This is a genomic window from Sphingomonas sp. PAMC 26621, from assembly GCF_000251145.1.
Classification (GTDB): domain Bacteria; phylum Pseudomonadota; class Alphaproteobacteria; order Sphingomonadales; family Sphingomonadaceae; genus Sphingomonas.
Genome location: NZ_AIDW01000052.1, coordinates 1 through 56172, shown reverse-complemented (window position 1 = coordinate 56172; position 56172 = coordinate 1). Strand labels below are relative to the sequence as shown.

The 56172-nt window shown below is 63.4% G+C and carries 57 protein-coding genes and 6 pseudogenes (1 of these 63 only partly in view); 44 read left to right on the top strand and 19 right to left on the bottom strand.

The features are described from left to right. A protein-coding gene (gene repC / locus RI03_RS20595; protein WP_010219641.1) for a plasmid replication protein RepC crosses the window boundary here: on the bottom strand, positions 1–1024 show its 5' portion. 329 nt of this gene lie to the left of the window's left edge; 1024 of the gene's 1353 nt are visible here — the first part of the coding sequence; its start codon is at positions 1022–1024; its stop codon lies off the left edge, out of view. A gap of 575 nt (positions 1025–1599) precedes the next feature. Here repC and RI03_RS20590 point away from each other — a divergent pair. Then, a complete protein-coding gene (locus RI03_RS20590; protein WP_010219640.1) occupies positions 1600–1890 on the top strand; it encodes a helix-turn-helix domain-containing protein in 291 nt (96 codons plus the stop codon). 93 nt (positions 1891–1983) lie between these two features. Here the strand turns inward: RI03_RS20590 and RI03_RS20585 are convergent, their stop codons facing one another. Further along, entirely contained in the window at positions 1984–2994 is a 1011-nt protein-coding gene (locus tag RI03_RS20585; protein WP_010219639.1) for a LysR family transcriptional regulator, read from the bottom strand. 105 nt (positions 2995–3099) lie between these two features. Between RI03_RS20585 and RI03_RS20580 the strand changes: the two genes are divergently transcribed. After that, on the top strand, positions 3100–4302 hold the full coding sequence (locus RI03_RS20580) for a GNAT family N-acetyltransferase (protein ID WP_026046929.1): 1203 nt from the start codon (positions 3100–3102) through the stop codon (positions 4300–4302). Positions 4303–4463: 161 nt separating this feature from the next. On the opposite strand, the gene RI03_RS24935 is transcribed toward RI03_RS20580, so the two are convergent. Continuing rightward, the gene (locus RI03_RS24935; RefSeq protein ID WP_026046928.1) at positions 4464–5105 is read right to left on the bottom strand and encodes a DNA resolvase; all 642 of its coding nucleotides are present in this window, start codon (positions 5103–5105) and stop codon (positions 4464–4466) included. 304 nt (positions 5106–5409) lie between these two features. Here RI03_RS24935 and RI03_RS20570 point away from each other — a divergent pair, with 304 nt between their 5' ends. From RI03_RS20570 to RI03_RS20500, 15 genes and pseudogenes are all read left to right on the top strand, one after another. Next, complete coding sequence (locus tag RI03_RS20570; protein WP_138995779.1) at positions 5410–6081, top strand: muramidase; 672 nt, start codon at positions 5410–5412, stop codon at positions 6079–6081. A 64-nt stretch (positions 6082–6145) separates the two neighbouring features. Next, on the top strand, positions 6146–6499 hold the full coding sequence (locus RI03_RS20565; RefSeq protein ID WP_010219635.1) for a hypothetical protein: 354 nt from the start codon (positions 6146–6148) through the stop codon (positions 6497–6499). After that, positions 6496–7092 carry a lytic transglycosylase domain-containing protein gene (locus RI03_RS20560; RefSeq protein WP_010219634.1) on the top strand — a complete coding sequence of 199 codons (597 nt, stop codon included), beginning with the start codon at positions 6496–6498 and terminating at the stop codon, positions 7090–7092. Before RI03_RS20565 ends, RI03_RS20560 begins: the two co-directional genes overlap by 4 nt. Continuing rightward, positions 7089–7955 carry an LPD7 domain-containing protein gene (locus RI03_RS22450; protein ID WP_010219632.1) on the top strand — a complete coding sequence of 289 codons (867 nt, stop codon included), beginning with the start codon at positions 7089–7091 and terminating at the stop codon, positions 7953–7955. Before RI03_RS20560 ends, RI03_RS22450 begins: the two co-directional genes overlap by 4 nt. Positions 7956–7975: 20 nt before the next feature. Next, entirely contained in the window at positions 7976–8296 is a 321-nt protein-coding gene (locus tag RI03_RS20550) for a TrbC/VirB2 family protein (RefSeq protein ID WP_026046927.1), read from the top strand. A gap of 1 nt (position 8297) precedes the next feature. Then, a complete protein-coding gene (locus RI03_RS20545) occupies positions 8298–8633 on the top strand; it encodes a type IV secretion system protein VirB3 (protein WP_010219630.1) in 336 nt (111 codons plus the stop codon). Beyond that, positions 8626–10991 (top strand): annotated as a pseudogene (locus RI03_RS20540) (VirB4 family type IV secretion/conjugal transfer ATPase). The gene RI03_RS20545 and the pseudogene RI03_RS20540 overlap by 8 nt, the downstream one beginning before the upstream one ends. A gap of 22 nt (positions 10992–11013) precedes the next feature. After that, positions 11014–11718: a type IV secretion system protein gene (locus RI03_RS20535; RefSeq protein ID WP_238542480.1), complete on the top strand. Its 705-nt coding sequence runs from the start codon at positions 11014–11016 to the stop codon at positions 11716–11718. Continuing rightward, the gene (locus RI03_RS20530) at positions 11715–11990 is read left to right on the top strand and encodes a hypothetical protein (protein ID WP_010219626.1); all 276 of its coding nucleotides are present in this window, start codon (positions 11715–11717) and stop codon (positions 11988–11990) included. Before RI03_RS20535 ends, RI03_RS20530 begins: the two co-directional genes overlap by 4 nt. Before the next feature lie 34 nt (positions 11991–12024). Then, positions 12025–13077 (top strand): type IV secretion system protein, encoded by a 1053-nt coding sequence (locus RI03_RS20525; protein WP_010219625.1) that lies wholly within the window; start codon positions 12025–12027, stop codon positions 13075–13077. Positions 13078–13507: 430 nt separating this feature from the next. After that, entirely contained in the window at positions 13508–14185 is a 678-nt protein-coding gene (locus RI03_RS20520) for a virB8 family protein (protein WP_010219624.1), read from the top strand. A gap of 1 nt (position 14186) precedes the next feature. Continuing rightward, on the top strand, positions 14187–15194 hold the full coding sequence (locus tag RI03_RS20515; RefSeq protein WP_010219623.1) for a TrbG/VirB9 family P-type conjugative transfer protein: 1008 nt from the start codon (positions 14187–14189) through the stop codon (positions 15192–15194). A 1-nt stretch (position 15195) separates the two neighbouring features. Continuing rightward, positions 15196–16497 carry a type IV secretion system protein VirB10 gene (gene virB10 / locus RI03_RS20510; protein WP_010219622.1) on the top strand — a complete coding sequence of 434 codons (1302 nt, stop codon included), beginning with the start codon at positions 15196–15198 and terminating at the stop codon, positions 16495–16497. A 3-nt stretch (positions 16498–16500) separates the two neighbouring features. After that, on the top strand, positions 16501–17523 hold the full coding sequence (gene virB11, locus RI03_RS20505; RefSeq protein ID WP_010219621.1) for a P-type DNA transfer ATPase VirB11: 1023 nt from the start codon (positions 16501–16503) through the stop codon (positions 17521–17523). 12 nt (positions 17524–17535) lie between these two features. Next, positions 17536–19449 (top strand): type IV secretory system conjugative DNA transfer family protein, encoded by a 1914-nt coding sequence (locus RI03_RS20500; RefSeq protein ID WP_026046925.1) that lies wholly within the window; start codon positions 17536–17538, stop codon positions 19447–19449. 311 nt (positions 19450–19760) lie between these two features. Here RI03_RS20500 and RI03_RS23105 read toward each other — a convergent pair. Continuing rightward, positions 19761–20363 (bottom strand): annotated as a pseudogene (locus RI03_RS23105) (DUF1223 domain-containing protein). A gap of 199 nt (positions 20364–20562) precedes the next feature. Between RI03_RS23105 and RI03_RS25190 the strand changes: the two are divergent. Together RI03_RS25190 and RI03_RS20495 are read left to right on the top strand one after the other, a co-directional pair. Beyond that, positions 20563–20688, top strand: coding sequence for a hypothetical protein (locus tag RI03_RS25190; RefSeq protein ID WP_274517578.1), 126 nt, complete (start codon positions 20563–20565; stop codon positions 20686–20688). Positions 20689–20810: 122 nt separating this feature from the next. After that, positions 20811–21611 carry a universal stress protein gene (locus RI03_RS20495; protein WP_238542479.1) on the top strand — a complete coding sequence of 267 codons (801 nt, stop codon included), beginning with the start codon at positions 20811–20813 and terminating at the stop codon, positions 21609–21611. Between the two features lie 290 nt (positions 21612–21901). Here the strand turns inward: RI03_RS20495 and RI03_RS24305 are convergent, their stop codons facing one another. Next, on the bottom strand, positions 21902–22057 hold the full coding sequence (locus RI03_RS24305; protein ID WP_193790616.1) for a hypothetical protein: 156 nt from the start codon (positions 22055–22057) through the stop codon (positions 21902–21904). 51 nt (positions 22058–22108) lie between these two features. Here RI03_RS24305 and RI03_RS24300 point away from each other — a divergent pair, with 51 nt between their 5' ends. After that, positions 22109–22816, top strand: coding sequence for a hypothetical protein (locus RI03_RS24300; protein WP_193790615.1), 708 nt, complete (start codon positions 22109–22111; stop codon positions 22814–22816). A gap of 250 nt (positions 22817–23066) precedes the next feature. Further along, positions 23067–23564, top strand: coding sequence for a potassium channel family protein (locus tag RI03_RS20485; RefSeq protein WP_238542478.1), 498 nt, complete (start codon positions 23067–23069; stop codon positions 23562–23564). Between the two features lie 6 nt (positions 23565–23570). Here RI03_RS20485 and RI03_RS20480 read toward each other — a convergent pair whose 3' ends face one another. The 3 genes from RI03_RS20480 to RI03_RS20470 all read right to left on the bottom strand — a co-directional run bounded on the left by RI03_RS20480 (position 23571) and on the right by RI03_RS20470 (position 25659). Further along, positions 23571–23771: a hypothetical protein gene (locus RI03_RS20480; RefSeq protein ID WP_037515870.1), complete on the bottom strand. Its 201-nt coding sequence runs from the start codon at positions 23769–23771 to the stop codon at positions 23571–23573. 73 nt (positions 23772–23844) lie between these two features. Beyond that, positions 23845–24492, bottom strand: a complete 648-nt coding sequence (locus RI03_RS20475) for a BON domain-containing protein (RefSeq protein ID WP_010219613.1) — start codon at positions 24490–24492, stop codon at positions 23845–23847. A gap of 183 nt (positions 24493–24675) precedes the next feature. Then, positions 24676–25659, bottom strand: coding sequence for a zinc-dependent alcohol dehydrogenase family protein (locus RI03_RS20470; protein ID WP_010219612.1), 984 nt, complete (start codon positions 25657–25659; stop codon positions 24676–24678). A gap of 190 nt (positions 25660–25849) precedes the next feature. On the opposite strand from RI03_RS20470, the gene RI03_RS20465 reads away from it, so the two are divergent. The 6 genes and pseudogenes from RI03_RS20465 to RI03_RS20440 all read left to right on the top strand — a co-directional run bounded on the left by RI03_RS20465 (position 25850) and on the right by RI03_RS20440 (position 32015). Further along, positions 25850–26497, top strand: a complete 648-nt coding sequence (locus RI03_RS20465; RefSeq protein ID WP_338009647.1) for a glutathione S-transferase family protein — start codon at positions 25850–25852, stop codon at positions 26495–26497. Between the two features lie 109 nt (positions 26498–26606). Further along, on the top strand, positions 26607–27254 hold the full coding sequence (locus tag RI03_RS20460; protein ID WP_010219609.1) for an NAD(P)-dependent oxidoreductase: 648 nt from the start codon (positions 26607–26609) through the stop codon (positions 27252–27254). Positions 27255–27283: 29 nt separating this feature from the next. Next, the gene (locus RI03_RS20455; protein WP_010219607.1) at positions 27284–28666 is read left to right on the top strand and encodes an NAD-dependent succinate-semialdehyde dehydrogenase; all 1383 of its coding nucleotides are present in this window, start codon (positions 27284–27286) and stop codon (positions 28664–28666) included. 56 nt (positions 28667–28722) lie between these two features. Next, positions 28723–29802, top strand: a complete 1080-nt coding sequence (locus tag RI03_RS20450; RefSeq protein ID WP_010219605.1) for a zinc-dependent alcohol dehydrogenase — start codon at positions 28723–28725, stop codon at positions 29800–29802. Positions 29803–29922: 120 nt separating this feature from the next. Beyond that, positions 29923–30474: a GNAT family N-acetyltransferase gene (locus RI03_RS20445; protein WP_010219604.1), complete on the top strand. Its 552-nt coding sequence runs from the start codon at positions 29923–29925 to the stop codon at positions 30472–30474. 32 nt (positions 30475–30506) lie between these two features. Beyond that, positions 30507–32015, top strand: a pseudogene (locus RI03_RS20440) (acetyl-CoA hydrolase/transferase family protein). 85 nt (positions 32016–32100) lie between these two features. On the opposite strand, the gene RI03_RS20435 reads toward RI03_RS20440, so the two are convergent. The 3 genes from RI03_RS20435 to RI03_RS20425 all read right to left on the bottom strand — a co-directional run bounded on the left by RI03_RS20435 (position 32101) and on the right by RI03_RS20425 (position 33634). After that, positions 32101–32502: a BLUF domain-containing protein gene (locus RI03_RS20435; protein ID WP_010219603.1), complete on the bottom strand. Its 402-nt coding sequence runs from the start codon at positions 32500–32502 to the stop codon at positions 32101–32103. 67 nt (positions 32503–32569) lie between these two features. After that, positions 32570–33349 (bottom strand): PRC-barrel domain-containing protein, encoded by a 780-nt coding sequence (locus RI03_RS20430; RefSeq protein WP_010219602.1) that lies wholly within the window; start codon positions 33347–33349, stop codon positions 32570–32572. A 48-nt stretch (positions 33350–33397) separates the two neighbouring features. Continuing rightward, positions 33398–33634: a hypothetical protein gene (locus tag RI03_RS20425; RefSeq protein ID WP_010219601.1), complete on the bottom strand. Its 237-nt coding sequence runs from the start codon at positions 33632–33634 to the stop codon at positions 33398–33400. Positions 33635–33959: 325 nt separating this feature from the next. Here RI03_RS20425 and RI03_RS22445 point away from each other — a divergent pair, with 325 nt between their 5' ends. From RI03_RS22445 to RI03_RS20410, 3 genes and pseudogenes are all read left to right on the top strand, one after another. Then, a complete protein-coding gene (locus RI03_RS22445) occupies positions 33960–34286 on the top strand; it encodes a DUF2171 domain-containing protein (RefSeq protein WP_010219600.1) in 327 nt (108 codons plus the stop codon). Positions 34287–34418: 132 nt separating this feature from the next. Next, positions 34419–35177: a hypothetical protein gene (locus RI03_RS20415; RefSeq protein ID WP_010219599.1), complete on the top strand. Its 759-nt coding sequence runs from the start codon at positions 34419–34421 to the stop codon at positions 35175–35177. 183 nt (positions 35178–35360) lie between these two features. After that, positions 35361–37477: pseudogene (locus RI03_RS20410) on the top strand (copper-transporting P-type ATPase); the annotation flags it as partial. A 7-nt stretch (positions 37478–37484) separates the two neighbouring features. Here the strand turns inward: RI03_RS20410 and tpiA are convergent. The 5 genes and pseudogenes from tpiA to RI03_RS20385 all read right to left on the bottom strand — a co-directional run bounded on the left by tpiA (position 37485) and on the right by RI03_RS20385 (position 43639). After that, positions 37485–38170: pseudogene (gene tpiA / locus RI03_RS20405) on the bottom strand (triose-phosphate isomerase). Between the two features lie 83 nt (positions 38171–38253). Continuing rightward, a complete protein-coding gene (locus RI03_RS25445; protein ID WP_443208569.1) occupies positions 38254–38892 on the bottom strand; it encodes a hypothetical protein in 639 nt (212 codons plus the stop codon). A gap of 648 nt (positions 38893–39540) precedes the next feature. Then, complete coding sequence (locus tag RI03_RS20395) at positions 39541–40176, bottom strand: histidine phosphatase family protein (protein WP_010219593.1); 636 nt, start codon at positions 40174–40176, stop codon at positions 39541–39543. After that, positions 40173–41222 carry a class I fructose-bisphosphate aldolase gene (locus RI03_RS20390; protein ID WP_037515857.1) on the bottom strand — a complete coding sequence of 350 codons (1050 nt, stop codon included), beginning with the start codon at positions 41220–41222 and terminating at the stop codon, positions 40173–40175. Before RI03_RS20390 ends, RI03_RS20395 begins: the two co-directional genes overlap by 4 nt. Then, entirely contained in the window at positions 41219–43639 is a 2421-nt protein-coding gene (locus RI03_RS20385; protein WP_037515855.1) for a phosphoketolase family protein, read from the bottom strand. The genes RI03_RS20390 and RI03_RS20385 overlap by 4 nt, the downstream gene beginning before the upstream one ends. Positions 43640–43899: 260 nt before the next feature. Between RI03_RS20385 and atpD the strand changes: the two are divergent. From atpD to RI03_RS20320, 14 genes and pseudogenes are all read left to right on the top strand, one after another. After that, a pseudogene (gene atpD, locus RI03_RS20380) lies at positions 43900–45362 on the top strand (F0F1 ATP synthase subunit beta). Beyond that, the gene (locus RI03_RS20375; protein ID WP_010219590.1) at positions 45359–45769 is read left to right on the top strand and encodes a F0F1 ATP synthase subunit epsilon; all 411 of its coding nucleotides are present in this window, start codon (positions 45359–45361) and stop codon (positions 45767–45769) included. Before atpD ends, RI03_RS20375 begins: the two are co-directional and overlap by 4 nt. Next, positions 45766–46053: an AtpZ/AtpI family protein gene (locus RI03_RS20370; protein WP_010219589.1), complete on the top strand. Its 288-nt coding sequence runs from the start codon at positions 45766–45768 to the stop codon at positions 46051–46053. The genes RI03_RS20375 and RI03_RS20370 overlap by 4 nt, the downstream gene beginning before the upstream one ends. Next, on the top strand, positions 46053–46322 hold the full coding sequence (locus tag RI03_RS20365; RefSeq protein WP_010219588.1) for an ATP synthase subunit I: 270 nt from the start codon (positions 46053–46055) through the stop codon (positions 46320–46322). Before RI03_RS20370 ends, RI03_RS20365 begins: the two co-directional genes overlap by 1 nt. Then, positions 46319–47014: a F0F1 ATP synthase subunit A gene (locus tag RI03_RS20360; RefSeq protein ID WP_010219587.1), complete on the top strand. Its 696-nt coding sequence runs from the start codon at positions 46319–46321 to the stop codon at positions 47012–47014. The genes RI03_RS20365 and RI03_RS20360 overlap by 4 nt, the downstream gene beginning before the upstream one ends. After that, complete coding sequence (locus RI03_RS20355; protein WP_026046920.1) at positions 47011–47256, top strand: F0F1 ATP synthase subunit C; 246 nt, start codon at positions 47011–47013, stop codon at positions 47254–47256. Before RI03_RS20360 ends, RI03_RS20355 begins: the two co-directional genes overlap by 4 nt. A 4-nt stretch (positions 47257–47260) precedes the next feature. Continuing rightward, positions 47261–47992, top strand: coding sequence for a F0F1 ATP synthase subunit B family protein (locus RI03_RS20350; protein ID WP_010219586.1), 732 nt, complete (start codon positions 47261–47263; stop codon positions 47990–47992). After that, positions 47989–49527 (top strand): F0F1 ATP synthase subunit alpha, encoded by a 1539-nt coding sequence (locus RI03_RS20345; protein ID WP_010219585.1) that lies wholly within the window; start codon positions 47989–47991, stop codon positions 49525–49527. Before RI03_RS20350 ends, RI03_RS20345 begins: the two co-directional genes overlap by 4 nt. Further along, positions 49524–50375 carry a F0F1 ATP synthase subunit gamma gene (locus tag RI03_RS20340; RefSeq protein WP_010219584.1) on the top strand — a complete coding sequence of 284 codons (852 nt, stop codon included), beginning with the start codon at positions 49524–49526 and terminating at the stop codon, positions 50373–50375. Before RI03_RS20345 ends, RI03_RS20340 begins: the two co-directional genes overlap by 4 nt. 110 nt (positions 50376–50485) lie before the next feature. Then, positions 50486–50761 (top strand): hypothetical protein, encoded by a 276-nt coding sequence (locus tag RI03_RS20335; RefSeq protein ID WP_010219582.1) that lies wholly within the window; start codon positions 50486–50488, stop codon positions 50759–50761. Positions 50762–51368: 607 nt separating this feature from the next. Beyond that, on the top strand, positions 51369–51845 hold the full coding sequence (locus tag RI03_RS25440; protein WP_443208568.1) for a PAS domain S-box protein: 477 nt from the start codon (positions 51369–51371) through the stop codon (positions 51843–51845). Then, positions 51734–53050 (top strand): PAS domain S-box protein, encoded by a 1317-nt coding sequence (locus RI03_RS20330; protein WP_010219579.1) that lies wholly within the window; start codon positions 51734–51736, stop codon positions 53048–53050. Before RI03_RS25440 ends, RI03_RS20330 begins: the two co-directional genes overlap by 112 nt. Beyond that, the gene (locus tag RI03_RS20325; protein WP_010219578.1) at positions 53040–53666 is read left to right on the top strand and encodes a response regulator transcription factor; all 627 of its coding nucleotides are present in this window, start codon (positions 53040–53042) and stop codon (positions 53664–53666) included. Before RI03_RS20330 ends, RI03_RS20325 begins: the two co-directional genes overlap by 11 nt. 102 nt (positions 53667–53768) lie before the next feature. Further along, positions 53769–54143 (top strand): histidine kinase, encoded by a 375-nt coding sequence (locus tag RI03_RS20320; RefSeq protein ID WP_010219577.1) that lies wholly within the window; start codon positions 53769–53771, stop codon positions 54141–54143. Here RI03_RS20320 and RI03_RS20315 read toward each other — a convergent pair. From RI03_RS20315 to RI03_RS23095, 3 genes are all read right to left on the bottom strand, one after another. Next, the gene (locus tag RI03_RS20315) at positions 54140–54499 is read right to left on the bottom strand and encodes a hypothetical protein (RefSeq protein WP_274517579.1); all 360 of its coding nucleotides are present in this window, start codon (positions 54497–54499) and stop codon (positions 54140–54142) included. The two genes, RI03_RS20320 and RI03_RS20315, sit on opposite strands and share 4 nt — an antisense overlap. Positions 54500–54535: 36 nt before the next feature. After that, on the bottom strand, positions 54536–54679 hold the full coding sequence (locus RI03_RS24225) for a hypothetical protein (protein WP_170318431.1): 144 nt from the start codon (positions 54677–54679) through the stop codon (positions 54536–54538). A gap of 18 nt (positions 54680–54697) precedes the next feature. Then, positions 54698–55455 (bottom strand): IS5 family transposase gene (locus RI03_RS23095; RefSeq protein WP_086011738.1). Its coding sequence is split into 2 segments (ribosomal slippage): positions 54698–55131 and positions 55131–55455, totalling 759 coding nucleotides; the frame shifts between segments, so codons are not numbered across the junction. Positions 55456–56172: the final 717 nt, after the last annotated feature.

Sequence of the window (56172 nt, the reverse complement as noted above, 5' to 3'; positions counted from 1 at the left end):
CGGCAAGCTGGACAAGCTCTCCCCACCCACGCCGGCCCAACCTGAGCGAGCCACACAGCTCGGGCGTCACGGATTCGATGAAATCCGGATCGACGCCGTGTTTTTCCAGGTCCTCCTCGACCTCGGATTGGGGCAGGGCCGACCTCACATCATAATCCCCGCTACTTCTTTCCGCTAAGCGACTACTTGTAACTGCTTTAGCAGTTTGGGGTTGAATTGTAGTTGTAGAGTGGATGCATTCGTTCACACCCATGGGTGCAATATCATTGGATTCGGCAGAATGGTTGACCGCTTCGCGCTGGAGAAGAAAAGCGGCGACTTTGCCCTCCAAATCCCGTCCGCGCTGCTCGATCTGCTCGACACACCCAGTCAGCAAAGAGATGTCGCGGACGTTGCGCATCTGCCGAGCAGCACTCTGCGCTAACGCCAATTCCTCCTCTGCACCAGTGCCGACCACCATGCCATCCAGTGCGGCCTGGGCTAGGCTCGCCGTGCGCCGGCGAGCGGCCGTCAACCGACGTTTAAGGGCGTCGATCTCATCATCTTCGCGCGCTCCCCGTGCCGCGATCGCCTTGAACTCCTCCAGACGGGTGCCGATCGGGCTGAGCACGATGCCGTAAGCCCATTTGATCGTACCATCGGGCGCCCTGACGCCGCCGCGGTGCCCGTTCGGACTGTCCTTATGGCTGATGAGGCGGAGAGCGATCGCCCGGTCGAGCAAATTCTGTACCTGCCGCACCTTCAGCCCCAGCTTGCGCGCAAGCTTGTCATTGCGCGGCCATACGACCGGTGTCGAAGCCGACCGCCAATCTTCGGGCTTTGTCCAAGCAAACAGGACATCGACGAGTTGCACGACGCTCGGGGGAATCGCGAGATAGGCTGCCGCGCGCTTGAAGGCAGCGAGCGCATGTCCCGGGCCGCTGCCCTCGGGCAGGCCGCGAAACGCCTGGGCAAGCTGGTCGGCGGAGGCTGCTGCATTGTCGAAGCGGCGGAACCCTGCGCCGGGATGATAGGCATAGGTCATCGTTCGGAAACTCCCCCTTTGGAGCCCGTGCGGACACACAATTACGTGGCGCAGAACGCGCATTTCGCTTGTGGATTTGGGGGCAATCGCTAGGAAGTGACTTCCACCTCGCTCCTAGTGAGCACCCCGAAAAGCCCGGCCTCGCGCCGGGTTTTTCATGTCAGCACGGCTTCTCCCTGGCACTTCGATGGCACCGGCTGGGCGTGCGTTATCTGCCGGCGACGCGGGGCACTCGCATCGCGCCGGACCCAGTTGGGCCGAATCGAGGAGTGTTGCGCAATTCGATTGTTACGGGTGAGAAAGCGAACCGGCGCGTGCGCATCCTCGTGCTATCGGGCAGAACGCCGCGGAAATCCTCGTGCTTTCGAGCAGTCCGTCTATCGTGCTGCGAAGGACGCTACCGCATGGACTCGTGCTTTCGGGCAGATCGTCTCAAAAGTCGTGTGACCTAAGCCGGAGTCGCGGCGCCGGCGCACCGTAAGCGCATTTCGAATGCGCATTTAGACGCTTCGGTGTAAGGAACGGCGTAGCACACGCGCGTTCCGCCAAGCCCTACCTTATATGAGAAATGTTCAATGTCCAAAAGTCTCCATCTCGAGGAGATTGCACAGCCTGCTGCGGTTCTGTTTGGCGCGCGGCTGAGGAAGCGCCGGAAGGAGCTGGGGCTAACCCAGGCTCAATTATTCGAAAAGACCGGCATCGCGCCCGGTTATGTGTCATTCATCGAGAACGGCCGTGCCAACCCGACAATCGACATGATGGTGAAACTGGCCGAGACTGTCGGTTTGGAAATCTGGGACATGCTGCGCCCAGACGCCAAACAAAGCGCCATCCAGATGGGACCGATACCGGATGTTGCGGAATGACACCCTAACCGGCGGTGTCTTTCTGCATGCATATCCTGCGGTGCGGAGCTTGTGCGCCCACTCCGTCGTAGGTCTGCCCACCCCATGTGACCGTCAGTCGAATTCGTCGAACGTATTTGGAAATAGGTTGACGATGTTCGTGTCACCGGAATCCCGAATAAAACTCGTTGGTTCGATAAAAGTATCGGCGAAGCAAGGGTGGGCCGTTCGATCAAAACATTCACGAAGCCAGCGGACTGTTGCTAGGATAGCTGGTGAGGGTTTTGCCTTAGAACGATATACGAGACGAAGTTCCCGTCGTATCCTCAGTTCTGGTGGGACTGGAGCCACAGCATTTGTAATTTCGCTGACAAAAGTAGGCAGGGCACCGATACCAACCCCCTTCGCGACAGACCAAAGCTGAGATAGCGAAGAGTTGGTTCGCATGGCGATGAGGCCTTGAGGGCGTTCCGTACCGATCAGAAAGTCGAGTTGCTCCGAGCATACGCCGGGGCCGACATGCTCAACGATCCGATGATCCTTGAGCGAGTCCACGGTTGATGGGACGCCATGGCGTTGGATGTAGCTCGCGCTCGCATATACAGCGAAATGAATGGTAGCCAATTTCGAGGTAATAAGATCGGACTCCGCTGGCCGTTCGTACGTCAGCCAGATGTCAGTTTCGTGCGTTCGGTCGCGACCGAGATTGTAATCGAAATCCAAGCCGATGGCCTTGTCCGGGAGGGCTGCCTGGAGCCGCGACATCCTCGGCGTCAGCCACAAGGTTCCAATACCTTCCGTACAGGCTATGGTGATCTGTCCCGGCTTCACGAGAACGTCTTTGGTGCCTTCTGAGGCATCCCACTCTGCGGCGTCGCTCATCGCCTGGCCAATTCGAAGAAGCTTCTCTCCGTCTTCAGTTAGCACGATCCCGTTGACGCTACGACGTGCGAGATGCAGGCCGAGCCGTGTCTCGACGCGCTCTATTCTCCGACGGATCGTGTTGACCACAACCCCATGATCTGACGCGACCTTTCGCATGCTGCCCAGGCGTTGAATGGCGCGGAACAGCCTTACGTCGTCCCAATGCAGATCCGCGAAGTCGACCTGTTCGTCAGTGTTCACCCCTGGAACACGAGGTTCAACTTTTGTGAGCCTGCCGGCCGGGCGCCTTCGCAATATCACCTCCCGCTACGACGCCGTTCGCACGACCGCCCCGGGAGTTATCAAATGTTTCAAAAAGTTGGCAATCCGCTTGGCTCCCAACCGACCTATTTTTGGGATGGTTGCTTCAACAAGCGCATGGATACGCTCATCGCGCGTAATCACCCTCGGCAAGTCCGGCTGCAGCGCCTGTCTTCCGGAGGCACCATGAAGATTATCGATGACGTGCGCGATCTGCTTCCATTGGCGGACCGCATCCATGTCGCCCGAATGCTCGAGAAAAACCCCGATGTCGTCCGATCCGTAACGGTGCCCGGGAAAAGCGGGACCGCGGGCATCTTCGCCTACCTGCCGCTCAATGCGTACGGAGCTTGGGCGCTGATGACCGGCCGGTATGATGGCAGTAAGCCCGACCCAGCCTGGATCTGCTCGGCAGGCGAAAAACCGTCGGCTATCGCTATCTGGCTGATCGTAGCGCCAGGGCTGCTTCTCCGCCTGTTCGAGCCCATCGCTCGGCTCTTCCGTGAGCTTTGTCCGGAGGGCTGCGCCATATTCTCGTACGGAGCGACGGATGCTTCGGCGAGCATCCAACGTGCGGTCGGTTTTCGTCCGGCCCGGGAGATGTTTCCCGGCGCTTCCGCTCACCTGGTCGCGGCTTGCCCGGACAATGCCGTGCCGATCGACATCGCCCGCAGCATCGAACGGGCACGTCGGGCGCATGTGCACGTCAGCGTCGCCCGTTCAATTGAGGACATGGCCAGGGTCTTCTCCGTTCGCTCCGCCACTTTTCAGGCTGAACAGGCATGCCCTTACGAGGAGGAGTTCGACGGAAACGACTTTTGTGCGACGCAGCTTTTGGCGTATGTAGGGGCCGATCCGGCTGCATGCATCCGCATCCGCTATTTTGGTGAATTTGCGAAGCTAGAGCGCCTTGCCGTTCGCCGCGAATACAGGAGCCGACGTCTCTCGCGTCCGTTGGTCGAAGCGGCGCTAGCGCACTGCGCACGTAAAGGCTTTCGCCGGATTTACGGACATTCACGGGCCGATCTTGTGGAATTTTGGCAACGTCTAGGCTTTGATGTCATTCCGGAGCGCTCACCATTTTGGTTTTCCGACGTTGAATATGTCGAGATTTCTGCGGAGCTGACCGCAGACCCACTTGAGATTCGGTTCGGGATCGACCCGATGATGGCGATCAGGCCTGAGGGCAGCTGGGACGAACCCGGCCCACTCGATATGTCCCTTGTCCGTTGTTCGCTAGCGGCATGACTAGGTTGCCATCACGCCGTCATCCGGAACCGCCCGTCCATAGCTTGCAATGGCGGTCCCGGGTTGCGGACCAAATTCGATCGTTGCTTCGAGCAAAGGGGCTATCCGCACAGGATCTGACGGAACGCGTCAGACTTCCTGCCAAGCAGGTCGAGGCGATCTTAGACGCTCGCGTTGTCAGCGTCAGGGCCCGCGACCTCGACCTCATCGCAGCCGTCCTTGGAACGGCTGCCTTCGCCCTTTTTCTGCCGGTTGACGCGCCGATCGAGATCGTGCCGTTCGAGGTAGTTGAAAAGGGTGGATCGGGCGACGCCAAGCGATAGCGCAACATCCGTGGTCGTTGCGCCCGGTTCGTTCAGTTTCGCACGGATCTCGGGAAGCATGTCCGGATCGAGAAGGCGCTTGCGGCCCGCTTGCGCCATTTCACGAGGGTGCGTCTTGATCCCATGGATATGTCGGTAGTGCGTGTCCAGGGCGTCGAGCAAGGTGTGCAATCGGTCGGTACCGTTGGGTTCTATGACGATCGCGGGGGAGCATAATTCAAGACTGACTCCTCCTTTGAGCAGCTTTGCGACTGCCCGAATGAGCATCGGAGTCGTCAGGGAGAGGCACGAGAGATCGTAGACCTTGACGCGGTCGCCGGCCGTAAGCGGGATACCCATGCGGGCAAGAATACCGCCGAGTTGGCTGAACGTCTTTCGCCCGGCAAACACCTGGATGTCATCAGCTTTGAGACAAGTTTGTTGATCTCTGACGGAGGCCGAGCCTGGAGTTTCGGCGAGAAAAGCGATCGTCCTTGTCAACCTTGTGCCCTTTGCCGGAGACGCCTCATCCTGAGAGCGCGGTCACACCGCGCCGGTCTCCCTTAAAGCGACATTTTCTATGCGACACAGGCAGGTTGGGCAACACGTGTCCGCCCCCCATTCCGGGCGACCGCATAGCGGCAGCAGATCGATATTCATACCGACACAATCCGAATGAGGTTGCTGTCCTTGTCATTATCGATTATATTACATTATCGAACAGAATGACAGGAGGGCAGTCATGCTCCCAGTTGGTCTAATGGCGAAAGCGATTCAGCTCTGCGCAGCAGGGGTTGGAGGCGCTGTGAGCCCGTCGCCCACGGCTTATGCGATCGCGGTTCATACCGGCGCGACGTTGCACCATGAGCCTGTCAATGCGGCCGACGCGGAGGCGACGGTGCGTGATCTGATGGCGCGAGGCGCCGAATTTAACGCTGGTCTGTTAGAGATCGCGGGCCGCGACTTCGCGACCTACGGCGTCACGCCTGCGTCCGTGTTTGATGCATGTGCACTCGCGCACATCGGTGATGGGCAAATGCCTATTGGCCCTACGGGCGCGCCATCTGTATCTAATGTGGCAGCGCTCGTCCGTCGCGCCTTCGGCGCGCGGGTTACCGACACGATCCGGCCGATGAACGCGAGCTACGGCGCGCGGTATAGCTGGCACAAGTACGGCCAAGCGGTCGACTTCGTGCCCGCTGGCGGGGTTAATTCTGTCACCCGCGACCAGATACGCGCGCTCATGGGGCAGAGCGGCATTCGCTTGATCGAGCTGCTGGGGCCGGGCGATCGTGGCCACTCAAATCATTGGCATGTCGCCTTTGCGCGGCCCGGGCAGGTCATCGACCGGACCCGGCCGATCGAAGAGGACGAGGACTGGATCGTCAACGTCGCACAAGCTGACGTGCCGTCCTCGCCGACACCCCTGGATCCTGAGGCGCCCCTGCGCCCGCCTCGGCTCTCGTCTCCGCTGTGAAGGCGCCCCCGAGGTGGGACGTGTTCGGACGCGAGGAGTGGCGCAGAGCTCATGGAGGTGGCTCATGATCGGACGTCTGATGAACAAGCTGGGAGGCGGCACGGGCGCGCTCGCGCTTTGCGCAGCCGGCGTAGTCACGGTTGCGGCACCTGAGCCCGCCTACGCCTCGGACTGGGGGTGCCAGGTAGTGCTCTGCCTCGCGACGCCGGGATCACCGACCAAGTACGCGGAGTGCGTGCCTCCGATCACGAAACTCTGGAACGCGCTGGCGACGGGCGGTGGGTTTGCCTCCTGCACGGGGGTCGGCATCAAAACCAAGTCGGCAAAGCACGGGTACACCATGACCGTGACACAGACCGACGGCACCACGTCGCGCTATTCGCTCGATACGCGTTACCAGACGGTCACGCAGCAATGATCCACGCTGTCGCCGCCATCACTGCGCTCGCGCAGCAATGCGCGCCTGAAGTCGCAACCGAGGTGGTCGTTCCGCTGGTTATGACCGAGAGTGGCGGCGACGGTCTGTCGATCAACGTCAATCGCGGGCCGCGCGTACGCGCCAGCACGGTCGCCGAAGGCGCCGCGTTGGTGCGCCGCTACATGGCAGCCGGCTACACGGTCGACGTGGGGCTGGCCCAGGTGAACTCGGCCAACTTCGCGCGTCTCGGCGTCACGGTCGAGCAGGCGTTCGAGCCCTGCACGAACCTGCGGCTCGCCTCGTCGATGCTGCAGGAGGGTTATGGGCTGGCGAGCCGGCACTACAGCGGGTTGGACGCAATCTCGGCGACCTATTCGCTCTACAACACCGGCACGCTGACGCGCGGCTTCCGCAACGGCTATGTTGGCAGGGTCTGGTCGGCCGCGAGCGGCATGGGCTCGATTGCCGCGCCGCCCCCGATCCCGGCGTCGCCGAGCGGCGTTGCGAATGCCGTTCCATCCAAAGCACCCGTGCAAGGCGATAGCTGGGTGGTCGGGCAGATCGCCTCCAACGGTGTCGAGGTGTTCAAGTGAGCGCCGAGAACACCGCAACGCGGGGTGGCCGCGATCCGGAGGCGACTGCCGAGCAGCCGTCCAATTTCCAACTGCCGCCCGATCTGGCGTCCCAGTACCAAGTGCGTGTGATCGAGCCGACCGACGGCAGCGAGCGTCGCGTCGGGATGTTCCTGCCCAAGGATCGCGACATTCCGTCAATCGAGATCGGCGGAAACGGCGACCGGATCATTGCGCGCAACGAGGACCCCGAGACGATCACCGCGCTGGTGAGGATCGCCAAGCACAATGGCTGGCAGGGGATCGACGTCGAGGGCTCGCCCGAGTTTCGCAAGGCTGTGTGGGCAGCCGGGTCGCGCGAGGGCTTGACCGTCCGGGGCTATGAGCCGGAGTTTGGCGAGCAGGCCCGCATGGAGGATCTGCGCCGCTCCGACGCGTCGCGTCGCGATCGCGGAGCACCTGAAGCGCCGACCCCGGCGCCCGAACAAGTTGCACCGGCGCCCACGCCTGAGCAAGCGATGCCGAAACCTGCGGTCGAGGTTGGTGAACCGACCGTTGCTGAAAGTCCGATCGATTCTGGTCGCGTTGCCGCGGCCGAGCGTCGGCATGAGAGCGAAGAGTTAGCGGAGCTGTTTCTACATGGAGCGGCCGAGCGGATCTCGGCCGAGCCGAGGCTCGCCAGTGCGCTTGAGGCACAGGCGACCATGGAAAAGCACCTCAGTCAGGCCTTCGATGGTGATGCGAGCCGCGTGACGGCCGCCACCCTCGAGAGCCGTCAAATGATCTCGGACGTGCTCCGGCGCGGTCTTGATGTCTCGGTGCGTGAGCCGACGCCAGTTCGGCAGCTCGAACCACCCCAGCGCACCCCCGACCTGGAGAGGTAACTCAAGCCATGGAGAGTCGTATGAAGTTCACTACGAATATGGGCCGGCTGATGTCGGACGCCCGAGCTCGGCAGGTTGTCGGTTTCGCCGGTGCGCTTGCTCTGATCGCGATCGCGCAGCCCGCTCTTGCACAGACGTCCATCGAGACTGGCCTTGGCACGATCAAGACCTGGATGACCACGGTCGCCTCGGTTGTGGGTGTGATCGCGATCATGGCGGTCGGCTACGCCAAGCTGACGGGCCGGATGGATTGGGGTCGCGCGGTGACGGTCCTGATCGGCATCGGCATCATCTTCTCGGCGACCACCATCATCACCTGGATGGGCGGAACGGGTAGCTAAGATGGAAGACAGGCTCGCTGAGGATAAGGTCTTCCTCGCTCTGACCAGGCCGTCGGTGTTCATGGGATTGCCGCTCGAGGCAATCCTGCCGATCATCATGGTCTGCATGGTGTTCTGGGGGGTGATGCATAATCCCTTCTACCCCCTGGCCCTGTTCGGGGCGCTCTACTTCCCGGCGCGCATGATCGCTCACTACGACTTCAATGCGTTCCGGCTGTGGGGCCTGTGGTTCCAGACCGGCTTCCTGTCCAAAAATCGCAAGTTCTGGGGAGGCGGGAGCTACTCTCCCGTTCGCCTCGCCAAAGGCGTGAAGCGGAAGCAGTTCGGCAATGACTGAGTTCAAGCTGAAGCATAAAAAGATCGCGGTTCGCGAGGCAGATGACATCAAGTTTATCCCGTACACGCGGCACGTCGACGACACGCTTGTCGCTCTCGAAGACGGCTCGGTCATGCGCATGTACCGGGTCGATGGGCGGCCGTTCGAGACCAGCGACATTGCCGACCTCAACACTTGGCATAACAAGCTCAACATCGCGTGGCGCTCGATCGGAGATGATCGCGTTGCGCTCTGGACCCATCTGGTCCGGACGGCGACCGATCCGATCCTCGAAGGGGAGTTTCACTCCGATTTCGCGCGCGGCTTGCAGCAGCGCTACGCCGAGACGCTGAAGGACAAGGTCCTTTACCACAACGAGTTTTACGTCACGATCCTCGTGCGGCCGTCGCAGATGGCCGGCGACCAGTTGCTGAAGTCTTCACGAAGCGCAGCGCGAGCGGCGAGATCGACGATCGCGCGCTGACGATCATGGCGGACAAGTGCCGCGACTTCGAATCCCTCCTCGCCGATGTTTCGCCCGAGCCGCTGTCGCTTTATGAGCATAATGGCGTGATGTTTTCACGTCCGATGGAGGTGCTGCACTTCATCCTGACCGGCGACCGCATCCGCGTGCCGCTGCTCGATGGCCGGTTGGGTCAGGCACTCTACACGTCGCGGGTGGTGTTCGGGCGCGAGGCGGCGGAGATCCGGCTGCCCCACAAGTCGCATTACCTCGGCATGTTCGGTGTGCGCGAGTATGTCGCGTCAACGCGGACCGGGCAATTTAACAGCCTGCTGACGCTCGATTTCCCGTTTGTGCTGACGCAAAGTTTCGCGCCCTTGGTAAAGTCGGTCGCGAGCGAGCGATTCACCAAGAAGTATAAGCAGATGGTGTCGTCCGACGACGCCGGCGTCAGCCAGGCCGAAGAGCTGCTCGACGGCGTGGACGATCTGATGGCGAACCGCTTCGCGATGGGTGAGCATCACCTGTCGATCGCGGTGATCGACGAGAACCCGAAGCGGTTGCTGGAGCGCCTGTCCATTGCGCGATCGGCCGCGGCCGATACCGGCATGGTTATGGCGCGCGAGGACGTGGCGCTGGAAGCCGCGTTCTGGGCGCAGCTTCCCGGCAACTTCAAGATGCGGGCGCGCCCGGCGGTTATCAACACGCGCAATTTCGCGGCGCTGAGCCCGTTCTACACCTTCCCTGCAGGGCGTAAGTCCGGGAACCATTGGGGCGAGGCGGTCACGCTGCTCAAGACGCGCGCCGGCTCCTCCTTCTGGTTCAATTTCCACCGCGCCGACATCGGCCACACGCTCATCATCGGACCGACGGGCGGCGGCAAGACCGTGCTGCAGAACTTTCTGCAGGCGCAGCTTGAGAAGACCGGCGCCAAGCAGGTCTTCTTCGACAAAGACCGCGGCGCGGAGATTTTCGTGCGCGCCTGCGGCGGGACCTACCTCGCGTTGCGAAACGGCGAGCCGACCGGATTTGCGCCGCTGAAGGGTCTCTCGCCTACCCCCGCCAACATCGCCTTCCTCCGGCAGTTCATCCGCGTGCTGGTGCGGCGGGAACACCGGCCGTTGAGCGTCGCCGAGGAGAGGATGATCGACGAGGGTATCGAGGCGGTGATGCGCCTGCCGGCGCCGTCGCGGTCGTTCAGTGCGCTGCGCGAAATGCTGGGCTATTCTGATGCCGAGGGCGTCGGTGCGCGTCTCGAACGCTGGTGTCTGGGCGGGCCGCTTGGTTGGGCGTTCGATGGCCCTGCAGACGAGGTGTCGATGGCGGCGCGATTCGTGGGCTTCGACATGACGGATTTCCTGGAGAACCCGGAGATCCGTACACCCACGATGCTCTACCTCTTCCACCGCGTCGACGAGCTGCTGAACGGCCAGCGTGTCGTGGTCGACGTCGACGAGTTCTGGAAGGCGTTGGAGGACGAGGCTTTCCGCGCCTTCGCGCAGGACGGGCTCAAGACCTTCCGTAAGCGCAACGCCTTCATGGTCTTCGGGACGCAGTCGCCGGCTGACGCGCTGCGCTCGCCGATCGCGCACTCGATTATCGAACAGTCGGCGACCAAGATCCTCCTGCCAAACTCGGAAGCCAAGCGGTCGGATTATTGCGATGGGCTTGGTCTGACGGACGCCGAGTACCGGCTGATCCGTGAGGATCTGACGCCGGAAAGCCGGACGTTTCTGGTGAAGCAGGGCCACACGTCGATCGTCGCCAAGCTCGACCTCGGCGAGATGCCCAACGAGTTGAAAGTGCTTTCTGGCCGCGAGGAAACGCTCGTCGCCATGGAGGAGGCCATTGCCCGTGCGGGCAGCGATCCCGCGGCGTGGCTGCCGCACTTCTACGCCAACCAAAGGAGAAGCTGACATGTCGCTAAAGCGCCTAATCATGTTTGCAGCCGCGCCGGTCGCACTGGCTGCATTCGCATCGCCGGCCGCTGCGCAGGGCATCCCTGTGTTCGACACCTCGACCTACGTGCAAGCGCTCGCTCAGGTCCAGAACACGATGAAGATGATCCAGCAGGGTGAGCAGCAGATTTCGACGGCTACCAGCCAGCTTAACTCGCTTCAGAAGGTGACCAACGTCAACAGCATCGCGTCCCAGTTGCTCAATTCGCAGGTGCGCAACATCCTGCCTAACACGTCGATCGATGCGTCGGCGCTGCTGAGCGGCGACCTGTCGAAAACTGGTTCGCTGGGGACACTCGCGTCTCAGATCCAATCTAAGTACACGATTTCGCCATCGTCATCGTCGAGCGCCGATGCGGCTTACGCCCAGGCTTTGAAAGACTCGACCGGCCAAGCTGCGACCATGGCGGCCCTTGGCGATAACACGCTCAGCATCTCTCAGACCCGTATGCAGGGTCTCGACCAGCTCCGGGCACAGCTCGATGCGGCCAAGGATCCCAAGGACGTCATGGATCTCCAAGCTCGGATTTCCGTCGAGCAGGCCCAGCTTCAGAACGACATGATTAAGATGCAGGCGATCCAGATGTCGCAGGCAGGTCGGGCGTCCCTCTCGCTGGCTGCTACCCAGACGGCAGCAGCTCGCGATGCCGATGCCGCCTTTGATGAAGCTATTTTGAGGAAATGATCGTGCACAAAACCGTAGTTATTTGGGTGCTTTTAGCCGTGGCGGGTTGCTCCGAGCCTGTGCAGGTTCCGACCGAGGCGGCATTCGAGCGCGACCCGGCAATGCTCAAGACATGGATCGAGAAGTGCCGAAGCGGCGAATACTCCAGCCTCGGCGCTGACGAAAAACTTCGGAAGTGCGGATCGGCCGAGTCCGCAGCAGGGGTGATGACTCAGAAGCAGGCGGGCAAGGATGCCGACGACGCTTTCTCGAACGCCATCCTCAGAAAATAGTCTGCCGTGACGGCGATGTTGAAGGTCATTATGCATGAGCCTCACGCACCCATTCGCAGCGATGTACGCATACATTGCGTCTGCAATAGATGCGGCTGTCGCAGGCTTTGGATCAGGCCTAGTGGCATTCGTCGCTGCTCCTCTCGCCATCGCCGCGACTATTTACTTCCTCCTGCTCGGCTTTGCCGTGCTGCGTGGCGCGATCCAGGCGCCTCTGCGTGAGCTGGTGTTCCAAGCGGGCAAAGTCGGGTTTGCAATCGCTGCTGCGAGTGCGATCGGTTATTCTACATTCGTCGTCAACGTCGTGACGGGCCTGCCTGACGAGATCATCTCCGCAGGCACTGGCACACCGGTGACTAATCCCGGCACGACCTTCGACAACTACGTCTCTGATGCAAATAAGATGACGAAGGTGCTTTGGGCTGCGGACCAGAAGGTTCAAAGCCAACCCAGTGGCATTACTGATGTTTCGCTAGCGATCGCCAAGCTCGAATATTTCATACTGACCCTAATAGCTCTGGTCATCATATACGTGTTTGCGGCGATGTCGGCGGCTGTTGGCTTTTGCATCGTCATCTTCGCCAAACTGTCTGTCGCGATATGCGTCGCTCTCGCACCCCTCGCGCTGGCGTGTTTGCTTTTCAACTCATCACGTTGGTTGTTCGATGGCTGGCTGAAACAGACCGCGAACTTCATTCTTTTGATGGTCGTGATGGCGATCATGACAAAGTTTATTACCGGTCTTCAGGTCGCTGTGATGAACGACATCATGGCGGGCGTTGGTGACGGCACGATATTCCTTTCAACCTCGACCGATGGGATCGCGCTTAACGCTGCAAGAGTCCTCATCGCGGTAGTGGCAGTGCTGTTGATTTACGTTGTCGGCACGATCTTCTTTTTCCAGTCGCCGGCGATCGCCGCAGGCATCGCGGGCGGCGCATCCTCGGGCGGACACGGCTTCCTGCAAACAGGCGCGAACATGTTGACGAACCGTCTCATGTTCCGCCGCGCGACCCAGCAACCCCGGCAGCCTACGAATTCCGGAACCACCGGGGGCTCGGCGTCACGCTCGGGCCGAGGAGCCTGAGCAACGTCTTTGAACCATCAACTTCCGAAGCCGCCAACGCGGAACGATACGAACGGAGACCGTATGAAAAGGCTTACTCTCGTAGCGTTAGGTGCGCTCGCACTTAGCGGCTGCGCCGGGACTCACATCAAGCCGCCTGCTGTCTGTGATGGCAAGCACCGGCGTCCGGCGAACCTTTACGGCTCGATCCTTCCGAGCCTGCCGGTGCCATTGCCGGCATCTCAGCAAGGCGCGGGGCAGTCGATGGTAGCTCCGCCAACAGGCGCGGTGGCTCCGGCGCCCGCGCCGTCGCCTGCTCCTGTCCCCAGCGCCGGGAGCACCGGCCCGGCGCCATCGGGACCGGGTGCCATGAACGTGCCGCGATCGGCACCGCGCACGTCCCTACGGGACGCTGCGCCTACCTACTTCTCGTGCTGAAGGGATCGACGCAATGGGCGCGGTGAAGGTCGAAGATAGAGAGAAATACTTCGAGACGTCTCGGACGTGGGAATACGACCGGATGCGTGCGGCGATCCAGTCAAAGCGACTCGCCTGGGGCATTGCCACGGGCGCCTGCGCTCTTGCGGTGGTTTCGGTCGGCGCGGTCGCAATGTTGGCGCCGCTAAAGACCGTCGAGCCCTATGTGATCCGGGTCGATAAGACTTCGGGCGAAACAGAAGTCGTGACAGCCCTGAAAGGGCCGCAGCCGCGTACCTACGAGGATGCGGTCAATCGCTACTTTATCTCGCAATATGTGCGGCTGCGCGAGGGCTGGCTAAACGATGCCGCCCGCGAGAACGCCTACGCGGTGATGCTGATGAGCGATCAGCTCGAGAGCGGTCGCTACCTGAACAGCGTCCAGTCGGGCAACAAGAACGCGCCATCCAACATCTACAGCGACAAAGGCTACGTATCGATCGCGATCCGATCGATCAGCTTCCTCAGTCCGACGGTCGCGCAGGTCCGCTACACCAAGATCATCAACTTCGGTCAAAACACCCCGGTCGCGCAAAATTGGAACGCGATCATGACCTTCAAATACACCACGGCGCCGGAGCATGAGAAGGATCGGAACATCAATCCGCTCGGCTTCCAGGTCGTCAACTACCGCTCTGACCCGGAGGCGTGACATGAGCAATCAGCCGAACACCTCGGACGATGAAGATCGTGTCGTCGTCCCTTTCATGCCCGCCCTTCGCAAGAAGCTAAACGTACATCTGTCACCGCCGGCGACCAAGCTGGTGGTGACGGACAGCGGCTCAAAAAGCCACTTCTGGCGCGCGGTTGGTGCGATCTGGCACCGGCTTGTCGCCTTCTCGGTTGTCGGGGCCGCGGCGATCACGCTGATACCCCATCCGGCAATCGCTTCCGAGACGCCCGTGTCGGGCGGCAAGGATGTGAGGGTTCGCAACGTCAACTACGATCCCGACCAGGTGGTGACGATCGTGGGCAGTTTCCGCCACGCGATCGAGATCCAATTCGGCCCGGGCGAGACGGTTACGCAAGCGGCCTTGGGCGATACCGTGTCGTGGCAGATTGCCCCGGTCGGCAATATCGTCTTCCTGAAGCCGCGCGAGCGCGCGGGCGGGACAAATCTGATCGTTGTCACGAACGCGGGCGGAGCACCGCGGACCTACCACTTCAGTCTCACCCTCGGCACCGGCCAGCAGATGTACGGTGTCCGATTCCGCTATCCTCGCGAGGAACGCGCGATGTTGGCGCTGCAGGTGCAGAACGCCCAAGCCCAGACCGCTAAGGCGATCGAGACCAACGTCGCACAAGCCGCGCTCGATCATGCCGTGATCGAGGGAACGCGGAACAAGAAATACACGGTGCAGGGCGATTCCTCGCTCCAGCCGACCGAGATCTCCGACAACGGCGAGTTCACGGTGCTGCGCTATCCCGGGCACGCCGACATTCCGTCGATCTTCGCGGTCGACGTCGACGGGACCGAGACGATTGTTCCTTACGACGTGCGTGAGGAATTCGTGGTGATCCATGCCGTCTATCGTCAGCTCCGCCTCAGGCGCGGGACGACCGTCCTATGCGTCTACAACGAAGCGCCTTTGCGCAACGATCGCGGGGACCGGACAGGCACCGTTTCCAATGTCGTGACCCGCAAAGTGAAGGGGCAGTAAGATGGTCGGCAATGTGATTGACCGGGGCGGCGATGTCGCCATCGACGCCGTTCCCCCCGGCGAGCAGGATACCGTAGTCGCGCGCAGCGGCGGTTGGGGCAATATCGCCTTCATCGGCGCCGGCATCGGCCTCTTGGGCGCGATGGGCGGCATCGTGATCGGCTATAGCGCGTTTCACCACAGTCCCAGCGCCACGGCAGCGACGCAGCCCGCCAAGGCGAGCGAGCGGTCGGTTGACGATGTGATGGGCTCGCAGAATGCCCAGCGGGCGGCGCTGGCAGGGCAGCTTGGCCAGCCGGGCGTCCAGACTGATATTTTCGGTCGACCCATCGCGCCGACGCCGGGTCAGCCGACCGTTGCGGCTGATGGGAGCACCGTGCCGGCTACGGCGACGCCGACGCCGACTCCCACGAACGGTCAGCAGTCTCCTGAGCAGCGGCGCGCCGAGGCGGCGCGCACGATGGCGGATGCCGCGCGCCGCTCGCCGATCATGGCGTTCGGCACCACAGGCACGGCCGCAGCAGCGCTTCCAGGCACGTCGATGGCTGAGGGGCAACCCCAGGCCCAGGAAGAAGGCCAGTCCCGATCTGGCGGTCAGACGACCGCTGGACGGCAGGGCTTGGAGGCGAGTGGCTTTGGCGCTCCCAATGAGGGAGCCGGACCGACGGGCAAGGGTACGACCGATTTCAGCGATCAGCTCGGCCATGCATCGATCCAGACGGTGCGGGCGACGATGGTCGCCGATCGCAATCTCCTCCTGAGCGCAGGCACGGTCATCCCCTGCACGCTCCAGACGGCGATCAATTCGACGCAAGCGGGCTTCGTGTCGTGCGTCATCAATCACGACGTCTATTCCGAGAACGGTCGCATCGTCCTCCTCGACAAGGGGACGAAGGTGCTCGGCCAATATTCGGGCGGTATCACGCAGGGTCAGGCGCGGCTTTTCGTCCTGTGGACGCGCGCGCTGACGCCTCGCGGAGTGGCGATCGATCTCGGGTCGCCCGCGGCCGATAGCCTCGGCCGCGCCGGCCTGCCGGGCGGCGTCGATACGCAGTTCTGGGCACGGTTCGGTGTCGGGCTGGTGATCTCGGTGTTGGAGGATGCCTCGCAGATCGCAAGCCGGTCGCTGGCCGGTGAAGGCAGCAACACCACCCAGGTTCCGAGCAACACGGGATCGACGGTCCTCAACCAGACGATGCAGATCAGGCCGATCCTCAAGAAGAACCAGGGTGACACGGCCGCGATCTTTGTCGCCAAAGACTTCGATTTCCGCTCGGTCTATAACGTGGGATTGAGGCGCTAAGCGATGGCTTCCAATGTCACGTCGCTAATCTACGAGCATAATGCGGCCCCGATCCAGCGGCACCTCGAACGCGACGACGTGACTGAGTTGGTCATCAATGGGCCGGGTATGATCGGCCTCGAGACCCGTGAGGGATGGGAGTGGCACGAGGAGCCGGCGTTGGACAACGCCGCGCTGATGACGCTGGCGAAGCTGATCGCGGGTCTGACCAAGCAGGACATCAACTCGGAGTATCCGATCTGTTCGTCGGTCCTGCCGGGTGGCGAGCGCGCGCAGGTCGTGGTGCCTCCGGCCGTCGAGCAAGGCTTCATCTCGATCACTATCCGCAAAGCGTCAGGCGTGACGATGAACATCGACGATTTCGAGCGCGCGGGCCTCTTCAGCGAGGTTCGCGCGCATGGCCTGCACGCGGACGTCGATGGGGAGTTGCTGAGGTATCGCGACGCCGGCGACTGGAAGGCGTCCTTCAAGCTCGCGGTCGAGGCTCGCAAGAACATCCTGATCTCGGGCGCCACAGGGTCGGGCAAGACGAGCTTCTCCAAGGGGCTCATCAAGCTGATCCCCGACTACGAGCGGATCCTCACGATCGAGGACACGCGCGAGCTCGTCGTGCCCCAGCGCAATCACGTCCACATGATGTACGCCAAGGACGGAAAGAGCCTCCAGAAGGCCGGTGCGAAGGAGTTGCTGGAATCGGCACTGCGTATGCGGCCCGATCGCATCCTCCTCCAGGAATTGCGCGACGGCACAGCCTTTTTCTACCTGCGCAACGTCAACAGCGGCCATCCCGGGTCGATCACGACGGTCCACGCCAACACGGCCGAGGGCGCGCTCGAACAGCTCACGCTGCTGGTCAAGGAGTCGGAAGGCGGCAACGACCTCGACCGCCACGACGTTCGCGCGTTGCTCCGCTCGCTGGTCGATATTGTCGTGCAGATGCACCGGCTCCCTCCCGGCGACGGACGGCCAGCCCGCTATCGCATGACTGAAGTCTGGTTCGATCCAGCGAGCAAGCCGAACGACTGAGAGGATGCCACTATGAGCGGTAAGTGGGTTCGTAGCGACGAGGGATCGCACCCGGGCGCTATCGTGTTCCTGGCCCTGATCGGCCTAGCGGTAAGCGCGGCGATCGGCGCGATCGCCGTGCTGTGGAGTTCGCACCTCCTCAGCGTCCATACCCCGTGGCGCAAGGTGCCGGCCGCCCTTTGGGCGATGAAGGGCTACCCGATCGTCTATAAGCCCTTCATGGTCGGGTTCGGGATCGGCCTGGTCCTGACCGTCATCACCATCATCTCGACGCTGTTCCAGCGGCAGAAGCTCCACGGCGAAGCGCGCTTTGCACGTGTGGGCGAAGTCCGCAGGGGCAAGATGCTGGCGCCTGCCGGCATTGTTCTGGGCAAGTTCGGGGGTAAGGTCATGCGATTTGGCGGACCCGAGCATGTCATGCTCGAGGCGCCGACCCGCGCCGGTAAGGGCGTCGGCGTCATCATCCCTAATCTGCTAGACTGGCCTGACTCCCTCGTTGTCCTCGACATCAAGCAGGAGAATTACGACAACACGGCCGGCTATCGGCTGCAGGTGCTCCGGCAGCAGGTCCTGCTCTTCAACCCGCTCGATGCCAGCGGCCGAACGGTGCGGTGGAACCCGCTGAGCTATATTAACCGGCGCGATCCCGTTGAGGTCATCAACGAGCTGCAGAAGATCGCAGCGATGCTCTATCCCGATCCACTGACGGGCGAGAAGTTCTGGGCCGAGGGTGCGCGAACGGCGTTCCTTGGCATTACCGCGTATATCGCGGCGACGGTCGACGACGGTGAGGACGCGCTCCCCTTCACGCTGGGCGAAGTCTATCGTCAGTTCGCGGCCGGCGATGCCCAGCGGCGTTTCCCGAAGATCATCGCCGATCGCAAAAAGGCCGGGAAGCCCCTGTCGGAAGGGTGCGTCTCGGCGATCAAGGATTATACCGGCTCGTCCGCGAACACGTTCTCTGGGTTGCGCCAATCCGTGACGTCGAAGATCAACGGCTGGCTGAACCCCTATGTTGATGCAGCAACGTCAGAAAGTGATTTCGATCTTAGCGATTTTCGCGACAAACGGATCTCACTCTACCTCGGTGTGTCACCTGACGACCTGGACCGGGTTGCACCGATCTATGGCTTGCTGTTCCAGCAGCTCATCGACCGCAACGTGCGCGAGTTGCCGAAGGGCGAGAAGCACCAGATCAAGGTTCTGCTGGCACTCGACGAGTTTGCCAGCCTCGGCAAATGCACGGTGCTGGCGAACGCCTTCAGCTATGTCGCCGGCTACGGGCTGCGCATGCTGCCGGCGTTCCAGTCGCTCGAGCAGATCCAGGGCGTCTATGGCGATAAGGTCGCGGCCGACATCGAGCGAAATTGCGCGGTGCGCCTCGTCCTCCGACCTGCCGGTTTGGCGGAGGCCAAGAAAATCTCCGACCAGCTCGGAAGCTACACGTTTCGCGCGCGCTCGCGCTCCATGGGGACGTGGGGTGGCGGTGGCGGCTCCACATCCGATTCCGATCAGCGCCGGCCGCTGATGCTGCCGCAGGAGGTCGAGCTGCTGCCGGAGAACGACCTGATCGTCTTTCGGCGTGGCATGTACGCGACCTATGGCCAGAAGGTCCGTTACTATGCCGAGAAAAAGCTTGCCGAGCGGACTAAGATTCCAGCGCCAGAGATGCCGCCGATCCGCATCGACCCTGCGATCGCCGCTAACAGCCTCCGCGTCATCGAGGCGTCTTCTGCCGATGGTAACTCAAACATGCCGGCGCCGGCCTCAGCTTCTGATACTGCAAACGCGCGAGGCGTCGGAGCACGGCCTTTGATTCGGTTGAACGATAGTGCAATTGCGGCGGCTAAGTCGGTTCCCGTGAACGAGCGCATGGGCGTTCTCTTCGATCAGCTTCTTTTCATCGGAGATACAGAGGCAGCGTAGGTACGGTCTGCTAACGGGCAACACATGTAGCATGCCGTTCAGGAACCGCCGGTTGTCGTCGGATGAACGGGCTTTGGGCCGCTCTGAAGGCAGCCGCGCAGCGATCATCAGCGGGGCAAGTCGGCCCATTATCATGCATTCCATGTCGTACGAAGCCTAAGCCTGTTATTAGAGCCCGGCGCGGGGGGCGGCTAAGCCGCAAGCCTGCGAGCCGCGACGATCGCGCCACCCTGGCCCTGCTGCAACAGCACGGCACTGCTCAGTCCGCCCTCATTTGCAGACGGTAGCGGAAATTTCCCCGCCGGCCCGCGTCAGGCGCCAAGCCGCACCAACTCGCGCACGATGTCACGGTGCAGTAGCGTCCGCCCTCCATTCTCTCCTGCGCTGATTGGCACCTCGCGTGAACGCGGGTCGTAACGGACCACCCACAAGGTTACCGGGGCCGAGGGAGCGGCGGCGGCGGAGAGATGCACGCGGCCACTTTCCTCAATTATCTCTGGGCCGCCGCGCGCCGGTCCCTGCCTGGCAAGAAGCGCGTCAAGCTGCGCGCGATTGCTGCCGACAATGGTCGGTCCGCCATTGACGATCACGTGCGGTGTGGCGACCTGCCCGCGTCCGCCTGCGCGGGCGTATTCACACTAGCGCGCAGTCCAGCGCGGCGAACCTAAAGTGTCCTTCCAGCCAAGCTGGCCCCAATAGGTAACGGCGAACGACAACGCGAGCACGTCCGGTCGGTCGGCCAGAGCGTTGACGTCGGCGTTAGCGGGCGGGCACGACGAGCACCCTTGGCGCTGGAATGTGGATAAGCGTCGAAGCGATGGATGAGTTCGCCAAATTTCGATCGCCCCGCCTAATAAAAGTCGGAGGGGTCGACCTAAAGCTCGATGAGATTGGGCACGCAGGATTGGGACCATGCGGGTCGCGAAGTGAAAGTTTATGCTGCTAGGCTGGTCAGACCGGGTTCTTCCGCAGATTTCACGGGCTCGTGCGTAAATTCCGAGGCTGCCCCCAAGGGAGTCCCCGGTCCTAGACAGAGGTGCCAAAACGTTGCTTCGACGCCATGGTGCTGGCGACCGTTCAGGTCACCCGATCCTCGCACCTGAGAGACTCCGCATGGTCCAATTGCAGCTTCATCGCATCTGGCGCTTTGCCGATCACCGCCCGGCGGTCGCGGTCAGCGTTTTGTCGGCGATATTGGCAATCCAGTCGGTCGTTGCTTACGGCCAGCACATCCTTTGACGGCGACGGCGCCGCTACGCGAACAGCTCGCATAGTTCCCAAATCTTCCCGACCGCGCGTGTAACGCCGACAAGGGCCGCCTCCTAAAATCGAAAAGGCGTCTCGTGCAGTACAAGACCTTGATGGTTCATCTCGACGCCGGCCAGTCCAATGATGGCGTGCTCGCCGTCACCGCCGTGCTGGCCGAACGCTATGGTGCGGGCGTGATTGGCATCGCGGCCTGCGAGCCGGTCCAGATCGGTTACCCGGAAGGCGACTTTTCTGGTGCCCTGGCGGTGACCGAACGCCAAGTGGTCGACGACGAGCTGAAAACGGTCGCCGCGGAGTTCCACGCTTGCCCGACGATCCGGGGCCGTGTGCTCGACTGGCGCAGCATTCCGACGCTTGAGCCGGTATCACACTTCGTCGCGTTAGAAGCGCGGTGCGCGGACTTGCTCATTACAGGTGCCGCCACCGGAAGCCTGAACTCGACGCGTCACGCCGATACCGGCGAGCTCGTCCTCAACGCCGGGCGACCCGTACTTATTGTTCCTCGGCATGCGACGACCGCAGCTTTCGCGACGGTCATGGTGGCCTGGTCAGATACCCGTGAGTGTCGCCGAGCGATCGTCGATGCCTTGCCGTTGCTGATGGACGCCGATCGCGTCGTCCTCGCCGGGGTCGGCTCGGATCTTCCAGGCATTCGCGCGCGGATCGAAGACGTACGCGACTGGCTGAGCCGACATAGCGTCGACGCCGACGTCATTGTCGCGCATGCTCTAGCGGGGGACGCCGCCACCCTGGTGAGGATCGCCGACGAGAACGCCGTCGATCTGGTCGTCGCCGGGGCCTATGGCCATCATCGGCTTGCCGAATGGGCATTCGGCGGCGTCACACGCAGCTTGCTGATGGGCAGCGATCGCTGCGCGCTGCTGTCGCACTGACATGAACCGGCGCAACGTCTTGATCGATGGCGGCGTCGCCAGCGTGGCCGTCGCGGGGGCCGGGTGGACGGTCTGCACGGCATGGGATCGATGTCGGCTTATGACGCGTCGGTCGGCGCATCGCGGGCAGCGTTCGGTGCCAATCCCGACTACCGTAACCTCCTGCGCTTCGCGTCGCTCGCGCCGAACGGGCACAATACGCAGCCGTGGCGGTTCCGGATCGCAGCGTGTCGCATCACGGTGGTGCCCGATTTCACGCGGCGGACACCTGTCGTCGATCCCGATGACCATTACATCTTCGTCAGTCTGGACTGCGCGGCCGAGGATTTGATGCTGGCCGCCGTCGCCAGCGGGCATGCGGCGAGCCCGAGTTCATCGGCGAAAGTGGTGGCGCGATCGATCTTCGATTTCGCCCCGCCAAACCGATCAACAGCGCGCTGTGCCACGCCATCCCGTACCGACAATCGACTCGCGGGGACCTATGACGGGAAGTCCTCTTGGCCGCCGAATTGCATATGCTTGCGACCGCTGTCGAAGCGCCGGGGGTCGAGAGCGTCCTGATCACGGAGCGCGCCGACATCGATCGCGTCCGCGATCTGATGCTCGCAGGCAACACCGCGCAGATGGCCGACGGCGAATTCATGTGCGAGTTGAGACAGTGGCTGCGCTATGACCCGCATTACGCGATGCGCAGCGGCGATGGGCTGTTCAGCGTTGCCAGCGGCAATCCGTCGCTTCCCTCCCCGGCGGGGCCGCTGCTGTTCGACCGGATGGTGGCGGTGCATTCCGAAAACGACCATTACGCCCGCCAGCAGCGCTCCTCCCCCGGCGTCGCGATTTTTTCTGGGTGCATCGGCCGATCAAGCGCCTTAGGAGCGTGTTGGGCGAGCTGGCCGGCGTTTCGCGCTCCCGTCGACCGCGCTCGGGCGCAAATGCGCCTTCGTCAATCAACCGGTCGAAGTGCCCGGGTTGCGTTCCGAACTGGCTTCCCTGAACGGCGCGTCGGGGCAGCGACCGGACATCGTGATCCGCTTCGGCCTTGGTCCTGCTTTGCCGTTCTTGACGCTTCGACCGGTTTCCACAGTCTTAGCGGAAACCCGGCGCAAAGCGCGTACGCTCGAAATACCGAACTACGTAGTTTCCGGCCGTCGATGCCCTTCGAGCGGCGGGGTACCAAAATTGAGTGCTTTCAATCACGTCGCTGATTTCAGCAGCGCCGCCCACGTCATGAGGACGCCCCGCAATGTATACCGACTGTGCCCAAGCTGCTTATTGCAGGGCCAGGATCGAACAATCGACGACCTCGGCGATCTCATCGAGCGGAAGCTGCGCGCGTGCATCGCACGAAACCATGGCTGCGCTGTATGAGGAGCGCCTCGCTGGTCTGACACGAGCAGCGCAGCCCGCTATGTTCGTCGCGGGGAAATGACAGATTCCTTCCTGCTGCAGCTCGGCATGGCGTCGATCATGGTGGGTCTGAGCGTAATCGTGCACTTCGCCGGCTTGTCGGTGCTGCTGGCGCTGGTGCGGCGGCACCGGCGCGGCACCGACCGCGTGCTGACGTTCATCGCGAACGGCGCGGTCATTGCCGGCGCGGCGTTGGGACTGTTCGCGCTGCACGGCATCGAGATTTGGGGTTACGCTCTCCTTTATCGGACCATGGGCTGGTTCGCGACATTCGAGCAAGCGCTGTATTTCTCCACATCGACCTATGCGACGATCGGATATGGCGACGTGGTCCTGCTCGTCAGCAGCCGTCTGCTCGGCGCGATCGAGGGGGTGAACGGCGTCATCCTGCTCGGATGGTCGACCGCCTTCTTCTTCACCATCGTCCATCGCATGACGTCGATCGAGCGCGATTTAGGCCGGGGGCCGGCGCCGCTACAACCCGACCCGGTTCAACCGCAATGTGTTCGCCACGACGATGACAATGACGGTGCCAAACCACGGTGATGCCGGTTACTGCGACCCTATGTTCAGATGATCAACCGTCAGCGTACCGATCGAAAGCGTTTCGATCCGCGCTTCCAGGATTTTCAGGCGCCTGACGGTCAAGAACCCAATCGCGACCGCGCCGATCGCCAGCGCACCGCAGGCGAGCGCGCCTGAGGCGATTGCTTCAACCGCTATGTGGCGGGTCTTGAGCTTCACGATCTTCATGATTGCGGGACAGTTCTTTCCGACGAAGGCGACCCCGTCCGCCCCAAACGCGGCGGGCGGGGTCATCCACAGATTATGCGATGATGAGGTCGTTCTCGACTTCGGTCGCGCCAGCCGCGCCCCACGCAGTGGCGCCTGCAGTGTAACGGTCGGCCGGCGTCTCGACCGAGCCGGTCAGCGTGACTTTGCCGCCTTGCGTGGTGACCGTGATCGTCTTGGGATCGAACCACGAGCGATGCAGCGCGAGATCGATCTTGTTGCCGATATTGATCGCGTCCGCGCGCGGCTTAATCGTGGTCTCGTTGAACACACCGACCACGCCATACAGCCCATGGACCACGCGCTCGGCGGCGTCCTTCTGGAAATGCCACTCGACCTGGCCGCTAAGCGTGACCCAGCCCTTCTCGACCCTAATCTTGACGGCGTCTCGCGGCACGCTGACTTCCCATTCGAGCCGCATGGCGGCGGCTTGCGCAATGTCCTCGTCGCTGCGCTCCATGCTAGAGTGCAGCTGCACCTTCAGCTCCTCGACCACTGCCTTGACGCCCTTGACGCGCGCAGCCGCGTGTTCAGCCGCACGCTTTTCAAGGAAATTCTCGACATGGCCGGAAAGCGTGACGATGCCGTTCTTGGCGGTAACGCCGATATGCGCTGCGGTGACGCTTGGCTCCCAAGCGAATTCGGCGAGTACGGCTTCCTGAAGCAGACGATCCTGAGACATGATAACTCCTGACGTTGAGCAACGAAGGCGATCGGGCATGCCCGAGGTCCGCTGCGAGGCATCGCGAGCGACCCTCTCCAAGCACGACGCGTGCTTTGAAATGCTCGTTCCGACCTGTTCTTCATGAAACCGATGCGCGGCAGCGGGCAGCGTCGGAAACTACGCGGGTCGCTTAGGGCGGAGTCACGGAACGAGCACGGCGGCACCGTCGAATCGCCCCGCGCGGAGATCGGCAAGCGCTTGATTGGCTTGATCGAGCGGGTAGCGCGTCGTCTGCGTCACAATGCCCATAGCTGGGACCAAGCGGAGAAATTCGAGACCGTCCTCGCGCGTTAGGTTGGCCACCGACACCAGTTCACGTTCCTCCCACAGCAGCGCATAAGGGAAGCTCGGCACATCGCTCATGTGAATGCCGGCGCACACGACTCGACCGCCCTTGCGGACCGCCTTCAGCGCCACTGGCACGAGCTCGCCGAGGGTCGCGTAGATGATGGCGACGTCGAGCGGTTCGGGCGGCGCCTCGTCGGACCCACCTGCCCAGGACACGCCCAGCCGCCGCGCGAAATCCTGCTTCGTCAGGTCGCCGGGGCGCGTGAAGGCGAACACCTCGCGGCCCTGCCATGCGGCGACCTGCGCGACGATGTGGCCGGCGGCCCCAAACCCATAAATCCCGAGTTTCTTGCCCGCGCCAGCGATTTTTAGTGACCGCCAGCCAATGAGTCCGGCGCAAAGCAGTGGCGCGAGAGAGATGTCGTCGCCCGCTTCGCCGAGCGGAAAGGCGAAGCGCGCGTCGGCGATCGTCGCAGTGGCGAAGCCGCCGTCGCGGGTGTAGCCAGTGAACAGCGGATCATCGCACAGGTTCTCGCGCTGCTCGCGGCAGTACGGGCAGACCCCGCAGGTGTGCCCCAGCCACGGAATGCCGACGCGCTCGCCGATCGTCAGTCCGGCCACGCCGTCCCCAATCGCATCAATCCGCCCGACGATCTCATGCCCGGGGATGATCGGAGATTTGGGGGCGGTCAGTTCGCCGTCGACGACATGCAGATCGGTCCGGCAAACGCCGCACGCCAGCACTTCCACGCGGATCTGCCCCGGGCCGGGAAGCCGGTCGGGCATCTCGGTCATCACGAGCGACGTTTGCGGCTGGTGCAGGACCATGGCCCTCATAGAAATACCTCGGCGGTGTGTGCTGTAACGCGATCTACGAGCGAGCGTCGTGTCGCGGCAGCATCGGAAACTACGCGGCCCGGGGCGCCCGCACCGTAATTCCCGAGGCTGCCGGGCGATCGTAACTCCGGTCTAGCATGGACATCGCGAGCCGCACCGCCGCGCGACAGGGGAACCTTCATGAAGCTCTATACGATGCCAAACACATGCGCGCTGGCAGCGCACATCGTCATCAAAATGGGCCGAGCTGCCGATCGCGGTCGAGATGATGCCCGCCGGCGGCAGCCGCCTCCCGGCCTATCTGTCAATCAATCCCCACGGCAAGGTGCCGGCGCTGCAGCTGGCCGACCCGTTGCGCATCCTGACCGAGGCAATCGCGATCCTGCCCTATCTCGCAGAACTGGCACCTGCGGCCCGGCTTGGCGGCATGAATGCCATCGAACACGCCCGTGTGGCGGAAGCGCTCGGCTTCATGATCGGCGAAGTCCATTCCGACTGGGGCCCGCATTTCGCGCCGCAGCGCTTCCTGCTCGATCCCTCCGGATATGCCGAGCTGGAACGGGTCACGTTCGAACGGCTTAAGCCGCAATATGCCTTTCTCGACGGCATGATCGGGACTGCGCCATGGCTGTTGTTTGGCCGGCGCACGATCGCCGATGCCTATCTCTACATGCTAACACGCACCGCGGGTTTGATGCCAGGCGCACTGAAGCCGTTCACGAACCTCGCCGCCTTCCGCGCTCGCATGGAGCGCGACCCCGGTGTGATCGCGGCACTTGCCGAGCAGGCGGCTATATCCTGCTCCGCGGGCGAGGTGGTGCTCGCGGATAATGCGTAGTTTCCGAGGCTGACCGAGCCGGGCCGCTGGCTTCTAAACAAGCGGCGGCAGACGATCGGCCTAGACGCTACACGCACCGCGTCGTCGCGGCATCTGCGGAGGATACGACATGAAGCTTCTCGTCATCGGTGCGACTGGCGGCACGGGCCGGGAAGTGGTCCGCCAAGCATTGGACAAAAACTATCAAGTGAACGCTTTGACGCGCTCGGCTGCGGAAGCGGCACCGCTCCTTCCCGGTGCCAACATCATCGAAGGCGACGCTCTTGATGGCGGTGCCGTCGCGAAGGCGCTTGCCGGATGCGGTGGCGTAATCAGCGCCTTAGGTTCGAAAATGGCGCTGCTCGATGAAGAGACGCTTCTTTCGGCCGCGACGCACATCCTAATCGAAGAAATGCAGAAGGAGGGGATCACGCGGTTGGTGTGCGTCACCGGCATCGGCGCGGGCGATAGTCGCGGACACGGCGGCTTCCTGTACGATCGCATCGTCCAGCCGTTGCTGCTCAATTCGACCTATCACGACAAGGATCGGCAAGAGGACGAGATACGCGCGAGCGCGCTGGACTGGACGATCATCCGGCCGACGACGCTGACCAACGGTCCGGCTACGGGCAGCATCCGTGCCCTCACCGATTTGACGGATTTCCACGGTGGCAGCATCGCGCGCGCCGATGTCGCCGACTTCCTCATCACTGAGTTCGAAGAGCGACGCTGGGTCGGCAAATCCCCGGTGATCACGTCCGAAGCTCCCCGCGATTAGCCTCACATCCCTTTCGAAAGGCCCTTTCCATGACGTACCAAAGCCTCAGCCCGTTCGACGGGAAGCTCCTCGAAAGCTTCGACGAGATCACCGACGCTTCGCTCGAAACCAAGCTAGCGACGGCGCAAAGCTGCTTCGAGATCTGGCGCGACACCAGCTATGCCAAGCGCGCCGCCATCATCGACAAGGCGGCGCATCTGCTTCGCGATCAGGCCGATGCCCTCGCACGCATCATGACACTTGAGATGGGCAAACGTATCGGCGAAGCGCGGGCCGAAGTCGAATTCAGCGCGCGAATCCTGCGCTATTACGCAGAGAACGCCGAGCGCTTCCTTGCGCCCGTCAAGCTCGATCCGGTGCACGGCGAAGCGCATATGGAAAGCGGCCCGATCGGCGTGATCTTTTGCGTCGAGCCGTGGAATTTTCCATATTATCAGCTGGCGCGCATCGCCGGCCCGCATCTGATGGCGGGCAACACGCTGGTCGTGAAGCACTCCGAGATCGTGCCGGGTTGCGCCGTCGCGTTCGAGAAGGTGCTGACCGAGGCGGGTGCGCCGGCAGGGCTTTACACAAACTTGCTGGTTTCGCACGAACAGTCGGCCCAGATTATCGACGATCCTCGCGTGAAGGGCGTCGCGCTGACCGGCAGCGTCGCCGCGGGCCAGAGTATTGCGGCGCGCGCAGGGCGCAACCTCAAGGTCTCCTCGATGGAATTGGGCGGCAGCGACGCGTTCATCGTGCTCGACGACGCCGACCTAGACCACACCGTGCCGTGGGCAGTGTGGGGGCGAATGTATAATACCGGCCAGACGTGCTGCGCGGCCAAGCGTTTCATCGTCGTGGAGTCGGTGTACGACGTCTTCCTCGCGAAATTCCGCGCTGGGCTCGAAGCGCTCGAGGTCGGCGACCCGCTCGACAGTGCGACCACACTCGGGCCTTTGTCGAGCGAGCCGGCGCTGGTACAATTGGTCGGCCAAGTCGACGCAGCGGTTTCCGGCGGCGCGAAGGTCCTGATCGGCGGCAAGCGGATCGACCGGCTGGGTTCGTTCATGCAGCCGACCATCCTGACCGACGTCGCGCCCGACAACCCCGCCTTCCGTGGCGAATTTTTCGGCCCCGTCGCGATGGTATTCCGCGTGAAGAACGAGGCGGCAGCGATCGCACTCGCCAATGATTCCGACTTCGGGCTCGGCGGATCGGTATGGACGCGCGACACCGCGCGCGGCGCGCGCGTCGCCAGCCGAGTGGAGACCGGCATGATGTTCGTCAACAACATCGACTGGTCCGATGCCGAGCTGCCATTCGGCGGCATCAAGAACTCGGGTTACGGCCGCGAGCTCGGCGACATGGGCATCCAGCAATTCGTCAACAAGAAGCTGGTGCGCACCGCGTCGATGGCGGCTCCTGCCTGACCCAGGTCGAAACGGCAGCGCCGATCGACATTCGAATCTCACGAAGGAATTCGCTCATGGCCAAGACAATGCAGGCGGCCGTCGTCACGGCATTCGGACAGCCACTGATGCTACAGGAACTGGCGATCCCCACGCCCGGCCCGGGCCAAATCTTGGTTAAGACCGAGGCGTGCGGGGTGTGCCACACCGATCTCCACGCTGCCAAGGGCGATTGGCCGGTCAAGCCCAACCCGCCCTTCATCCCTGGCCATGAAGCGATCGGCATCGTCGTCGCGCTCGGCGCCGGGGTGACCGCGGTCAAGGAAGGCGACCGGGTCGGTGTGCCGTGGCTCTATTCCGCTTGCGGCCACTGCGAACATTGCTTGTCGGCTTGGGAAACGGTGTGCGGCGAAGCAAAGTTCGGCGGTTATACGCAAAATGGCGGTTTCGCCGACTATCTCCTCGCCGACCCCGACTATGTCGCGCACATCCCCGCCGGGCTGAGCGCCTTCGAGGCAGCCCCTTTGATCTGCGCCGGGATCACCACCTACAAGGGGCTGAAGGAAACGCAGGCCAGGCCGGGCGAATGGATGGCGATCTCGGGCTGCGGCGGGCTCGGCCATATGGCGATCCAATACGCCAAGGCGATGGGATTGAAGGTCGCTGGGATCGACATCGACGAGGGCAAGCTGGCACACGCGACCAGGCTCGGTGCCGACCTGGTGATAAACGCCAGGACGCACGATCCGGCGGAAATGCTGAACAAGCAAACCAGCGGCGGGGCGCACGGCGTGCTGATCACTGCGCCGTCGCTAGGCGCGTTCAAGCAGGGCGTTGCGATGACGCGCAAGCGCGGCACGTGCGTGCTCGTTGGCCTTCCACCAGGCGAGTTTCCGGTGCCGTTGTTCGACGTCGTCGCCAAATGCATTACTGTGCGCGGATCGTTCGTCGGCACGCGCCAGGATATGGTCGAGTGCCTGGCTTTCGCCGCCGACGGCAAGGTGAAGGCGGACGTCGAGTTGCAGCCGCTTGCAGCGATCAACACGGTGTTCCACCGGCTCGAACGCGGCGACGTGCCGTCGCGCGTGGTTCTCGATTTCTCGGACGTTGTCGAGACGGCTAAGTCGGCAAGATCAGCTGCGCTGGTCGATGCCTGACTCGCCGGTGTTGGCGGTGCCGGCTAGGTAGTTTCCGTTTCTGGCGCAGGCCTCGCGGGGCTGCAATGGTGGCCTTGCGATGTCCGCAAAGGGCCTCACTCCCGCGCGAAAGGTCGCCCGATGAACAAGCCAAGCCAGCAGCTTTCCACCCGCACCGGGTTCACCTTCCATGTTCGCCCGGCACGGCCGGCCGACGACGGCACGGTCGCCGACTTCTTCACCCACGTGACGCACGAGGACTTGCGCTTTCGCTTCCTGACCGGATTGAACGAAGTGGGGCCGGCGCAGATCGCCGCGCTCACCCATGTCGATCACCGTTGGTCCGAGAATTTTCTGGCCTTCACGAGCGATGGGTCGATGATGATCGCGACCGCCATGCTTGCATGCGATCCGGGCTTCGACCGCGGCGAGGTGGCGATCGCGATCCGCAAGGACTTCAAGCTTCACGGCCTCGGCTGGGCGCTACTGGCCCACATCGCGCGCTTCGCCGATGCCAAAGGCGTCAAGGTGCTCGAAGCGATCGAAAGCCGCGACAATCACGCTGCGATCGAAGTGGAGCGCGAGATGGGCTTCACGGTGACGGGCTATGCTGGCGACAGCAGTTTGCTGCGCGTGACGCGCGAACTGGGCCGCGACGGATTGCCCGCCGCCATCCTCGGCCGGCCGATGTGACGGTCTGAACCGCCGCTCGGAAGGAAAAGACGATGCGTTCGAGAATCGGTGCCAACCTACGTGATCGCGTGATGAGCGCGAATGCCGCCGCCGCCATGATTGCCTCGGGTAGTACGGTCGGCTTGAGCGGGTTCACCGGCTCGGGCTATCCCAAGGCGGTGCCGCTGGCGCTCGCGGCACGGATCGAGGCTGAACACGCACGCGGCAATCCCTTTCGCGTCCGCGTGTAGACCGGGGCCTCGACCGGGCCCGAGCTCGACGGCGCGCTCGCCAAGGCCGACGGCATCGAGTTTCGCCTGCCCTATAATTCCGATCCCATCGCGCGCGAGAAGATCAACCGCGGCGAGATGGAATATTTCGACATGCATTTGAGCCAGGTCGCGCCGATGGCGTGGCAGGGCTTTCTCGGGCCGCTCGACACCGCGGTGATCGAAGTCTCGGGCATCCGCAGCGACAGATCGCTGATCCCGTCTTCATCAGTCGGCAACAACAAAACCTGGCTCGACCGCGCCGACCAGATCATCCTCGAAGTCAATCGCTGGCAGAACCCGGCGCTAGAGGGGATGCACGACATCTATTACGGCACCGCGCTGCCCCCGCACCGCGTGCCGATCCCGCTGGTCCGCGCCGACGATCGCATCGGCGAGGCGTATTTTCGCGTCGACCCCGCCAAGATTGTCGCGATCGTCGAGACCGAAGCGCCCGATCGCAACTTGCCGTTCGCTGCGCCCGATGCCGCCGCGCATGCGATTGCCGGACATTTGATCGAGTTCTTCCGCCACGAGGTCGCGCGCGGGCGCTTGCCGGCGTCGCTGCTGCCGCTCCAGTCGGGCGTGGGCAACATCGCTAACGCTGTGCTGACCGGCCTTGTCTCGGGGCCGTTCGAGGACATGACCTCCTACACCGAAGTCATCCAGGACGGGATGCTCGATTTGCTCGACTCGGGTAAGCTGCGCATGGCGTCGGCGACGGCCTTCTCGCTCAGTCCCGAAGCCGCCGCCCGCCTCAACGCGAACATGAGCACGTATCGCGCCAGAATGATTCTGCGCCCGCAGGAGATCAGCAATCATCCTGAATTAATCCGCCGCCTTGGCTGTCTCGCGATGAACGGGCTGATCGAGGCCGATATCTACGGCAACGTCAATTCGACGCACATCATGGGCTCTCGCATCCAGAACGGCATCGGCGGATCGGGCGATTTTGCGCGCAACGCCTATGTCTCGATCTTCATGACGCCGTCGACCGCCAAAGACGGCAAGATCTCGGCGATCGTGCCGCAAGCGAGCCATGTCGATCACATCAGCCAGGACGTGCAAGTGCTCGTTACCGAACAAGGCTTGGCCGATCTGCGCGGGCTCAGCCCCAAGCAGCGCGCCGTCGCGATCATCGAGCAGTGCGCGCACCCGGACTATCGCCCGGCGCTCGCCGACTATTATCGGCGCGCGCGGGCGGGCTCCTATGGGCAACAGACGCCGACCTTGCCGGGCGAAGCGCTGTCGTGGCACCAGCGCTTCCTCGACACCGGCACGATGCGGATGTGAGGCTCGCGGCCCCGCTTCGTATGGCATTTCTGCCGGATCGACGTCGGCCTGAAACCGGGAACCTTTCGCAAAAAGCTGCCAGTTCTTAGAGGGAAAACTCGCGCATCAACTGCCTGAGGCGCCTGGCGGCGAGTGGCAGCTCAATGCCGGTTCGCTCTTCAAACACCTTAGTGATGTGACGTTCGACGAAATTGACTCGGCCAAAATACGCCATGCTCCATTGCGCAAAACGGCGTTCAAGGGTGGGACTTCGATCAGCGATAAAAACGTCCTTGTGCCGAGGATCGGAAGCTATCGCTGCTATCATAGTTTCGACCGCATCGGTCGGTCCTTCCAGGATCTGAGCAAAGCTCGCTCCGGTGAAGATCAGTGCGCCCGTCAGGCCACGTGGCGGATTCACTCGTTGTGCCGTCTCCACGATTTCCGCGATGGTCGCTTGGGCTTCTCCGGCATCGATGGTGCTTCGGCTGACATAAAGCAGGGACATTAGGGTCATCGGATCACGCACTTGTGGGGGTTCACAGGGTCTTTGAACGCGTCGCCTCTGCGCGCGGTCAGGCGTAGTAAGCGTGCAGCAACCGCTCGTAATCGCCATCGACCATTTGCTTCGCGCTCCAGGGCGGGCTGGATTTGACCCGCTCCCGGTCGATGTCAATACCGACGCGGCGGCGGGGCCAGTCCACGTCTTTCACGATGGCCGGCGAGATCAGCACCTGCTGCCCGAACCACCAGTTCGACCTGTCAACGACGATATACCGCACGTGCCAGCCGGTCATGTCGACGAGAAGGTCCGCGACATGCCCGATTTCGCCGTCGGTCGCCTCGACATGGTAGCCTTTGACCTCCTTGAAGCTGCGAAGATGGGGGTCACCCGCAACACGGTGAGACTGCTCGCCACCGGCGTCATGTTCAGCTTCCAGCGCGGCGGCGGCGCCGAAGAGAGCAGGGGCCGATACCGGGGAGGTGATCGCCGCCATCGCACCATACATGCCGCCGCCAAACATCCCCTCACCCCACAGCGGATCCCAGCCGTAATAGCCGTAGATCGCGTTCTGGAGCTGTTGCGAGATCGGGCGGTCCGTGGCGACGTCCGGGCTTTCCTCGACTTGCGCCTTCGTCAGCGCAACGCTGATGGCCCCCGCCTCGGCATCGGCCGAGGTCACCGCCGAAGGGTGGATCAGGATTGTGCGCCCGATCAGCCATCCGCCCGTGTCGACCACCATCCAGCGGACTTTCCAGGTCGCATCATCAAGCAGGAAGTCGCTGATCGTCCCGAGGACGCCATCGGTCGCCTGGAGGTTCAAGCCACGGAGCGACGATAGGGCGTTCAGCATGACACATTCCTTTGGCTGCAGTCATTGACGATCCGGCGGGGCGTGCGCTCAAGCGGCAGCGATATCGGACTTTACTTCGAGATATTGATCGCGTGTGAGCTCGCCGGCGGCGTACCGCTCGTTCAGGATGGCACCCGCATCGCGGCGCGGCGAACCATCGACCTTACGATGTGCGCGATAGGCATAGCCCCAATTGCCGATGCTCGAAAACATCAGGAAGATGAAGCCCATCCACAAGATCCAGCCCCAGCCGAAATAATCGTAATTCGAATTGATATCTTGCATGGGGAATTCCTCGTCTTTTCGCCGAAGCTATCATCTGTCCGAGATCGATCATAGCGATCTGCGCCGCGCCTGAATGATGCTCCTTGCTCGGCCTGACGAGCGCCGGGAACTACGTAGGCTCCTGTGATCGTCGCGGCTTAACGCGTCGCCTGCGTAGTTTCCGAACCTGCCGTGGAGACTGCTGACGCCCTATTTGCATGGCCGTCCCAAAACCCCGCTGCCAGTAAAGGTCCGCCTCGGAGCCGGCGCACGATCTGATGGCATCACCCTAAGCTTCATCCGTGTTCCCCCGTTTCGCCTACACGCTCATCGAAAGGACCGAGCCATGTTCACAGCACAACAGATCAAACCCGATATGAACGTCGCCGATAGCGAAGGACGGCACCTCGGCGCCGTCGACTATGTCGAGGACGACTTCGTCGTGCTGAAGGGCGAAGGCTTTGCCGATGATCTCCACCACTTCGTATCTCTTGCCGCCGTGCGCAACATCGACGGCGACGGCCTCATCGTCGAGCCGGGGCAGGCCACCACGATCGAAGCGGTCGCGGGCGCGATGCGCTATGCCCAGCGACAGGCACCGGCGGCGACGGCGCTGTTCGGTACGAGCGGACATGCCACCGCGGACGGTGGTGGCGAGGGTCTCGGCTATTGAGGGCGCCGCAGCCGGTGTGAGGCCCATCGATGCTTTGCCCATTTTCCTACCGTCGCGCCGCCGCCAACCAGAATCGGGCTCGCCAAGGGCTTGAGGAGAAAAAGTTGCAGCGCACAGCCCGAAACGCCGACCATGTCCCACGACGCCCCGACGCTTGATCGCGACCTAGCTGCTGGCATCTCCGACATGCATGAGCGCGCGCTGGAGAAGGTGTTTCAGAATCCGTTGACGCACAATCTCAAGATGCGCGAGGTGACTCATTTGTTCGAGACGATCGGCTCGGCCGAGCAGCAGCACAATGGCGATATGATGCTGCGTCTCGGCAACGAACATCTTTCGCTGAAGTCGGCGCGCGGCAAAGACCTGGACGCGGCGTCGGTCATGGATCTGCGGCACTTGCTGGTGCGGGCCGGATGGTCGAACAAGGATATCGAGCCGGCGACGCAAGCTGCGCCCGACCTGATGCCCGATTTGATGCCCGATTTGATGATCGTGATCGACCATGCCGGCGCGCGGCTCTATCCGCTCCATGCCGATAGCCCGAAGATGGCCGTCGAAGAGTCGCTTCACGTGCTGCACGAGAATATCGACGGTGAGGAGCATGATGCCGACCTGGGCGAGAAATACCCGGCCGACACGCGCTTTTTCGAAGCCGTCGCGGCAGCGGTGCCGACCGTAGGCCGGATCGTGATAGTGAGCCACGGAAAGGGACAGAGCAACGAGGGCGCGCATTTGATCGCCTATCTGGGCTTGCACCACCACAACATCGATGCCCGTATCGTCGGCACGCTGGTGGCCGACCTGCCGCATAGGACGGTGCCGCAACTGGTGCAGCTGGCCCGCGATGCGCTTGGCACCATGCCGACCGGGCCCATCGACGATGCGGGGTGATGCGCGGCGGGGTGATGCGGGGTCGACGACGGTGCGGGATCGGCATAGCGCATGCCGATCCGCGACCCTGAGGAACTTTACGGAGTCGTCAGGGTCGGTGGCGGCGGCAGCATGGCGGTGTGTCTTGTCCTCGCTGGCGAACGCGCCAAGGATGCAGTCGCGATGACGAATGACGCGCACCCTGCAGCAGCTGCAGCAACCTGGACGTGCCCGATGCACCCGGAGATCCGGCGAGTCGGTCCCGGCAGCTGTCCAATCTGCGGCATGGGGCTCGAACTCGAGCAGCCGTCGCTCGATGACACGCCGAACCCGGAGTTGGTCGATTTCACGCGGCGACTGTGGATCGCCGGCGCGTTGGCGGTCCCGCTGCTGGTTGTATCGATGGGTGCCGAAATGTTCGGCTGGCGCTTCTTCACTGCGCAGACATCGGCCTGGGTGCAACTCGCGCTGACCGCGCCGATCGTGCTGTGGGCGGGCGCGCCGTTTTTCGCCCGCGGCTGGACATCGCTCCTAACTCGGCGGCTCAACATGTTCACACTGATCGCGATCGGCGTCGGGGCAGCGTTCGCGTACAGCCTTGCCGCGACCTTGGTGCCGGGCATCTTTCCCGCCGGCTTCCGGGTGCACGGCGGCGTGCCAGTCTATTACGAAGCGGCTGGAGTGGTGGTCACGCTTGTATTGGTCGGCCAAGTGCTCGAACTGCGCGCGCGCGCCGCGACCGGCAAGGCGATCCGCGCGTTGCTGGATCTAGCGCCCAAGACCGCGCATCTGGTCACCGCCGACGGCAGCGAAATCGTGGTGCCGCTGGCCGACATTCGCGCTGGCGACCGGCTGCGGATCAAGCCCGGCGAAGCGATCCCGGTCGATGGCGTCGTCCTCGACGGTCATTCCTCAATCGACGAGTCGATGCTGACTGGCGAGCCCGCGCCGGTCGAGAAGTCCGTGCATGCGGCACTCACGGGCGGCACGGTCAACGGCACCGGCAGCCTGGTTATGGAGGCGCGCGCGGTCGGCGGTGACACGATGCTGGCGCGGATCGTGCGGATGGTCGCCGATGCGCAGCGCAGCCGCGCGCCGATCCAGGCGGTCGCCGACCGCGTCTCGGGGTGGTTTGTGCCCGGCGTGGTACTGGCGTCGGTCGTCACGTTCATCGTGTGGAGCTTGGTCGGGCCTGAGCCCCGGCTGGGGCATGCACTGCTTAACGCGATCACGGTGCTGATCATCGCGTGTCCCTGCGCGCTTGGCCTTGCCACGCCGATGTCGATCATGGTCGCTACGGGTAGGGGCGCTCGGGCCGGTGTATTGATCAAGAATGCCGAAGCGCTGCAGGCGTTCGCCGCGATCGACACGCTGCTGGTCGACAAGACCGGCACGCTCACCGAAGGCAAGCCCAAGCTCGTCGCGACTATGCCGATCCACGGTTTTAGCGAAGCTGCGGTGCTTGCGGCGGCTGCCGCGGTCGAGGCGCGGTCGGAGCATCCGCTTGCGCAAGCGATCGTTGCGGCGGCGAAGGACCGCGATCTATCTCTCGGTGCGGTTGCCGACTTCGGCTCGCAGACAGGCCTCGGCATCAGCGGCACGGTCGACGGGCATGCCGTGGTCATCGGCAATGCCGCGCAATGAAGCGCGTTGGTGTCGATCCGGCACCGCTGGAAGCCGCCGCCGACGCGCAGCGCAAGACCGGGGCGGGAACGATATTTGTCGTGATCGACCGACGGCTCGCAGGCGCGCTTGCCGTAGCCGACCCAGTCCGCGCCAACGTGCGCGAGGCGCTGGCCGCATTACGCGCCGATGGCCTGCGCGTGATTATGCTGACCGGGGACAACGCCACGACCGCCAATGCCGTCGCCGCAGCGGTCGGCGGGCTCGACGACGTGCGCGCCGGGCTCAAACCCCACGACAAAGCGCGCATCGTCGGGGAATTGAAGGCGGCCGGGGCCAAGGTCGCGATGGCGGGGGACGGGATCAACGACGCTCCCGCGCTCGCCGCAGCCAATGTCGGGCTGGCGATGGGGACGGGCACCGACGTCGCTATCCAAAGCGCGGGCATTACCCTCACCAAGGGCGACATCTCGGCGATCGTTCGCGCACGCACCCTGTCCACCGCGACGATGCACAATATCCGCCAGAATCTGTTCTTTTCTTTTCTATTCAACGGGATCGGCGTTCCCGTGGCGGCGGGTGTGCTCTATCCGGTCGCGGGTATCCTGTTGTCGCCGATGGTCGCGGGCGCGGCGATGGCGGTATCGTCTCTGACGGTCGTACTCAACGCGCTGCGCTTGAACCGCGTAAAGCTTTGAGGCGGCGCTAGCCGGCGGATCGGCCGCGTGCGATCTCGACGATCGCATCGAAATCTGTCGCCCGCAGGCTGGCACCCCCGATCAGCAAGCCATCGACACCTGGCGTATCCAGAATCGCGAGCGCGTTCGCGGCTTTGACGGAGCCGCCATAGAGGATGTGTATCAGTCCCGCAGCGTTGCCGAAGCGCGAGTAGAGTGCCGCGCGGACATGGCCAAGCACCGCGGCGATTTGCTCGCGCGTCGGCATCGTGCCCGATCCGATCGCCCATAAAGGCTCGTACGCAATCGAGGCGCGGGCGCCGGGCGGCAGATCGGGCAAGCTCGCCGCGAGCTGGTCGCCGCAGACTTTCAGCGCGTTGCCCGCGCTGCGCTGCGCCTCGGTCTCACCGATGCAGACGATCGTCGCCAGACCATTTTGCCACGCCGCCTCGACCTTTGCGGCCACGACCACGTCGGTCTCGTGGTGCTTCTGGCGGCGCTCGGAATGGCCGAGATGACACTCGTCGCCCCTGCGTCGCGTAGCATGGCGGCATCGATATCGCCGGTGAAGGGACCCGCTTTCGCGGCGCTGCAATCTTCCCCGCCGATCTGCAACGCGCCGCCAGCGGCTTGCACCGCGCCAGCGATCAGTGTTGCTGGAACGCACACGAGCACATCGATGGCGCTCGGATTGGCGGCAATCGAGTGGGCCATCGCGCCGATCTCGCCGAGCTGCGCCTGCAGCCCGTGCATCTTCCAGTTGCCCGCGATCAGGGTGCGCATCGGTGCTCGTCTCCTCATTCCATCGCCGCCAGCAGCGCGTCGATCGAAACGCTGGCGAAGGTCGTGAAGCTGTCGGCGATGGCATAGGGCAGCAGCAACGTACGCTGGTGGACCATTGCACCGCAGCTGTCGAGCACGTTCGGCACATAGCCGTCATGGTCGCCGGGATCGGGACGGATCAGCGGCTCGCCCAGCCGCGCGAGCAATTTCGACGGGTCCTGCTTGTCGAGCAAGCACGCGCCAAGGCAATAATTGCGAACCGCGCCGACGCCGTGAGTAATCACCAGCCAGCCCTCGTCGAGCTCGATCGGCGAGCCGCAATTGCCGATCTGAACGATCTCCCAGGAGAAGCAAGGCGCTACGATCTTTACACCGGCATCCCAATTATAGAGATCGTCCGAGCGCTGTAGCCAGATATTCTCGTGATCCTGCCGGCCGAGCATGGCGTAACGCCCATCGATCTTGCGCGGGAACAGCGCCATGCCCTTGTTGTCGGTGCCGGGGCCACGCAGCGCGGTGAGGTCGACGGTCTTGAAGTCAGTGGTACGGAGGATTTCCTGCCGGATTTCGGCCCCACTGAACGCGGTATAGGTGCCGAGATAGGTCGCGTTCCCATCGTCATCGACGAAGCGGACGAGGCGGAGGTCCTCGATGCCGTGTCGCTGCGCCGGGGTGATCGGGATATGACGATTTCGGACGGGTCGCGGGCGTCTTCGCAGAACAGCCGGACACCGGGATCGTCAGGCTCGCCGCCCGGGATCAGCTTAATGCGCGGCGATATCGCCTGTTCGCTTGGCGGATCGAGCGTGACCATATCGTCCTTCACCCACAGGCCGGCGCGGAAGGTCACCGAGGAAATGTTTCCCTCACCAACGCCGCGCAACGACAGCAGAATGCGTACGTCGCCGTCGGCGACACCCGTCTGATCGGGATGCGGCACGATGCTGGGGTTGAACAGCGCCGCCGCCTCGAATGCATATTCCTCGCTGAAATAGGCACCGATCAGCAGCGCGCGGTCTGCGTCGATCGAACCGGGGTCAATAACCAGCCCGTTGATCTCGTGAAAGCGCCGCGAGAGGACATCGGAAACGTCACGATGATGCTTCGACAGCCTGGCGGTGAACGTCGCGAGTTCTTCCTTCGCATCGACGCTGTCCAAGCGAAGGATGCGCTCGGTGATGCGTTGCGCCCGCGATCTGGTCGGACAAACGAACGGCGGCTGGTCGTCGGCCGGGATGAACGGCCGGATGACCACGCGTGACGGGTCCGGGCGGAGCACCAAGGGAAGTCGCGCTGCGAGGTTAGCTCGGGGCATGTCGGCTCCCATTCGCGGATTCGCGGGGGGCGGCAGACGGTCCTGCGTTCCACTGGCATATCGCCGGCAAGTGCGGGTGGCCCGGCTTGGGACCAAGGATGCTGACCGAGGCGGGAGCAAGCGCGAAATGAACCGCCTCGGCGATGTCCAGTCCGATCCAGCGTGCCGCCAGCACGGCACCGAACTGACCGTGCGAGAAGAGCGCGATGGTCCCCTCGACGGCGCGGACTCCGGCGATGAGCCGATCCGCTCGCTCGGACACTTGCTTCGGTGTCTCGCCGCCCGGGCAGCCGTCGCGGCACACGCTCCAACCGGGACGTTCGACGCTGATCTCGGCGCTGGTGCGGCCTTCATAGGTGCCGTAATCCCACTCCGACAGATCGGCCGCGATTTGCGCTTGCGCGCCGAGCCCCGCGAGATCGCAGGTTTCGCGCGCCCGCAGCAGCGGGCTGGTCAGCACCAGCGCAAAGGATGTGCTAGCCAAATAGGGTTGCAGCGCGCGCGCCGTCGTGATGCCGTGGTCGGTCAAGGGGAGGTCGGTCTTGCCGGTGTGCTGGCCGGAGAGCGACCATGCGGTTTCGCCGTGCCGGATAAGGCATAGCTGTGGCAGGCCAAGCGTCACTGTGCCGAGACCGTTCGTGGAAACGTCGCCGAATCCATCGTAGGATCATATGTGCCCTTGCGTGCGGCGCGATCGCACCGCGCGCGGTGGGCGAGTGCATGTTGCGATGCCTCCCGTTGCCCATCATCGCCACCCCAGATCGCCAGCGCCGGCTGCTGGATTGCGCGGGCGAAGGAGAAGCCAAGCTCCCACGGCATTCGCCCTCTGAACCGGACATTCATGGCGTTGAGCCGCGCCGACGCCAGCTCGCCCGCCTGGCCGCCGGACAGGAAAGTGATCGCGGGAACTGCGGCGGGGACCGCGTGACGCAAGGTGCTCACCGTCGCGTCGGCGATCGTGGCGAGGTCCGATTGGTTCGGGCAGGTCGTGCCGGGCAGCACCATGTTTGCCTTGAGGATCATCGCCTCGAGCACGACGCCCTGTTCGTCCGCGTGGCGGAAAAAGGCGTGCAGCACCGCCGCGGTTACGGCAGCGCAGCGGGCGAGATCGTGCGGGCCATCCATCAGCACTTCAGGCTCGACCACCGGCAACACGCCGACTTGCTGACAGACAGCTGCATAGCGCGCGAGCGTCTGCGCGTTGGCTTCGATGCAGCCGCGTGAGGGGAAGCCGGTGTCGATCGTGATTACGCCGCGCCATTTGGCGAAGCGCGCGCCCATCGCGACGAAGCCATTCAGCCGCCCGCTCAGTTCATCGAGTCCCTCAGTGATCCTCTCAGGGGCATGTCCGGCAAGGTCGATCGTCCCGGCATCGACCTTCACACCCGGGACGATCCCCGCCTCGACCACGGCTGTCGCAAACGGCGTGCCCGACACAGTCGTCTGGCCGATCGTTTCCTCGTTCAGGATGATCGCACCGATCGACTCGGCGAGGCCGGGCGTCGTAACGATCAGGTCGCGCCAGGCGCGGCGACGATCGACGGTCTGCGCGATGCCAAGTGCGGCAAAGCGGCGGTTGCACGTGCCGATGCTCTCGTCGATCGCCAGCAGCCCCTTGCCTTGTGCGACCATTTGCGCGGCAAGAGCGGGAAGGGCTGGGGTACTCATGCCGGGTCCTGCCATTTCCAGTTGCGGATTTCAGGCAAATCCTCGCCGTGGAGATCGATAAATCTCTTATGTTCGACAAGCTTGTCGCGCATCGCCTGCTGCAGATACGCTCCCCGGCTGCCGGTCTGCGGCAACCGATCGATCGCGTCGATCACCAGATGGAAGCGATCGAGACCATTCTGCACGCGGATGTCGAACGGCGTCGTGATCGTACCTTCCTCGCGGTAGCCGTGGACGTGCAGACCGCGATTGGTACGGTGATAGGTGAGCTGGTGGATCAGCCCGACATAGCCGTGAAAGGCGAAGATTACCGGCTTGTCGCGCGTGAACAGCGAATCGAAGGCGCGCTCGCTGAGGCCGTGGGGGTGCTCGTCGCATGGCTGGAGCTTCATCAAATCCACCACGTTGACGACCCGGACCTTCAGCTCGGGCAGATACGCGCGAAGGATCGAGGTCGCCGCCATGCTTTCGAGCGTCGGCGTGTCGCCGCAGCTCGCCATCACGAGATCGGGCTCGCAATCCTGATCGTTGCTCGCCCAGCCCCAAATGCCGATACCTTGCGTGCAATGCGTGACCGCCTCGTCGATCGACAGCCATTGCGGCAGCGCGTGCTTGCCCGCGACGACAACGTTCACATAGTCGCGGCTGCGCAAACAGTGATCGACCACCGACAGCAGGCAATTGGCGTCCGCGGGCAAATAGACGCGGACGATATCGGCCTTTTTGCTTACGACATGGTCCAGAAAGCCCGGGTCTTGATGCGTGAAGCCATTATGGTCCTGTTGCCAGACGTGGCTGGCGAGCAGAATGTTGAGCGAGGCGATGTCGCGCCGCCAAGGGATTTCCTTGCAAACCTTCATCCATTTGGCGTGCTGCCCGACCATTGAGTCAACGATGCGGATGAAGGCTTCGTAGCTATTGAACAGGCCGTGGCGACCGGTGAGCAAATACCCTTCGAGCCAGCCTTCACATTGGTGCTCGCTCAGCATCGAGTCGATCACGCGGCCGGCGGGCGCGAGGAATTCGTCATTGGGCTCCGTCGCGGCATCCCATTGGCGATTGGTCACGTCGAACACCGCGCCGAGCAGGTTCGACAGCGTCTCATCGGGGCCGAACAGGCGAAAATTGTCGGGATTTGCCGTCACGACGTCGCGCAGGAATTCACCGAGAACGGGTGTATCGCCGGAAATTACCGCGCCTGGAGCTGGCACCGTTACGGCATGCGCGCGGAAATCTGGCATGCGCAGGTTACGCAGCAGAATACCGCCATTGGCGTGCGGGTTGGCGCCCATCCGCTGCGTGCCGGTGGGGGCGAGCGCGGCCAATTCCGCGATCAGCCGACCATCGCCATCGAACAGCTCTTCGGCGCGATAACTTTTCATCCAGCTTTCGAGCTGGGCGACATGCTCGGGGTGGGCTTCGTTCACTAGCAGCGGAACTTGATGCGAGCGGAACGTACCCTCGACTTGCAGCCCGTCGACCATCTTTGGGCCGGTCCAGCCCTTGGGCGAACGTAGCACGATCATCGGCCAGCGCGGACGATCGGTATCACCAGTGATGCGCGCCTTGTGCTGGATCGCATGGATGTCGGCGATCACAGTCTCCATCGTCAGCGCCATTGCTTCGTGCATGGTGTCGGGATCGTCGCCTTCGACGAAGTGCGGCGCCCAGCCGTTGCCGCGGAAGAACTGGTCCAGCTCCTCATGGCTGATCCGTGCGAGGATCGTCGGGTTGCTAATCTTATAGCCGTTGAGGTGGAGGATCGGCAGCACTGCGCCATCGGTGACCGGGTCGATGAACTTGTTGGATTGCCACGCGGTCGCCAGCGGCCCCGTCTCGGCCTCCCCGTCGCCCACGACGCAAGCGACGATCAGATCGGGATTGTCGAGCACCGCGCCGAACGCATGGCTCAGCGAATAGCCGAGCTCTCCGCCTTCGTGAATCGACCCGGGCGTGGTCGGCGCGACATGGCTCGAAATGCCGCCGGGAAACGAGAATTGCGTGAACAGCCGCTTGAGTCCGGCTTCGTCTTGCGTGACGTTGGGGAAGAACTCGCTGTAGGTGCCTTCGAGATATGTGTTGCCGACCAGCGCCGGCCCACCGTGTCCGGGACCGGCGATATAGATCATGTCGAGATCGTGTGCGCAGATCGCGCGGTTGAGGTGGACGTAGATGAAGTTCTGCCCCGGCGTGGTGCCCCAATGGCCGACCACGAGCGGCTTGACGTGCGCGAGCGTCAGCGGCTCGCGCAGCAGCGGATTGTCGTAGAGATAGAGCTGGCCGACCGAGATATAATTGGCGGCTCGCCAATAGGCGTCGGTCAGGCGGAGTTCCTCCGCTCCGAGGCAACGCTTGGCTGGCGCTATCGATAGGTCGGGGCGGGGTGCCGCCTCCCGTGTGAGAACAGATGCATCCATGAGATTGTGGCTCCACGCATTGCAGGATCGCTTGCGGCGATCGTTCGGGGCGATGCACATGCCCCGTAGGGGTCGAGCGCTCGACCTTCCAAAATGACATAGCCCGGTTGCCCCGAGCACAGCAGGTTCGGGAACTACCTACCCGGTTGTGGCTTCCCCGACTTAGGTAGTTCCCGAGGGTGCCGTGCAACCCGGCCGACTGCCATTGCCCTAGCAGCGCGTGCCCTCCGGCTTCTTAATAGCGGAGTCTGCCGCGCCGCATGGAGACACCGTTGCCTCAATCGAGTTCCACGCCGAAGGCGCCCGACGGAATCGTGATCGCAGTGCGCGGCGCGGTCGTCGACGTGTCCTTTGCGGGGGCAGAATTGCCAGCGATCGACACTGCGTTAATCGTCGACTGGGATCGGCCGGAGACGCTCGTCCTCGAAGTCCACAGCCATGTCGATCCGCAGACGGTCCGCGCGATCGCGCTGCAGGCGACGATGGGTCTTGCCCGCCAGACCGGGGTCCGGGCGACGAGGGCGCCGGTCGCGGTGCCGGTCGGCGATGCGGTGCTCGGGCGATTGCTCGACGTGGTCGGCACGGTCGCGACAATGGCCCCGCGCTCCCGAAGAACACGCCTCTTCGCAGTATCCACCAAAAGCCACCCGCGCTCGAGGACGAGACCTCGTCGACCGACATTTTCGAGACCGGCATCAAGGTGATCGACTTGCTGGCGCCGCTCGCACAGGGCGGCAAGGCGGCGATGTTCGGTGGGGCAGGGGTCGGCAAGACCGTGCTGGTGATGGAGCTGATCCACGCCATGGGCACGAAATACCAGGGGCTCTCGGTGTTCGCGGGCGTCGGCGAGCGCTCGCGCGAGGGGCATGAATTGCTCACCGACATGCAGAGCTCAGGCGTGCTCGAGCGCACCGTGCTGGTTTATGGTCAAATGAACGAGCCGCCGGGCGCGCGCTGGCGCGTGCCGCTGACCGCGCTGACGATCGCCGAATATTTTCGCGACGAGAAGCACCAGAACGTGTTGCTGTTGATGGATAACGTTTTCCGCTTCGTTCAGGCCGGCAGCGAATTGTCGAGCCTGCTTGGGCGGTTGCCGTCGCGCGTTGGCTACCAGTCGACGCTGGCGAGCGAAGTCGCCGCACTCGAAGAACGGATCGCCTCCATACCGGGTGCTTCTGTGACTGCGATCCAGGCGGTCTATGTCCCGGCGGACGATTTCACCGACCCGGCGGTGACGGCCATCTCGAGCCACATGGACAGCATCATCATGCTGTCGCGCAAGCTCGCGGCCGAAGCCTTTTACCCGGCGATCGATCCGCTGGCCTCGTCTTCGGTGCTGCTCGATCCGCTGGTGGTGGGCGAAGAACATTATGCGCTCGCCGAGAGGGCGCGCGAGGCGCTCGCGCGGTTCGAGGAGTTGCGCGACATCATTGCGCTACTCGGCGTCGAGGAACTCGGGGCCGACGACCGGCTGATCGTCAAGCGCGCACGCCGCCTGGAGCGCTTCCTTAGTCAGCCATTCGTCGTCACCGAAGCCTTTACCGGCACGCCCGGCGAGAGCGTCAGCCGTGCCGATACGCTCGCCGGCTGCAAGGCGATCCTCGATGGCGAAGCCGACGATTGGGCGGAAAGCTCGCTCTACATGGTCGGCACGCTCGACCAGGCGCGCGCCAAGGAAGCGGCCTCGACCAAGCAGAACGCCCACAAGGATACTAAGCCATGAGGCTGCGCATCGTCACCCCGCTTTCGGTGGTCGTCGACGAGGAAGCACTCGCGGTGCGCGCCGAAGACGATAGCGGCAGCTTCGGCATCCTGCCCGGCCATGCCGATTTCCTGACGAGCCTCGCGATCTCGGTCGTCGGGTGGAAGCGGATCGACGGCTCGCGGCGATATTGCGCGGTGCGCCGCGGGATGCTGTCGATCTCCGGCGGGAAGGACGTGGCCGTCGCGACGCGCGAGGCGATTGCGGGCGACGATCTCGCAACGCTCGATGCGACTGTACTCGACCGATTCCGCGCCGATATCGAGCAAGAGCGCAGCGACCGCTTCGAAAACAACCAGCTCCAGCTCAATGCAATCCGCCGGATTGTCAGCCAGCTTGGATCGAGTGGCGGGACGACCTTCGCATGAGCGCCCTCCAAACGCCGCCCGAAGATCCGCTGATCGCCAGCGTCCGGCTGCGCGGCGCACGCCGAGCGCGCTGGCTGCGCGATGGCGAGGATTCGGTGGCGCGGCGCCTCGCACAAATCGGCGTGCTCGGCTGGATCACAGTGGTCCCGATGCTGGCCGGCATTTTCGCCGGGCGTTGGCTCGACCGGACGTATCATAGCGGCATTTTCTGGACCGCGCCGCTGCTGATGCTCGGCGCAGGCCTCGGCTGCTGGTCCGCGTGGCGCTGGATCAAAAGCGCGTGATGCAAAATCTTTTCCTCGCGCTTTGGCTGGCCGCCGGTATCCTCGCCGGTATCCTCTATTTCATGAGCATTTGGTGGAGCGCGCAGCGTTTCGCCAACGATGGCGGTCTGGCGACGACGCTCGCCGTAGCGGTGTTGCGGCTGGCCACACTTGGCGGGTTGCTCGTGCTCGCCAGCTTCCAAGGCGCGGGGCCGTTGCTGGCGATGGCGCTGGGCGTCGTGCTCGCGCGCTTCGGTGTGATGCGGCGATTTCGCACAGTCGCATCATGATCTCGCCGCTTGCCAGCGTGACGCTGTTCCACATCGGCCCGGTGCTGATCTCGCAAGCGGTCGTCACCACATGGGTGATCATGGCCGTGCTGACCGGCGGTGCGATCCTCGTGTCGCGCACGCTGAAAGCGGCACCGTCGAAGACGCAAGCGCTGTTCGAGCTGATCGTCGATACCGTCGATGGCGAGATCCGCAACACGATGCAGGCCGAACCGGGCCCGTACCGGGCGTTCATCGGCACGCTGTTCGCGTTCATTTTCGTGGCGAACTGGTCGACGCTCATCCCCGGCGTCGCGCCCCCGACCGCGCGGCTCGAGACCGATGCTGCGCTTGCCATGCTGGTCTTCGTGGCGGTGATCTGGTTCGGCATTCGTGCAGACGGGCTTGGCGGCTATCTGTCAACCTTCGCTTCGCCTTCGCCGTTGATGATTCCGCTCAACCTGATCGAAAGCGTCACGCGCGCCTTTTCGATGTTCGTGCGCCTGTTCGGCAATGTGATGAGCGGCGTGTTCGTGATCGGCATCGTGCTGTCGCTCGCCGGGCTGCTCGTGCCAATCCCGCTGATGGCGCTCGATCTGCTGACCGGCGTGGTTCAGGCCTACATCTTCGCGGTGCTGGCGATGGTGTTCATCAGCAGCGGCCTGCCGGCCAAGCCCATTCCTAAAACTCCCCAAGAAAGGACGGCACCATGAACTGGTTGGCCCTTTGCAGTATATTTTCCGCAGCTATGGCGGTGTCGTTCGGCGCGATCGGGCCAGCGCTCGCAGAAGGGCGCGCGGTCGCAGCGGCGATGGACGCAATCGCGCGCCAGCCCGAATCGGCCAGCACGATTTCGCGGACCTTGTTCGTCGGGCTGGCAATGATTGAGACGATGGCGATCTATTGTCTGGTCATCGCGCTGTTGCTGCTGTTCGCCAACCCGTTGCTGAAGTGATGCAATGACCATCGACTGGTGGACACTGGGCTTTCAGATCGTCAACGTCACGGTCCTGATCTGGCTGCTCGGCCATTTTTTTTGGAAGCCGGTGGCGGCGATGATCGCAGCGCGTCGCGCTGCGACGCAGAAGTCGATCGACGATGCCAAAACGGCAAGCGACACGGCAGCAGCCGCACTGGCCGACGTCGAGAAGACGCGCGCTGGCTTCGCCAAGGAACGGGAGACGATTCTGGGCGACGCGCACAAGGCGGCCGATGCCGCGCGCGCGGTGGTGCTGGCGAAGGCCAAGAGCGATGCGGAAGCGCTGCAGACCGCCGCGAAGGCCGACATCGCTAAGGACGCCAAAGCGCAGGAGGGCGCCTGGGCCCAGCGGTCGGCCGACCTTGCGGTAGATATTGCCGGGCGGCTGGCGGGGCGGCTCGATGGCGACGCGGTGCAGGCTTGCTTTCGGCAATGGCTGATCGAAGAGATCGGCAAGCTTCCCGCGCAGGCCCGGAAGGCCGCCGCAGCAAAGGAAATGAAGCTTATGCTTGCGAGCGCCGTAACGCTTGATGCGGGGACTCAGCAGAGCTGTGCGAAGGCGATCGGTGAGGCTCTCGGCGGCGATCCCCAGATTGCGTTCACCACCGATGCTACGTTGATCGCTGGCTTTGAGCTGAGCGGAGAGCATCTGATCGTGCGCAGCAGCTGGCAAGCCGATCTGGTGACGATCCGGGCCGATCTGGCGAAATGAACGCTTCCGACACTTGGCTGAAGGACGCGCAGGCTCGACTCGGCGGCACCACCCTCGGCGCGCAGGCCGAGCAAATCGGGCGGGTCGAGGAGGTCGGTGATGGCATCGCTTTGGTGTCAGGGCTGCCGAATGTCCGGCTCGACGAATTGCTCCGCTTCGAGAAAGGCCAGTTCGGCTTTGCGCAAATGCTCGATGAGGATCGCATCGGCTGCGTGCTGCTCGACGACGTCGACGGGGTCGAGGCGGGCGACAGCGTGCGCGGCACCGGCGATGTCGTGCGCGTCCCCGTCGGGCGAGGGCTGCTCGGCCGCGTGGTCGATCCGCTTGGCCGCCCGCTCGACAGCAAAGGGCCGATCGCCAGCGACACGCGGCATCCGATCGAACGGCCCGCCCCAGCGATCATCGACCGCGATCTGGTGGTCGACCCGGTACAGACCGGGCTGGTGGTGGTCGACGCCTTGTTTGCGCTCGGCCGAGGGCAGCGCGAACTCATCATTGGTGACCGCGCGATCGGAAAGACGAAGATCGCGATCGACACGATCATCAACCAGAAGGATAGCGATATCGTCTGCGTCTATGTCGCGGTCGGGCAAAAGAGTTCGAGCGTGCGGCGCGCAATCGACGCGATCGAGGGCAGCGCCGCGCCCGAACGCTGCATCGTCGTCGTCGCCGGTGCAGCGAGTTCGCCTGGGCTGCAATGGATCGCGCCCTTCGCGGGCATGACGATGGCCGAATATTTCCGCGATTCGGGCGGCCACGCGCTGATCGTGATCGACGATTTGACCAAGCATGCCGCCACCCACCGCGAAATCGCGTTGCTGACGCGCCAGTCGCCGGGGCGTGAGGCCTATCCCGGCGATGTGTTCTACGTCCATGCCCGGCTGCTCGAACGCGCGTCGAAATTGTCGAAGGACAAAGGCGGCGGATCGCTGACCGCGTTGCCGATCGCCGAGACCGACGCAGGCAATCTCAGCGCCTATATCCCGACCAACCTCATTTCGATCACCGACGGCCAGATCGTGCTTGATGCGAAGCTGTTCTACCAAGGGCAGAAGCCGGCGGTCGATGTCGGCACCAGCGTCAGCCGTGTCGGCGGAAAGACGCAGGCACATGCCTTGCGCGAAGCGGCGCAAACGCTACGGCTCGATTATGCGCAGTTCCTCGAGCTCGAGAGCTTCACGCGCTTCGGTGGCATGCCCGACACGCGCGTCCGCCAGCAATTGACCCGCGGTGCGCGGATCCGCGCGATCCTCGATCAGATTCAGCACGCGCCGCTCAGGCTTGCGGACGAGGTCGCCCTGGTGCTCGCGTTGCAAGGCGGGCTCCTCGACGCGCTTCCGCTGCCCGCGATCCCGGGGTTCCGCAAGGGCTTGGCCGAGATGATCGATCGCGACGCGGCCGATGCCGTCGCGATGATGCAGAAGGACGGCACGCTCGACGACGACGCGAAAAAGGCGCTGCTCGGCGCGCTGGAGAAGTATGCGACCAGCTTCGCGCCCGAACTCGCGGCCGCGCCCGTCGATCCTGCGACGTGACGCTTCGCCTTGCCGATATCGACGCGCGGATCGATGGCGTCGAACAGCTCGGCGCGGTGGTCAATGCGATGCGTGGCATCGCCGCAGCGCGCGCGCAGCAGGCGCGCACGCAGGTCAAGGCGGTAGACAGCTATGCCGCGACGATCGCCGCTGCGATCGGCCGCGCGCTCACGCTGATGCCGTCGATTCCGCACAAGGATCGAGCGGCTGACACGCATCCTGCTTTGGTGGTATTTGCGGCGGAGCAAGGCTTTGCCGGTGCGTTCAGCGAACACGTCTTCGCATCGCTCGGTGACGACTTGGCAGGATCGCCGATCTTCCTAATCGGCACGCGCGGTGCCACCGTTCTTGCCGAACGCGGGATCGACCCGGCATGGCTCGGCGCGATGCCGTCGCACTCGGCGGGTATTCCCAAGCTGGCCGATCAGGTCGCGGAGGCGCTTTATAGCGGGCTGGCGAAGGGGGAGATTGTCGCGCTGGACGTCGTCTTCAGCCAGCGAGATCCGGGGCACGACGCTAGGATCGAGCGGATCACGCTGCTCCCGCTCGATCTGAGTCGATTTCCCGCATCCGCGCTCGGTCCCCCGCTGCACAACCTCGCGCCGGCGGAACTGCTCGCCGGGCTGACCGCTGACTATTTCCACGCTCAGTTGTGCCACGCAGCGCTCCACGCCTTCGCCGCCGAGAACGAAGCGCGGATGGAAGCGATGGCGGCGGCGCGCGATCAATCCACGCGCCAGCTGGTCGATCTGCAGGCCCAAGCGCGGCTTGTGCGACAGGAAGAGATCACCGCGGAGGTCATCGAACTCGCTGCAGGAGCGGCAGCGAGTCAAGCGCGCGCTAGGTAGATTCCGACCCGCGAGGCGGCCTGGCGATCAAGCTATGACAATACTATCGCTGATCCGGCATTGCGCCGGGAGGCGGTCAAGACTTGCGTCAATCCGTAAAGGACACACTCATGATCGCCACGACACCCCAAATTCTGTACACGCAGACTCGTCTCGGCCAGACGCTTTTGCAGGCGGACGCCGCGACAGAGGGCTGCGCCCGGGCCTCACACCTCGGGCTGGCCGATCTGTATAGAACGGACCTCTCTAGGCTGAACGCTGCGATGCTCGACATCGCACCGGAAGCCGGCGATCCTGACGTGATTTTCCTGCTGAACGACGTGACAGTTGATGACAGGCGCGCGCCGGGCGAAGTCTGTGCGAGACTTGTCAGCGGGTTCGAGTGATGAACGATCGCACCTCGCGGGACCGCCAGTCTTCGTCAGCTGGCCCGGTCGATCGGCCGGGCTTCGATCTCGGCGGATCGACGGGCGAGACTACCGCGTGCTTGGGGCTCAGACTAGGCTTGAACTCCGGCGACACGCCTTTGGAGCGAAGTCTCCCGGGACGCCGGATCGTCGGCAAGCTTGGCATTCCGCGCTGGCGCGGTCCTGATATCGAGACCGTCCTGACGCTGAAAGATGGCCCGGGAGGTCGGTAAAAGGTCGATCGAAAGTCGCGGAACGGCTGAGTGAGCGCGATGCACCGCCACGCGTGGTAGTTTCGCGAGGAAGTTTCATTGTCACTGCCGTAGCCGCGCGCCGCCCCTTCCGCATCGTCGCCAAAATGGGTCAAGCTAGTCGCCTGTTAAGGCCGCCGCCCTGTGGTCACGCGATTTGCCACCGGATCAGATAAGTCCAGCCGCGCCACCGCGCCTAGCGTATCGTCCGAAGAATGCTTGTAAGCCCAAGCTCGAAGCGCAGCGAGCCGCTGCGTCCCACTATTGTCTGGTGATGGAGGCGATGTCGTAAATTGCTCCGGAAGGCTCATTGAGACGCCGGATCGTGCAGCTCCGTGGCCGTTCTCGACGGACGAATTCATCAAGCACTGCGCCAAAGCTATGATGGGCAGGGACAGACGATTGGGCCAGTCTGCTGGCCGATCATGTCCAGCGCCGGCCCGAACTTCATCGGGACATGTCGCCATCCGCTTCGCCTATCGATCTTTGGCATGACGCCTGCACAACCGGGCCGCGATGATGCGCGCTTGCTTGGTGAAGAGTTGGCTTTGCTGATCGACGGTGCGACCAATTACGCGATCTACATGCTCGATCCGCGCGGACATGTAACGATCTGGAATCGCGGCGCCGAGCGGATCAAGGGCTGGACGCAGCTCGAAGTTCTTGGTCAGAACGCTGCATTATTCTACATCCCGAAGATGTGCTGGCCGGCAAGCCGCACGCCGATCTCGCGCGCGCCAGCGCTGAGGGCCGCTTGGAGGAGGACAGCTGGAGGCTGCGGAAGGATGGGTCGGAGTTTCTTGCCAGCGTGACGATCACGGCCTTGTACGACGAGGCAGGCGCATTGCGCGGGTTCGGCAAGGTCGTGCGCGACATCACCGACCAGAAGGCGGCCGAAACTGCGCTGATGCGGCGTGAGCAGCATTTGCACTCGATCCTGGCGACGGTGCCCGATGCGATGATCGTGATCGACGAGCAGGGGCGGATCGCGTCGTTCAGCTCAGCGGCGGAACGCATTTTTGGTTATGCCGAGAACGAGGTGCTTGGCCGCAACGTCGACCTGCTGATGCCCGAACCCGATCGGCAGCGGCATGACGGCTACCTTGCCGCCTATCTTGCGGGGGGCGCGCGCACGGTGATCGGGGCGGTCCGTGCCGTCACCGGCGTGCGCAAGAACTGTGCGACTTTTCCTGCGGAGCTGGCCGTCGGCGAGACGCTCAGTGGTGGACAGCGCATCTTCACAGGCTTCGTGCGCGACTTGTCGGAGCGGGAGCGCACCGAACTTCTCGTGCGCGAGCTGCAATCCGAGCTCATCCACGTCTCGCGTTTGAGTGCGATGGGGACGATGGCGTCAACACTGGCGCACGAGCTCAACCAGCCTCTGACCGCGATCACTAATTACCTCGAAACGACGCGCGACTTGCTAGTCGACCCATCTGCGGAGACCGTCAAGCTGGTGCGCGAAGCGTTGCACGAAGCGGCCGGCCAGTCGATCCGCGCGGGGCAGATCGTCCGTCGCTTGCGCGACTTCGTCGCGCGCGGTGACGTTGAGCAATGTGCCGAACCGCTCAATGCTCTGGTACGCGAGGCAGCTAACCTCGGCCTGATCGGCGCCGAGCAAGCAGGCGTGGAGACCGTGCTGGCGTTCGCGTCTGATGGCGAGCTGGTTCATGCCGATCGCGTTCAAATCCAGCAAGTGCTGGTCAATCTGATCCGCAACGCCCTCCAGGCTATGACAGCGACGCCTCGCCGGATCCTGACGATCACGACCGCAGTTGAATCCAACGCCTGCATGCAAATCACGATCGCCGACAGCGGCGACGGCATCGCGCCGGACATTGCCGATCGCCTGTTCCAGGCGTTCGCCTCGACCAAGCCCGACGGCATGGGGCTCGGCCTGTCGATCTGTCGCACGATCGTCGAGGCGCATCATGGGCGAATCTGGGCGGATTCAGTGCCGGGCGGCGGGACAGCGTTCCACTTCACCTTGCTGCGGGACCGAGCCGATGTCGGATAAGCGGACCGTCCATCTGGTCGACGACGAAGACGCAATCCGACGCTCGGCCGGCTTCTTGTTGCGCTCTTCCGGGTTCGACGTCGTCACCTATGCGTCGGGCACCGAGTTTCTCGCGAGCGCGAGCCAAGCGGCCCCCGGCTGTATCCTGCTCGACATCCGCATGCCGGGAATCGACGGGCTTGAGGTACAGCGCACGCTCGGCGAACGCGGCATCGGGTTTCCTGTCATAGTGCTGACCGGCCACGGCGACATCACGCTGTCAGTCCGCGCGATCAAGGCGGGGGCGGTCGATTTCCTTGAAAAGCCATTCGAGAAAGCGGCGTTGCTGCTCGCGATCGAGGAAGCGTTCGAACGGTTGGCCGACACGCAGGCACAGCGGCTCGATGCGAGCGACGCGACGGTGCGCCTGGCCGCGCTCACCCCGCGTGAGCGCGATGTGCTGGAAGGATTGGTCGCGGGCCAGCCGAACAAGATCACCGCTTACAAGCTCGGCATTTCGACACGCACGGTCGAGGCGCACCGCGCCAATCTGACCCACAAGCTTGGCGTGCGCTCGATCTCGGATGTGCTGCGGCTGGCGTTCGCCGCCAATCTCGGCGCGCCACCTGTCGGGTGACGCCGAACGCCGGGCAAGTCTTCAGTTTCTACGTACAGACCCCGCGCTCGTATTCGTCGATGGTGCGACAATGGATCAGACCCGCACGATAGATTTCCCGCGATGAAGGGGCTGCGTATCGCCTTGATCGCTGGGGCGCCGGCGGTTCGGCATGCGCGCCAGTTGATGCTGCGCGGCGAAGGGTTCGACGTGCGCGCGTATGGCAGCGCCGCTCCCTTGCTCGCCGACCCGCTTGCGTTGGCGAGTAGCTGCATTGTTGCTGAGGTGGCGATGCCCGAGATCGCGGGCGTTGCACTGGTGCAAGCGATGCGCGGGCAGGGGTTGCAGGGAGCCGCGATCCTGCTTGCGGGCGTCGTTTCCCCCGCGCTGGCGGCGCTCGCAACCGAGCAGGATTTCACCGTGATGGTCCCGACCGAATTGGCCGACGGTCTGTTGCTGGCAGGGATTCGCACGGCGATCGCCGAGCACTCACGCTAACCCAAGAGCCGCCCGACATGCCGCGCGATCTGCGCGCCATCCTGCAATGGCAACATCCGCACAGCGACCGACCCAGCAAAGGCGAGATCGCCGCATATTGCCGCGCGTACCTCCGCGTCGTGCTCGCCGATGCCGTCGGTAAAGACGATGAGATCAGCACCACCCAATACCGCGAGCATGCCAGCGATCTGCTTGGCAACCGAGCGGCAGAACATGCGGATGGCGAGTGTGGCGGCGGGGTCGTCACTGGCATGCAGCACGCGCAGGTCGGCCGACAGACCCGACACCTTGAGCAGGCCTGAGCCGCGGTCGATGAGATCCTCGACCGCGGCGGCATTGAACCCGCGGGTGCGCAGCCTCTCGATGCTTGCGGTAACCGTGGTCCGCTACAGCTAGGATTTTGCGCATTCCGCGGTTGCGACCACCCGGGCCTTCTCCTGCTCGCTCCAGCATTCCTCGATGAACGTTTCAATCAATTCCCGCTGGAGCAGCTTCTCCGTCAGCGCTCCAAGCACGCGATGCTCGAGCTGCAGCATGTTGATTGGCTCGGCAGATCAGAGCCAGAAGATGACGGTGGCGCCGAGGGCGATAGCGGAGAAGAAGACGGTCGGGCATCGATCGTAGCGAGTGGCGACGCGGCGCCAGTCCTTCCGGCGGCCGAACATAATTTCGATACGGCTCCGGCTTCGGTAGCGGCGCTTGTCGTATTTGACGGGGGTGATCCGGGATTTTCGGCCCGGAATGCAGGGCGTTATGCTCTTTGCTTGAAGGGCGTCCCTGTACCAGTCTGCGTCATAGCCGCGGTCGCCCAGCATCCACTGCGCCTTGGGTAGATCGTCAAGCAGCGCGGCAGCGCCGGTGTAGTCGCTGACCTGGCCAGCGGTCATGAAAAAGCTGAGCGGTCTACCTTTTGCATCGGTCACGGCGTGCAGCTTCGTATTCATACCGCCTTTGGTGCGACCGATGAGGCGCCCAAGGCCCCCTTTTTAACCCGCAGGCTCGACGCCGTACGGTGCGCTTTCAGGTAAGTCGCGTCGATCATGATCGTCTTCGGCGTGGCGCTAGCGGCCGCCAGTCTTTCCATTATGCGGAGGAAGACACCCCTTTCGCCCCATCGCTTCCACCGGTTACAGAGCGTCTTGTGTGGACTGTACTCCCGAGGGGCATCCCACCAGCGCAGCCCGTTGCGGTTGACGAAAACGATGCCGCTCAACACCCGCCGATCATCAACCCGTGGCTTGCCGTGCCTCTTAGGAAAATACGGCTCGAGCCGAGCCATCTGCTCGGCGGTCAGCCAGTAAAGGTCGCTCATCCTCGGTCTCCTTGCGGAGCCTGAATCAGATCGCGACGCTCATATAAATGGGTCCTGACCCTAGGGACGATCAGCTTCGTCACGCGCCGGTTGATGCCATCGCAACTGTGTCGGTCGCCTCGGCATGGAAGAGGTTGGACCGCCCGAACACCTCGCATGCGCCAGCCATGCGATTGATCGTCCGTTATTCTTCCTGCCGAAGAAGAGCCTTCCGGGCTTCGAAAGCGTGTTACGAACCTCCGCCATTATACCAAGACTCTCTGATCAGGACCGATGGGCCCACGACCGCAGTCCGATGGACATGATGCGCCACGGCTGATCGGTGAGGCGGTTCCAGGCGAAGCAGCAATGGTCGAGGATGTCGTCGTAGGATTTGAAGATGCGGTTCGACAGCCAGTTGTCGCGCATGAACTGCCAGACGTTTTCGACCGGGTTGAGCTCGGGGCATTTTGCCGGCAGCGGCAGCAGCGTGATGTTGGCCGGGACGATCAGCCCCGCCGAGAGATGCCAGCCTGCCTGGTCAAGTATCAGCACGGCATGGGCGCCGGGCGTCACGGCGGCGGATATCTCGGCGAGGTGCAGCGTCATCCCTTCGGTATTGCAGCGCGGGAGCACCAGGGCCGCTCCCTTGCCCTCGGCTGGGCAGATGGCGCCGTAGATGTAGGCCGAGGTGGTACGTTGGTCCTTGTGAGACTGCCAAGGCACACAGGGGATAGG

Bases quoted from the DNA above. Each gene is read 5' to 3' on its own strand.
- RI03_RS20590 (WP_010219640.1), top strand. From the start codon at position 1,600: ATGTCCAAAAGTCTCCATCTCGAGGAGATTGCACAGCCTGCTGCGGTT.
- RI03_RS20580 (WP_026046929.1), top strand. From the start codon at position 3,100: ATGTTTCAAAAAGTTGGCAATCCGCTTGGCTCCCAACCGACCTATTTT.
- RI03_RS20565 (WP_010219635.1), top strand. From the start codon at position 6,146: ATGATCGGACGTCTGATGAACAAGCTGGGAGGCGGCACGGGCGCGCTC.
- RI03_RS20560 (WP_010219634.1), top strand. From the start codon at position 6,496: ATGATCCACGCTGTCGCCGCCATCACTGCGCTCGCGCAGCAATGCGCG.
- RI03_RS20550 (WP_026046927.1), top strand. From the start codon at position 7,976: ATGAAGTTCACTACGAATATGGGCCGGCTGATGTCGGACGCCCGAGCT.
- RI03_RS20545 (WP_010219630.1), top strand. From the start codon at position 8,298: ATGGAAGACAGGCTCGCTGAGGATAAGGTCTTCCTCGCTCTGACCAGG.
- RI03_RS20535 (WP_238542480.1), top strand. From the start codon at position 11,014: ATGTTTGCAGCCGCGCCGGTCGCACTGGCTGCATTCGCATCGCCGGCC.
- RI03_RS20530 (WP_010219626.1), top strand. From the start codon at position 11,715: ATGATCGTGCACAAAACCGTAGTTATTTGGGTGCTTTTAGCCGTGGCG.
- RI03_RS20525 (WP_010219625.1), top strand. From the start codon at position 12,025: ATGAGCCTCACGCACCCATTCGCAGCGATGTACGCATACATTGCGTCT.
- RI03_RS20520 (WP_010219624.1), top strand. From the start codon at position 13,508: ATGGGCGCGGTGAAGGTCGAAGATAGAGAGAAATACTTCGAGACGTCT.
- RI03_RS20515 (WP_010219623.1), top strand. From the start codon at position 14,187: ATGAGCAATCAGCCGAACACCTCGGACGATGAAGATCGTGTCGTCGTC.
- virB10 (WP_010219622.1), top strand. From the start codon at position 15,196: ATGGTCGGCAATGTGATTGACCGGGGCGGCGATGTCGCCATCGACGCC.
- virB11 (WP_010219621.1), top strand. From the start codon at position 16,501: ATGGCTTCCAATGTCACGTCGCTAATCTACGAGCATAATGCGGCCCCG.
- RI03_RS20500 (WP_026046925.1), top strand. From the start codon at position 17,536: ATGAGCGGTAAGTGGGTTCGTAGCGACGAGGGATCGCACCCGGGCGCT.
- RI03_RS25190 (WP_274517578.1), top strand. From the start codon at position 20,563: ATGGTCCAATTGCAGCTTCATCGCATCTGGCGCTTTGCCGATCACCGC.
- RI03_RS20495 (WP_238542479.1), top strand. From the start codon at position 20,811: ATGGTTCATCTCGACGCCGGCCAGTCCAATGATGGCGTGCTCGCCGTC.
- RI03_RS20485 (WP_238542478.1), top strand. From the start codon at position 23,067: ATGGCGTCGATCATGGTGGGTCTGAGCGTAATCGTGCACTTCGCCGGC.
- RI03_RS20480 (WP_037515870.1), bottom strand. From the start codon at position 23,771: ATGAAGATCGTGAAGCTCAAGACCCGCCACATAGCGGTTGAAGCAATC.
- RI03_RS20475 (WP_010219613.1), bottom strand. From the start codon at position 24,492: ATGTCTCAGGATCGTCTGCTTCAGGAAGCCGTACTCGCCGAATTCGCT.
- RI03_RS20470 (WP_010219612.1), bottom strand. From the start codon at position 25,659: ATGAGGGCCATGGTCCTGCACCAGCCGCAAACGTCGCTCGTGATGACC.
- RI03_RS20460 (WP_010219609.1), top strand. From the start codon at position 26,607: ATGAAGCTTCTCGTCATCGGTGCGACTGGCGGCACGGGCCGGGAAGTG.
- RI03_RS20455 (WP_010219607.1), top strand. From the start codon at position 27,284: ATGACGTACCAAAGCCTCAGCCCGTTCGACGGGAAGCTCCTCGAAAGC.
- RI03_RS20450 (WP_010219605.1), top strand. From the start codon at position 28,723: ATGGCCAAGACAATGCAGGCGGCCGTCGTCACGGCATTCGGACAGCCA.
- RI03_RS20445 (WP_010219604.1), top strand. From the start codon at position 29,923: ATGAACAAGCCAAGCCAGCAGCTTTCCACCCGCACCGGGTTCACCTTC.
- RI03_RS20435 (WP_010219603.1), bottom strand. From the start codon at position 32,502: ATGTCCCTGCTTTATGTCAGCCGAAGCACCATCGATGCCGGAGAAGCC.
- RI03_RS20430 (WP_010219602.1), bottom strand. From the start codon at position 33,349: ATGCTGAACGCCCTATCGTCGCTCCGTGGCTTGAACCTCCAGGCGACC.
- RI03_RS20425 (WP_010219601.1), bottom strand. From the start codon at position 33,634: ATGCAAGATATCAATTCGAATTACGATTATTTCGGCTGGGGCTGGATC.
- RI03_RS22445 (WP_010219600.1), top strand. From the start codon at position 33,960: ATGTTCACAGCACAACAGATCAAACCCGATATGAACGTCGCCGATAGC.
- RI03_RS20415 (WP_010219599.1), top strand. From the start codon at position 34,419: ATGTCCCACGACGCCCCGACGCTTGATCGCGACCTAGCTGCTGGCATC.
- RI03_RS20390 (WP_037515857.1), bottom strand. From the start codon at position 41,222: ATGAGTACCCCAGCCCTTCCCGCTCTTGCCGCGCAAATGGTCGCACAA.
- RI03_RS20385 (WP_037515855.1), bottom strand. From the start codon at position 43,639: ATGGATGCATCTGTTCTCACACGGGAGGCGGCACCCCGCCCCGACCTA.
- RI03_RS20375 (WP_010219590.1), top strand. From the start codon at position 45,359: ATGAGGCTGCGCATCGTCACCCCGCTTTCGGTGGTCGTCGACGAGGAA.
- RI03_RS20370 (WP_010219589.1), top strand. From the start codon at position 45,766: ATGAGCGCCCTCCAAACGCCGCCCGAAGATCCGCTGATCGCCAGCGTC.
- RI03_RS20365 (WP_010219588.1), top strand. From the start codon at position 46,053: ATGCAAAATCTTTTCCTCGCGCTTTGGCTGGCCGCCGGTATCCTCGCC.
- RI03_RS20360 (WP_010219587.1), top strand. From the start codon at position 46,319: ATGATCTCGCCGCTTGCCAGCGTGACGCTGTTCCACATCGGCCCGGTG.
- RI03_RS20355 (WP_026046920.1), top strand. From the start codon at position 47,011: ATGAACTGGTTGGCCCTTTGCAGTATATTTTCCGCAGCTATGGCGGTG.
- RI03_RS20350 (WP_010219586.1), top strand. From the start codon at position 47,261: ATGACCATCGACTGGTGGACACTGGGCTTTCAGATCGTCAACGTCACG.
- RI03_RS20345 (WP_010219585.1), top strand. From the start codon at position 47,989: ATGAACGCTTCCGACACTTGGCTGAAGGACGCGCAGGCTCGACTCGGC.
- RI03_RS20335 (WP_010219582.1), top strand. From the start codon at position 50,486: ATGATCGCCACGACACCCCAAATTCTGTACACGCAGACTCGTCTCGGC.
- RI03_RS20325 (WP_010219578.1), top strand. From the start codon at position 53,040: ATGTCGGATAAGCGGACCGTCCATCTGGTCGACGACGAAGACGCAATC.
- RI03_RS20320 (WP_010219577.1), top strand. From the start codon at position 53,769: ATGAAGGGGCTGCGTATCGCCTTGATCGCTGGGGCGCCGGCGGTTCGG.
- RI03_RS24225 (WP_170318431.1), bottom strand. From the start codon at position 54,679: ATGCTGCAGCTCGAGCATCGCGTGCTTGGAGCGCTGACGGAGAAGCTG.